Source organism: Pontibacter vulgaris (assembly GCF_022758145.1).
In the GTDB taxonomy this organism is placed as follows: Bacteria; Bacteroidota; Bacteroidia; order Cytophagales; family Hymenobacteraceae; genus Pontibacter; species Pontibacter vulgaris.
This window is the reverse complement of sequence record NZ_JAJVDH010000002.1, coordinates 1-57,671: the sequence shown is the minus strand read 5'-3', so window position 1 is coordinate 57,671 and position 57,671 is coordinate 1. Positions and strand designations below refer to the sequence as shown.

Annotated in this window: 53 protein-coding genes (1 of these 53 running past the window's edge); 15 read left to right on the top strand and 38 right to left on the bottom strand. The window is 43.9% G+C overall.

The window, feature by feature from the left end:
* From ileS to LWP20_RS01185, 4 genes are all read right to left on the bottom strand, one after another.
* A protein-coding gene (ileS, locus tag LWP20_RS01200) for an isoleucine--tRNA ligase (RefSeq protein ID WP_242926287.1) crosses the window boundary here: on the bottom strand, positions 1–720 show its 5' portion. Its footprint begins 2,631 nt before the window's first position; only the first 720 of its 3,351 coding nucleotides appear in the window; its start codon is at positions 718–720; its stop codon lies off the left edge, out of view.
* A gap of 249 nt (positions 721–969) precedes the next feature.
* Positions 970–1,131 carry a hypothetical protein gene (locus tag LWP20_RS01195; RefSeq protein ID WP_242926286.1) on the bottom strand — a complete coding sequence of 54 codons (162 nt, stop codon included), beginning with the start codon at positions 1,129–1,131 and terminating at the stop codon, positions 970–972.
* A 158-nt stretch (positions 1,132–1,289) separates the two neighbouring features.
* Complete coding sequence (locus LWP20_RS01190; RefSeq protein WP_242926285.1) at positions 1,290–2,411, bottom strand: PQQ-dependent sugar dehydrogenase; 1,122 nt, start codon at positions 2,409–2,411, stop codon at positions 1,290–1,292.
* Positions 2,412–2,793: 382 nt separating this feature from the next.
* A complete protein-coding gene (locus LWP20_RS01185) occupies positions 2,794–4,296 on the bottom strand; it encodes a glycine--tRNA ligase (protein ID WP_242926284.1) in 1,503 nt (500 codons plus the stop codon).
* A 238-nt stretch (positions 4,297–4,534) separates the two neighbouring features.
* Here LWP20_RS01185 and LWP20_RS01180 point away from each other — a divergent pair, with 238 nt between their 5' ends.
* Complete coding sequence (locus tag LWP20_RS01180) at positions 4,535–5,671, top strand: hypothetical protein (RefSeq protein ID WP_242926283.1); 1,137 nt, start codon at positions 4,535–4,537, stop codon at positions 5,669–5,671.
* Positions 5,672–5,937: 266 nt separating this feature from the next.
* Here LWP20_RS01180 and LWP20_RS01175 read toward each other — a convergent pair whose 3' ends face one another.
* From LWP20_RS01175 to LWP20_RS01120, 12 genes are all read right to left on the bottom strand, one after another.
* Entirely contained in the window at positions 5,938–6,396 is a 459-nt protein-coding gene (locus tag LWP20_RS01175) for a hypothetical protein (protein ID WP_242926282.1), read from the bottom strand.
* An 82-nt stretch (positions 6,397–6,478) separates the two neighbouring features.
* Positions 6,479–6,994: a DUF4385 domain-containing protein gene (locus LWP20_RS01170; protein WP_242926281.1), complete on the bottom strand. Its 516-nt coding sequence runs from the start codon at positions 6,992–6,994 to the stop codon at positions 6,479–6,481.
* On the bottom strand, positions 6,966–9,047 hold the full coding sequence (locus tag LWP20_RS01165) for a cation:proton antiporter (RefSeq protein ID WP_242926280.1): 2,082 nt from the start codon (positions 9,045–9,047) through the stop codon (positions 6,966–6,968). Before LWP20_RS01165 ends, LWP20_RS01170 begins: the two co-directional genes overlap by 29 nt.
* A gap of 1,057 nt (positions 9,048–10,104) precedes the next feature.
* The gene (locus LWP20_RS01160) at positions 10,105–11,718 is read right to left on the bottom strand and encodes an Ig-like domain-containing domain (protein ID WP_242926279.1); all 1,614 of its coding nucleotides are present in this window, start codon (positions 11,716–11,718) and stop codon (positions 10,105–10,107) included.
* 78 nt (positions 11,719–11,796) lie between these two features.
* Entirely contained in the window at positions 11,797–12,684 is an 888-nt protein-coding gene (locus LWP20_RS01155; RefSeq protein ID WP_242926278.1) for a class I SAM-dependent methyltransferase, read from the bottom strand.
* Positions 12,685–14,547 carry a tRNA uridine-5-carboxymethylaminomethyl(34) synthesis enzyme MnmG gene (gene mnmG, locus LWP20_RS01150; protein WP_242926277.1) on the bottom strand — a complete coding sequence of 621 codons (1,863 nt, stop codon included), beginning with the start codon at positions 14,545–14,547 and terminating at the stop codon, positions 12,685–12,687.
* Positions 14,548–14,613: 66 nt separating this feature from the next.
* The gene (gene ybeY, locus LWP20_RS01145) at positions 14,614–15,042 is read right to left on the bottom strand and encodes an rRNA maturation RNase YbeY (RefSeq protein ID WP_242926276.1); all 429 of its coding nucleotides are present in this window, start codon (positions 15,040–15,042) and stop codon (positions 14,614–14,616) included.
* Positions 15,026–15,451 carry an ATP-binding protein gene (locus LWP20_RS01140; protein ID WP_242926275.1) on the bottom strand — a complete coding sequence of 142 codons (426 nt, stop codon included), beginning with the start codon at positions 15,449–15,451 and terminating at the stop codon, positions 15,026–15,028. Before LWP20_RS01140 ends, ybeY begins: the two co-directional genes overlap by 17 nt.
* A 28-nt stretch (positions 15,452–15,479) precedes the next feature.
* The gene (locus LWP20_RS01135; protein WP_242926274.1) at positions 15,480–18,794 is read right to left on the bottom strand and encodes a DUF4175 family protein; all 3,315 of its coding nucleotides are present in this window, start codon (positions 18,792–18,794) and stop codon (positions 15,480–15,482) included.
* Between the two features lie 129 nt (positions 18,795–18,923).
* The gene (locus tag LWP20_RS01130; protein ID WP_242926273.1) at positions 18,924–19,685 is read right to left on the bottom strand and encodes an exodeoxyribonuclease III; all 762 of its coding nucleotides are present in this window, start codon (positions 19,683–19,685) and stop codon (positions 18,924–18,926) included.
* Positions 19,686–19,785: 100 nt separating this feature from the next.
* Positions 19,786–20,136 carry a hypothetical protein gene (locus tag LWP20_RS18415; protein ID WP_242926272.1) on the bottom strand — a complete coding sequence of 117 codons (351 nt, stop codon included), beginning with the start codon at positions 20,134–20,136 and terminating at the stop codon, positions 19,786–19,788.
* 69 nt (positions 20,137–20,205) lie between these two features.
* Complete coding sequence (locus LWP20_RS01120) at positions 20,206–20,553, bottom strand: carboxymuconolactone decarboxylase family protein (RefSeq protein ID WP_242926271.1); 348 nt, start codon at positions 20,551–20,553, stop codon at positions 20,206–20,208.
* Positions 20,554–20,648: 95 nt separating this feature from the next.
* On the opposite strand from LWP20_RS01120, the gene LWP20_RS01115 reads away from it, so the two are divergent.
* Positions 20,649–21,335, top strand: coding sequence for a ComF family protein (locus tag LWP20_RS01115; RefSeq protein WP_242926270.1), 687 nt, complete (start codon positions 20,649–20,651; stop codon positions 21,333–21,335).
* A 15-nt stretch (positions 21,336–21,350) separates the two neighbouring features.
* Here the strand turns inward: LWP20_RS01115 and LWP20_RS01110 are convergent, their stop codons facing one another.
* The 4 genes from LWP20_RS01110 to LWP20_RS01095 form a co-directional block, all read right to left on the bottom strand.
* On the bottom strand, positions 21,351–22,505 hold the full coding sequence (locus tag LWP20_RS01110; protein ID WP_242926269.1) for a serine hydrolase: 1,155 nt from the start codon (positions 22,503–22,505) through the stop codon (positions 21,351–21,353).
* A gap of 276 nt (positions 22,506–22,781) precedes the next feature.
* Positions 22,782–23,255: a DUF4265 domain-containing protein gene (locus tag LWP20_RS01105; protein WP_242926268.1), complete on the bottom strand. Its 474-nt coding sequence runs from the start codon at positions 23,253–23,255 to the stop codon at positions 22,782–22,784.
* Positions 23,256–23,336: 81 nt separating this feature from the next.
* Positions 23,337–24,575, bottom strand: coding sequence for a gliding motility lipoprotein GldJ (gldJ, locus tag LWP20_RS01100; RefSeq protein ID WP_242926267.1), 1,239 nt, complete (start codon positions 24,573–24,575; stop codon positions 23,337–23,339).
* 63 nt (positions 24,576–24,638) lie between these two features.
* Positions 24,639–25,652: a PorP/SprF family type IX secretion system membrane protein gene (locus tag LWP20_RS01095; RefSeq protein ID WP_242926266.1), complete on the bottom strand. Its 1,014-nt coding sequence runs from the start codon at positions 25,650–25,652 to the stop codon at positions 24,639–24,641.
* Between the two features lie 115 nt (positions 25,653–25,767).
* Between LWP20_RS01095 and LWP20_RS01090 the strand changes: the two genes are divergently transcribed.
* Positions 25,768–28,788, top strand: coding sequence for an AsmA-like C-terminal region-containing protein (locus LWP20_RS01090; RefSeq protein ID WP_242926265.1), 3,021 nt, complete (start codon positions 25,768–25,770; stop codon positions 28,786–28,788).
* Positions 28,789–29,055: 267 nt separating this feature from the next.
* Entirely contained in the window at positions 29,056–29,847 is a 792-nt protein-coding gene (locus tag LWP20_RS01085) for a DUF4382 domain-containing protein (RefSeq protein ID WP_242926264.1), read from the top strand.
* A gap of 155 nt (positions 29,848–30,002) precedes the next feature.
* Here the strand turns inward: LWP20_RS01085 and LWP20_RS01080 are convergent, their stop codons facing one another.
* From LWP20_RS01080 to LWP20_RS01030, 11 genes are all read right to left on the bottom strand, one after another.
* Positions 30,003–30,479, bottom strand: coding sequence for a DinB family protein (locus LWP20_RS01080; RefSeq protein WP_242926263.1), 477 nt, complete (start codon positions 30,477–30,479; stop codon positions 30,003–30,005).
* Positions 30,480–30,483: 4 nt separating this feature from the next.
* A complete protein-coding gene (locus LWP20_RS01075) occupies positions 30,484–30,852 on the bottom strand; it encodes a DUF6970 domain-containing protein (protein ID WP_242926262.1) in 369 nt (122 codons plus the stop codon).
* Positions 30,853–30,971: 119 nt separating this feature from the next.
* Positions 30,972–31,349, bottom strand: coding sequence for a diacylglycerol kinase family protein (locus LWP20_RS01070; protein WP_242926261.1), 378 nt, complete (start codon positions 31,347–31,349; stop codon positions 30,972–30,974).
* A gap of 80 nt (positions 31,350–31,429) precedes the next feature.
* Positions 31,430–31,972 (bottom strand): peptide-methionine (S)-S-oxide reductase MsrA, encoded by a 543-nt coding sequence (gene msrA / locus LWP20_RS01065; RefSeq protein WP_242926260.1) that lies wholly within the window; start codon positions 31,970–31,972, stop codon positions 31,430–31,432.
* Positions 31,973–31,996: 24 nt separating this feature from the next.
* Complete coding sequence (locus LWP20_RS01060) at positions 31,997–32,311, bottom strand: peptide-methionine (R)-S-oxide reductase (protein ID WP_242926259.1); 315 nt, start codon at positions 32,309–32,311, stop codon at positions 31,997–31,999.
* A gap of 68 nt (positions 32,312–32,379) precedes the next feature.
* Positions 32,380–32,781 (bottom strand): methionine-R-sulfoxide reductase, encoded by a 402-nt coding sequence (locus LWP20_RS01055; RefSeq protein WP_242926258.1) that lies wholly within the window; start codon positions 32,779–32,781, stop codon positions 32,380–32,382.
* Positions 32,782–33,033: 252 nt separating this feature from the next.
* Positions 33,034–33,846 carry a TIR domain-containing protein gene (locus LWP20_RS01050; RefSeq protein ID WP_242926257.1) on the bottom strand — a complete coding sequence of 271 codons (813 nt, stop codon included), beginning with the start codon at positions 33,844–33,846 and terminating at the stop codon, positions 33,034–33,036.
* Positions 33,847–33,965: 119 nt separating this feature from the next.
* Positions 33,966–35,360: a class II fumarate hydratase gene (fumC, locus tag LWP20_RS01045; RefSeq protein ID WP_242926256.1), complete on the bottom strand. Its 1,395-nt coding sequence runs from the start codon at positions 35,358–35,360 to the stop codon at positions 33,966–33,968.
* A gap of 92 nt (positions 35,361–35,452) precedes the next feature.
* Complete coding sequence (locus tag LWP20_RS01040) at positions 35,453–36,502, bottom strand: hypothetical protein (RefSeq protein ID WP_242926255.1); 1,050 nt, start codon at positions 36,500–36,502, stop codon at positions 35,453–35,455.
* A gap of 624 nt (positions 36,503–37,126) precedes the next feature.
* Positions 37,127–37,843, bottom strand: a complete 717-nt coding sequence (locus LWP20_RS01035; protein ID WP_242926254.1) for a hypothetical protein — start codon at positions 37,841–37,843, stop codon at positions 37,127–37,129.
* Between the two features lie 25 nt (positions 37,844–37,868).
* A complete protein-coding gene (locus LWP20_RS01030) occupies positions 37,869–38,351 on the bottom strand; it encodes an Mpo1 family 2-hydroxy fatty acid dioxygenase (protein WP_242926253.1) in 483 nt (160 codons plus the stop codon).
* A gap of 253 nt (positions 38,352–38,604) precedes the next feature.
* Here LWP20_RS01030 and LWP20_RS01025 point away from each other — a divergent pair, with 253 nt between their 5' ends.
* A complete protein-coding gene (locus tag LWP20_RS01025; protein WP_242926252.1) occupies positions 38,605–41,526 on the top strand; it encodes a CHASE domain-containing protein in 2,922 nt (973 codons plus the stop codon).
* Positions 41,527–41,535: 9 nt separating this feature from the next.
* On the opposite strand, the gene LWP20_RS01020 is transcribed toward LWP20_RS01025, so the two are convergent.
* Entirely contained in the window at positions 41,536–42,693 is a 1,158-nt protein-coding gene (locus tag LWP20_RS01020) for a porin family protein (protein WP_242926251.1), read from the bottom strand.
* A gap of 200 nt (positions 42,694–42,893) precedes the next feature.
* Here LWP20_RS01020 and radA point away from each other — a divergent pair, with 200 nt between their 5' ends.
* The 5 genes from radA to LWP20_RS00995 all read left to right on the top strand — a co-directional run bounded on the left by radA (position 42,894) and on the right by LWP20_RS00995 (position 49,402).
* Entirely contained in the window at positions 42,894–44,273 is a 1,380-nt protein-coding gene (radA, locus tag LWP20_RS01015; RefSeq protein WP_242926250.1) for a DNA repair protein RadA, read from the top strand.
* A gap of 203 nt (positions 44,274–44,476) precedes the next feature.
* Positions 44,477–45,892 (top strand): TlpA disulfide reductase family protein, encoded by a 1,416-nt coding sequence (locus LWP20_RS01010; protein ID WP_242926249.1) that lies wholly within the window; start codon positions 44,477–44,479, stop codon positions 45,890–45,892.
* Between the two features lie 200 nt (positions 45,893–46,092).
* Positions 46,093–47,265: a baeRF3 domain-containing protein gene (locus LWP20_RS01005; RefSeq protein WP_242926248.1), complete on the top strand. Its 1,173-nt coding sequence runs from the start codon at positions 46,093–46,095 to the stop codon at positions 47,263–47,265.
* Between the two features lie 133 nt (positions 47,266–47,398).
* Positions 47,399–48,418: an SPASM domain-containing protein gene (locus LWP20_RS01000; RefSeq protein ID WP_242926247.1), complete on the top strand. Its 1,020-nt coding sequence runs from the start codon at positions 47,399–47,401 to the stop codon at positions 48,416–48,418.
* A gap of 45 nt (positions 48,419–48,463) precedes the next feature.
* On the top strand, positions 48,464–49,402 hold the full coding sequence (locus LWP20_RS00995) for a mechanosensitive ion channel family protein (protein ID WP_242926246.1): 939 nt from the start codon (positions 48,464–48,466) through the stop codon (positions 49,400–49,402).
* A 57-nt stretch (positions 49,403–49,459) separates the two neighbouring features.
* Here LWP20_RS00995 and LWP20_RS00990 read toward each other — a convergent pair whose 3' ends face one another.
* The 6 genes from LWP20_RS00990 to LWP20_RS00965 all read right to left on the bottom strand — a co-directional run bounded on the left by LWP20_RS00990 (position 49,460) and on the right by LWP20_RS00965 (position 53,267).
* A complete protein-coding gene (locus tag LWP20_RS00990) occupies positions 49,460–49,798 on the bottom strand; it encodes a hypothetical protein (RefSeq protein WP_242926245.1) in 339 nt (112 codons plus the stop codon).
* Between the two features lie 133 nt (positions 49,799–49,931).
* Positions 49,932–50,114 carry a FeoB-associated Cys-rich membrane protein gene (locus LWP20_RS00985; protein WP_242926244.1) on the bottom strand — a complete coding sequence of 61 codons (183 nt, stop codon included), beginning with the start codon at positions 50,112–50,114 and terminating at the stop codon, positions 49,932–49,934.
* 36 nt (positions 50,115–50,150) lie between these two features.
* Positions 50,151–50,954: an inositol monophosphatase family protein gene (locus tag LWP20_RS00980; RefSeq protein WP_242926243.1), complete on the bottom strand. Its 804-nt coding sequence runs from the start codon at positions 50,952–50,954 to the stop codon at positions 50,151–50,153.
* Between the two features lie 9 nt (positions 50,955–50,963).
* Positions 50,964–52,190 carry an Lnb N-terminal periplasmic domain-containing protein gene (locus LWP20_RS00975; RefSeq protein WP_242926242.1) on the bottom strand — a complete coding sequence of 409 codons (1,227 nt, stop codon included), beginning with the start codon at positions 52,188–52,190 and terminating at the stop codon, positions 50,964–50,966.
* A gap of 16 nt (positions 52,191–52,206) precedes the next feature.
* Entirely contained in the window at positions 52,207–52,920 is a 714-nt protein-coding gene (gene rsmI / locus LWP20_RS00970) for a 16S rRNA (cytidine(1402)-2'-O)-methyltransferase (protein ID WP_242926241.1), read from the bottom strand.
* Positions 52,921–53,024: 104 nt separating this feature from the next.
* Positions 53,025–53,267 (bottom strand): 4a-hydroxytetrahydrobiopterin dehydratase, encoded by a 243-nt coding sequence (locus LWP20_RS00965; protein ID WP_242927090.1) that lies wholly within the window; start codon positions 53,265–53,267, stop codon positions 53,025–53,027.
* Between the two features lie 158 nt (positions 53,268–53,425).
* On the opposite strand from LWP20_RS00965, the gene LWP20_RS00960 reads away from it, so the two are divergent.
* The 5 genes from LWP20_RS00960 to LWP20_RS00940 form a co-directional block, all read left to right on the top strand.
* Entirely contained in the window at positions 53,426–54,295 is an 870-nt protein-coding gene (locus LWP20_RS00960) for an SDR family oxidoreductase (RefSeq protein WP_242926240.1), read from the top strand.
* Between the two features lie 85 nt (positions 54,296–54,380).
* Positions 54,381–54,680: a hypothetical protein gene (locus LWP20_RS00955; RefSeq protein ID WP_242926239.1), complete on the top strand. Its 300-nt coding sequence runs from the start codon at positions 54,381–54,383 to the stop codon at positions 54,678–54,680.
* A 106-nt stretch (positions 54,681–54,786) separates the two neighbouring features.
* Positions 54,787–55,017: a hypothetical protein gene (locus LWP20_RS00950; RefSeq protein ID WP_242926238.1), complete on the top strand. Its 231-nt coding sequence runs from the start codon at positions 54,787–54,789 to the stop codon at positions 55,015–55,017.
* A gap of 90 nt (positions 55,018–55,107) precedes the next feature.
* Positions 55,108–55,800: a metallophosphoesterase gene (locus tag LWP20_RS00945; RefSeq protein ID WP_242926237.1), complete on the top strand. Its 693-nt coding sequence runs from the start codon at positions 55,108–55,110 to the stop codon at positions 55,798–55,800.
* 580 nt (positions 55,801–56,380) lie between these two features.
* Positions 56,381–57,671, top strand: a 1,291-nt coding sequence (locus LWP20_RS00940) for an IPT/TIG domain-containing protein (protein WP_242926236.1), incomplete at its 3' end; no start/stop codon positions are given.

The following is a 57,671-nucleotide window of genomic DNA, read 5'->3' as shown; positions in this document are numbered from 1 at the left end:
GGGAGTAGTCGTCCAGGCAAGGAAGTATACCTGCTCGTCTTCGTTGTCGAACAGGAACATATTACGGGTGATCTTGCGTACTTCGAACTGCGCTACGATGGTCGTATCTTTTACCATTTTGTAGCAGCCCGGCTGGTTCAGCTCGTGTGAGCTAAGACCTGTACCAGCACCTGGCGAGTATGGCTGTATAGTATAGCCTTTGTACAGGTAGCCTTTGTCGTACAGGCGCTTCAGCAGTGCCCAGCACGATTCAATGTATTCGTTCTCGAAAGTAATGTACGGGTTGTCCAGGTCTACCCAGTAACCCATTTTCTCGGTCAGGTCGTCCCACTGATCCTTGAAACGCATTACCGTTTCGCGGCAGCGCTGGTTATACTCTTCTACCGTTATCTTCTTACCGATATCTTCTTTAGTAATGCCTAGCTCTTTTTCAACCTGCAGCTCCACCGGAAGGCCGTGCGTGTCCCAGCCACCTTTGCGGTTTACCTGGTAGCCTTTCAGGGTTTTGTAGCGGCAGAAAATATCTTTAACCGCACGGGCCATTACGTGGTGAATACCCGGCGTACCATTTGCAGATGGCGGGCCCTCGTAAAACACGAAGTTGTCGTTGCCCTCACGCGTCGCAACCGACTTCCGGAAGATGTTGTGCTCTTTCCAGAAAGCCAGTACGTCTTCGCCAAGCTTGGCGTAATTCAGATTTTTATACTCGTTATACTTCACCGTTTTCAGGTTTATCTTGATCTCGTTATTTAGCAGATGGCACGCTAAGACTATTTTTATACTTATATCTGAGCAGCCATACTTTATAGTTTTAGCACTAAGCCGGTAAAGTTAGGCAATTTTGCTCATTCTTATAAACTCAAAATGCTTACCGGCATCTCTTAAAGCTAACAACAGCAGTTATATAAAAGTGCTTCATCAAAAAAGCCCCGTTTTAAGCGGGGCTTTGTACTTTATAGTTTGCCTAAACTAGCTTTTCTTTTTTGATGATGAAGTGGATGATTTGTTCTCCGGAACACAATTCGGCACCTGTTTACCATCTTTATCTTTCATACCTACCTGTTCATAGCCTTTCCAGCACGGGTCTTTTTCTGATGATTTGCTGCTCTCCATTTTTGATGTGTTTGCCATAGCTCTATAGTTTAGTTGATTTCGGTTTATAGTTAACAACTGAATCTGATCTATGTTTATGTTCCTTGTGAAACGCGCCCAGAAACAATAGTTGAAAAGTGAGCCTGAAAAGCTTAAAATTGGAGAGTAAAGGCATAAACTAGTTTAATTTTCAACAGTTAGTTAGAACGGCTGATCTCGATAATTTTATCATTTGATCCGTTACTGGTGCAGAGGTATACTTTACCATTTGGTGCTACTAACACATCGCGTAGGCGGCCATACTTGCTTCTGTAGAATTCGTTTGCTTCTGTTATCTCGTCGCCTGCTTCGTTTAGTTTATACTGGTAAAGGGTATTGTCTTTTAAGGTCGCTACTAAAAGCGAGTTCTTCCATTGTGGAATCTGGCCGTTGTTATAGTAGTCCATTCCGCTTACAGCTATAGTTGGGGTATAGCTTTTCAGGGGTTCTACTACATTGTTTTCAGTGCAGAAATTCTGTTCGTTTGAGTCACAAAAGCCGTTTACGTTTGGCCAGCCATGGTTTCTGCCTTTCTCGATGATGTTGATTTCGTCGTCGGTACTAGGGCCATGTTCGCTGCTGTATAGTTTGTTATTAGCCACAACCAAGCCCTGCGCATTGCGGTGGCCGAAACTCCAGACAGGGCTGCCGCTAGTAGGGTTATCAACAGGGATTGAGCCATCCAGATTAATGCGTAATACTTTACCATTCAAAGAGTTTAGGTTCTGTGCTCTGCCACTATTAGCTGCATCGCCAGTAGTAATGTAAAGCTTTAGCTCAGGCGTTATTAGCAGCCTGCTGCCGTTATGAATATTTGCTGCCGAAATACCATCAATCAACACAACAGGATTTATTAAAGTGGTGCCATTATACCTATACTTCACCACTTTCTCGGTGTAGGTGCCTGCTTTGCTATAATTATATACCAGAAATACATCCGGAGTAGAACTGAAATCCGGGTGCAGCGCCATTCCAAGTAAACCTCCCTCGCCTCTCGCTTCTACTTCGTCTATAGTTGCCACTTCAGTTACTGCTCCTGTTTCCGGATTAATGCGGCTGATCTTACCTGCACGTTCTGTTATCCAGATAAAATTATCTGAGCCCCAAACCAACTCCCACGGGTGCGAAAGCCCTTCTGTTAGTACCCTATCCTTCAACTCTGCTTCTGGAAGTACAGGATCAGGAAGAGCGGGAGCAGGCTGTTCATTTGAATCTTCTTCGTTACAGGCAGATTGTAGTACCAAACAGAGCAGGAACAATAATTTTAATCCTCTATACATAGCTTCACCGAGTTAGGACCAAATTACTATTTCTAACTTCTGCTTAATTAAAAGGTTGAGTTGCTTGGGCTATTTATAGTTGATTCAGTAAATAAAGTAGGAGCAGAAATCACTTTTATCAAGAGGATAAACTATAGTATAAACCGCAGTTACGCTTTGTAATTGATGTTTTAGCAGAAATTTTCCACAAGAAACTGTAGTTGATTTTTGGAATATATTAATCGTTCCACATTAACATAATCAAAACACTTTGGGACAAAATCTATAATAATCGGTCTTCATCTAGATAAGCATTTCTAGAAAATCATTCTACTTTGGAGCCTAGAAACAAAAAAGCCGAAGGCTTAGGACCTCCGGCTTTTGCTGATTTTATACTTTATACTTAGGCTAGTTTTTCCAGAATGCTTCTGAAGCTAACAGCTTTGTCGATGTAGTTTCTCAGTTCTGAAATTGGCATACGCACCTGTTCGCGGCTGTCGCGGTCGCGAACGGTAACAGTGTTGTCTTCCAGTGTCTGGTGGTCAACGGCAATACAGAACGGTGTACCAATCAAATCCTGGCGGGTGTAACGTTTACCAATGCTGTCGCGCTCTTCGTAGATCATGTTGAAATCGAACTTCAATGAATTGAAGATCTCGGTTGCTTTCTCTGGCAGGCCATCCTTCTTAGTTAGCGGAAGTATAGCTGCCTTAACCGGTGCCAGTGCTGGGTGTAACTTCAGGAACGTACGCGTTTTGGTAGCTTCGCCTTCGGTAATTTCTTCTTCCTGGTAGGCGTTGCAAAGCGTCATCAGGAACAGGCGGTCAGCGCCGGCTGAAGTCTCGATTACGTAAGGAATATAGTTACCGTATGGTTTGCCGGCTTCGTTCAGGTCGTTGTCGAAGTACTGCATTTTCTTGCGGCTCAGCTCCTGGTGCTGAGTCAGGTCGAAATCAGTACGTGAGTGGATACCTTCTACTTCTTTAAAGCCGAACGGGAATTTATACTCGATATCCACCGCGGCATTAGCGTAATGAGCCAGTTTTTCGTGGTCGTGATAGCGAAGGCTTTCTGCCGGAATACCAATGGCTTCGTGCCATAGTTTACGGGCAGCTTTCCATTTCTCGTACCACTCCATTTCGGTGCCAGGGCGCACGAAGAATTGCATTTCCATCTGTTCAAATTCGCGCATACGGAAGATGAATTGACGTGCCACAATCTCGTTACGGAAGGCTTTACCAATTTGCGCAATACCGAAAGGCACTTTCATGCGGCCGGTTTTCTGCACATTCAGGAAGTTAACGAATATACCTTGTGCCGTCTCTGGTCTTAAGTAAATAGTGCTTGAATCTTCGGCTACAGAACCAACCTGCGTCGAGAACATCAAATTAAACTGACGAACTTCGGTCCAGTTGGTAGTACCGGATATCGGGCATTTTATACCTTCACGAACGATAAGCTCACGTACGCCGTCCAAATCTTCGGATTCCAACAGCTTGCCCATTTCAGCTAACAGTGCGCCAGACTCTTCAATCTTGCCTTCGTTTTCTAAAGCAGCAGCTTTTTCTTCTATCAGCACATCGGCGCGGTAACGTTTCTTCGAGTCTTTGTTATCGATCATCGGGTCGTTAAAGCTATCGATGTGGCCGGAAGCTTTCCAGGTAAGCGGGTGCATAAAGATGGCTGCATCAAGGCCAACTACGTTCTCGTTCAGTTGGGTCATGCATTTCCACCAGAGCTGCTTTATGTTGTTCTTCAGCTCCACACCCATCTGGCCGTAGTCGTAAACGGCCTGTAAACCATCATAAATCTCGCTGCTTGGGAACACGAAACCGTACTCTTTCGCGTGCGAAATGATGTCTTTTAACTGGGTATTTTCTTCAGTAGTTTTCTCTTTTGTCGCCATGGGTGCAAAGATAGCTGATTAAGGATGGATTATGCCATACGTGGTTTATACTTTTTGGCTCGGCTTGCTGATTTATACTTTGCGCTGTGTTCTCCTTTTCTGCTTCACTATCACTCCGATACCATTTATACTTACTGATTTGCGTGTGTTAACAATTCCTTAACATTAGACATACATTGGTAACATTAAATTAATGTAACTTGCGCGGCTTTTAAATTAATCACTTTTAGACACTCAAATGCCTAAGACTAAAAAACATCCGAAACACGTTTTAGAGGCTCACCCACACAAGTTTACCAAAAGGTATAACCTCTTTGATGTTGTTCTTCAGAAGGAGAAAAAATTCTTATACTTTATTGCAGTATCGCTTATAGTAGCTGGGGCGGTTTACCCTTACCCAAATATAGCTATGTGGGTAGGTTTTGCTTTTGCAGGTTATTCTGCCATTGCCAACGACAGTATCCAAACCATCGGTACGTTCATTGGATCTAACGAAGACAAAAAATGGTACTGGCAATGGTTGTTTATGGGGCTTATTTTTGTTGCCACTGTATCGTATAGCTGGTATGCGTTTAATGGCGACGTTACCTATGAGCGCTTGGCCACCAAAGGACTTGAAAAAACGCCAACCAGCTTTGTTTACCTGCAGTTGGCTTCTCCTATCATACTTCTGCTTTTAACCAGGTTCCGTATTCCGGTTTCTACCACCTTTATGCTGCTTAGTGTTTTTACAGCTACTTCTGGCACTATCATCAGCATGGTAAACAAAAGCTTGCTGGGTTACTTTGCTGCATTTATCTCTGCGCTGGTTATCTACCTGTTGCTTACCAAAATCATCAAACGCTTTATTAAAGGCGAAGCGCATGCCTTCTGGACAGTTGCGCAGTGGCTTATCAGTGGTTTCCTGTGGTACATCTGGCTGGCTCAGGATCTGGCTAACATTGCCGTTTACCTGCCGCGCCAAATGAACTTGTACGAATTCTTTGCCTTTACCGGCTTTATTTTCCTTGGTCTTGGTTTCCTTTTCTATAAGAAAGGTGATAAGATACAGAATGTGATCAACGAGAAATCGGAAGTACGTGATGTTAGAAGCGCCACTATCATTGACCTGGTTTACTCGCTTATACTTTACTACTTTAAAGAGGTGAACAACATACCGATGAGTACTACTTGGGTATTTGTTGGTTTGCTGGCCGGCCGTGAGTTAGGCATGCGCCTGCGTGCCCACGATAGCACCGAGAAGTTTGCCAAAACATTTAACTTGATCTTTAAAGATATCATTTCAGTAACTATAGGTCTTATCATTTCGATTATACTTGCTGTTGCCATTAACCCGGTTATCCAGGAAGAGATCATGAATTTCCTGTTCAAATAAGAACCCTGATAATTTAAAAATAAAGGCCCGGCAATTATGCCGGGCCTTTTCATTTTATACTTGTTTGCTTTATACTTGATGTGGATTCAGAATCGCTAAAAGCTGGCTTAAGCAGCTTATTAAGCCTTTTTATATTAGATTTCCACAAGTATAAAATGGCTGGTTATACTTTCTTTTCTACAGGAGGTATAGTTAATTGATATAAAAAATAAACCCCGGCTACTAAGTTGCAACCGGGGTTCTTAAAGTGTGTAAGTATGGCTGGCTTATTTCTCAGGCCAAACAACTTCCAGATTATCGTTGATGAATACACCGAAGTTTATAGCTATCAGTTGTTCGTCATCAAAGTATAAATCGATCATTTCCTTTTCGTAAGAGATGCGGTATTCGCCGGTCTCCATTTCTTCTTCTTCTACATCCGTGATATTGTGGTCTGTGAACAGGCTTTTTACCTGATCGCGGCTCATTTCGAAAATGCGCTCATCCCACAGTTGCACTTCACGGTTTGCAGTTTCTATGCAGCTTAGTTTATAGTCGTCTTCTTTATCGAAGTATAGTGAGTAGCCTTCTTCCCAGTAGTTCCAGGCCTGATGCTCAAACTCATCCTCTTCCTCTGATTCTTCTATCTCTTCAGGCTCGCCTAACAGTTTTTCTACTTCTTCCATTGTCAGGCCAAACTTGATCTTACCAAGCCCCTTGCCCAACCTGATGTCTTTGTTGATCATGCTTTTGTATTGGTTTTCTTATTATGCAAAGATATGTTTATTCCGAAATAAGTTTACAAAACAGCCCTAAGCTTTAAAAGATTTAAAATGTTTCTGTGCCATACTTCTGTTTATGTTCCTGCATCAGTTTTTGGTACGTATCGTTTTGCTTTGCCTGTTGCCATTTTTCCCAGAAAATTCTCGCTGATTCAGCTTTAACCGGATCCTCTTCTCTTGGTAACTGGTCTCTGCCATGCGCGCCGCTCTGCCCTTTCTTATCGTCAGGTACAGGTCCGTTATACTTCTTTCCGGATTTATGGTTGGCATAGCGCCTCGACCTGGTATAGCCCATCTGCAGGTATTTGCGGGCCATGTCAGCGCCTACAAAATCTTCCTGCTCCAGATACTCCAGAAACAACTCATAGATTTTCTGAGACGATGCCTGCGCTATCTCCGGGTTTTTAAATCGCCAATGCGGAAGTATTTCCGATTTATAAGGCTCTACCAGCAACACGCCCTGTTCGCCTTTGCCTACACGGTATAGTTCCGGGTGCTTCCGGAAATCTGTTTCAGCAAAATCGAGGTTATAGTTAAATGCTTTTCCCTGTACTGGCTTCATCTGTATAACTTGGCTCACGCATTTTAGCATTGTCCTGATACAGTACGGGGTTTTGTTCCGGATAGATTACAATAAAACTGTTATCCTTGTAGTTACGCGACAGCACACGCGGTACCTGGTCCAGGTCGCTGTGGTACGATATTGTTTCTCTTCTTGCTGAGATCACGATCACCATATCGTCTTTGCGTAACCTGGTACTCATGTTCTGGAACTCCTTCAGACTGATGTACTGCTCGTACTCTGCTTCAACAGTTGGCTTAGCGCTTTTAATTGTTTGTCTGAGCTTATTTAAGGTACGCCTGCTGCCTTTAAATATCAGTTTGGCCCCAAGCTGCAACGAAAGCAGTTTAACAGAACGTATCCACCTTAAAAAGCCCCGTTCCAATTCAGCATTTTCAGGTACAATCACAAGTATGCGTGCGGTGGTATTCAGGGGCTGGATGATCTTGCACACTAAAATCATTTGCTCCGTATTGTCGAGCAGATCGTCAAGTACAGTTCCGAAAACTCTCCCCCTTGTTGTTATCCTGGCATTCCAACCTAACACTACTTCCGTTATCATCAGCTCTTTTATTGCCCGCAGTACACCGCTTGCCACGTTGGTATCTATTTTGGATACCAGTTGTACATCGCTATCCGTAGCAGATGCATGCTTAATGGCTTCCTGCAGCATTTTGTTTTTCCTATAGATTTCCTCTTCAGCATGTTCGTTATCTATTACCACTGCCAGCGGATAGATTGGCTCATGATAATCCGGATTCTTGAGCATGATTGAAAGGTCTACCAGATTTTCAATTGTTGCCGGGTTGGCAATTGGTACAAGAATGCGGTCTGGTTTATCGCTGAGATCTGGTTTTTTACGACTCTCTACAATGGCCAGTATTCTTCCTGATTTCTCGGTGATGAACGAGCTGACAAGACTGGTAGCAAGTATAAGCACCACGGTCATGTTCAGGGCGAATTCTTCTACAATGCCAAACTCAAAGCCTACAAGTATAACTGCCAGTGTGGCTGCCGCTCTTGCCGTACTTAAGCCGAACATAAGATTACGCTGTGTTATTGTGTAGCCATAAAGTTTTTGGGTAATAAAAGCTGCTATCCATTTAGAAGCTATGGCCAGTAGTATGACAGTAACAACTGTTAACAATGCTTCCCAGCCTTCAAACAACACGCTTACATTTACCAGCATGCCCACACTCAGCAAAAAGAAGGGAACGAAAATATTATTACCCACAAACTCCAGCCTGTTCATGAGCGCTGAAGTGTGAGGTATAAGTTGATTTAATGCCAAACCAGCCAAAAAAGCGCCAAGTATAGCTTCTACGCCTGCAAGCTCTGCCAGAAAAGCTGCTGCAAATACCAGCGACAGAACAAATATGAACTGGGCACCTTTCTCGCTTTCGATCCTTTTAAACAACCACTTTGCTATTAATGGAAACAAGAACAAAACCACAGCTACAAAAGCAGCTAATTTCAGAGCCATCATTACCCAGTACATTGTGCTTGCATTGCCGGTTGTGGTGCCAACAATAATTGCTAATACAATCAGTACAGCTGTATCTGTGATTATTGTACCGCCTATGGTAACTGTTACTGCCTCATTTTTAGCTAAGCCTAATTTGCTGATAATCGGGTAGGCCAGCAAAGTATGGGAGGCAAACATACTTCCCAATAGTATAGCTGATTTTGTTTCGTAGCCGAACAGGTATATAAATACTAAAGACCCTATGCTAATAGGTACTAAAAAGGTTAATGCACCAAATACTATACTTCTTGACTTCGTCTTTTTAAAGCCAACCATATCCATTTCCAAACCTGCCAGAAACATGATATACAATATGCCCACTGTACCGAACAGGATCATACTAGCGTCCCGCTGTAACAAGCCTATTCCGTTGGGGCCAACAATTACCCCCGCCACTATCAGGCCTACTATACTTGGAATTCTTAACCTCTTAAGTATGATCGTTGATACAAGTATGATAAGCAGAACCAGCGTAAAAATTAATACTGGTTCTTCCAGGGGTAATGTCAGCTTTAACAATAATTTCATGCTTTATATTTTTCGATGTCCTTCAATTTACGAATTTCTTTTTTTGGCTTCCGATTACTCCTTTATACTTCTCTCCTTTTTTCCTTTTAATCCACCTTTCCACACTTTTCAACCTTTAATATTTTTTAATTAAATTTTTCTTTAAACTAAATTCTCTTTCATTATTAAGGGTGTGTACAAGTTGATATGTTTTATACTCTTTTGTTACTCTTGGTAACTTGTTTACACTTCCCGGGTTGTGCACTTTTCTCTCCACATACTTTCTTAGGATATATTTTTATGCATCAATCTTTTAGAGGTGTTTTCCACTTTTAAACGTTATTTGTGAATTTCTTTTTAAACACTACACACAAACGTGGATAAACCATTTTACTATACTCACTTTTGCACCTGTTTCCACTTTTTTAGTGTTCCACGGCATCTTTTATGTAGTGTGTAATTTAGGGTTCCAGAGTTTTACATTTTTCTTCCACGCTTTTCCACAGTTATACCCACCCTTATTGTTAATTACTTTGGCTATACTTTGTTTTAAGAAGAAGCGCATATTTTAAACTCTACTGATACCTCTTAAGTGATATTTTTTAATCGTTATGTATTGCTTTGGTAGTGTAACTATGGTCAGAGTTTACATTGCTATGTTATTAACGCTGCAGCTTTATTTTTACAGAATTGTACGCGAGGAAATTATTTTACGCACAAGCTGATCAGGAATGGTTCACAAGTCTGTAGTCTGGTCCTAAAGACTTTCTACAAACAAATGAAACCGATGTTAAGATTATACTTTGGTGATAGTTTAAGGGAGAAGCTTATAAGTTCGGATAGGTAGTTTGGTTTGTAACGATGCATATTATATGCATCGAGCTTGATTTTTTTAGAAGAAGTTTCAGAGCAAACCAGGTGTTGAATTTTAACTGGGATGGTATGTTGAAAGGTGGCAATGTTATTGCGCTTGCACTAAGTTTGGCTGTGTTTTATTTCATACTTTCCACAAGCCACGGCTGAAGTATGGCATAATAAAAGGAGGCCTTTCTGACCTCCCTTCTATACTTTCAAATTTTTAAAACTCAAGTTTGATAGCTTCCACTTCCCAGTTTGCTCTAACTTCAAGTGGTTTGTTGTAGATGTATACTTTCTCTGGTTCGCGTTTTAGTTCTGGATCTCCGGCTGCCCATCTGCCATCTTTATTTTCATCTATAAGCACGCGTAAATTATAAGCGCCTGGTTCGAGGTTCCTAAAGTCGAAGCTTTTCTGATTGCGTGACTGGTGTTTAATTTTCCCATCTTTATCCAGGAGTTGCAAGGTATAAGAAGTATACTTTGTAGTTATCGTTCCTTTCAGACTGCCTGTTCCTTTGGCTTCAGCTATAGTTATTGGTAATTGGTTAAATTTAAGTTTACCTCCTTGTACTGCTACTACTCCCATGCTATCAAGCCCAATTGATATTTGTTTGTTACGGGTTTTTATAGTTGGTACTTTAAAAGTGAGTTCGGTTGCTGTCGGGTCTAATTTACTTTCCTGTGGGTAGTTTATTTTGCTCGTTACTATTGAATCAGCATAGATCAGAACTGGTTCTTTTGAATTTATTTTAACAGGTGTTTCAAATTCCAGTGTAATTGGTTGGCCGCTATAATAGCCTGCTCCATTTTTAACACCGTTATTTTTTATTTGAGCGCCTTGGAAGCGTTGTGGTCTTTTACCCTGGAAAGCTATTTGTAAGGTATCAGTAGTTGCATTGCCCGCTGAATCTGTAGCTGTTATGATAGCTTTACCTCCTGTAAAACCATTTCCGCCGAATATATCTATTGCTTTCCCGTCTGGCGCTATTTTATAAAGTAAAGTATCTTTTTTGCTTTGAACACTCCGGCCTATAAAAGATTTAATGCCCTCGTTGTAGTTAGCTGTAAAGCGGTCTATAAAATTTTCGCGGCGCTGAAGTATAGGTTTTTTTGTATCAATCCTGATAGTTTGTAATTCTATCTGTTGTTGTTTAGGGGTTACTTTTATCGCTTCTGATTTATAAGCTACACGTTCGTTTTCGTTATCGTATATGCTGTTATTGTTCTTATCAGACAGCGCATAAATTTTATAATCGCCTTCTTTTATATTTTCAAAAGAGAACTCCCCTGCTTCATTTGTCAGAGCCTGATAATAAGGGCTACCCTTCTTTATATTCATTGTATCAGCCAGTGGATAAAGTGCCACTAATGTTTCTTTCTCTGGCGTCTGGCTAAGTAAGTCTACTACTTTTCCACTTATTCTACTAGAGTCTAAGTATGCCCCGGTGCTAAAAGTCAGCATTAAACCTTTGGCTGTATTCTTCTCTGTTATGTCCTGAATTCCGTTGCGGAAGTTAAAAGTATACGTCGTGCTATCTTCCAGAGGTTTTTCAAACACAAGCTCCATTCGGTTGCGTTTGGTCGTTACTTTATACTTATTACCAGTGTTTGGTGTAATCAGTAATTCCTTTGTCAGGTTGTTTGGCTGTACTTCTTCATCAAATTCCAGAACCACAGATCTCGTACTTACATTAAGATCTTTTGCCTTAGGGCTACTGCTTGTTAAGTTTGGCGATTTGGTATCTTTAGCTCCGCCTTCCGGGTTGTTTACTGTGGCGCAGGCAGTGAGAAATGCTATAGATGAAATGGCAAGCAGTGTGTTGAAAAACTTCATGTGTAAGTGCTTTTAAAGTAAAAGAGGCAAACTTTCGCTTGCCCTTTATTCATTTTATTAACAGTTTCTTTGGTGCGGTTATTTTCTTTTAGCTACGAAAATCAGGCTCGAATAGTCATTGCCATTTTTCTCTGCATAGCTATTTGATTTGAAACCATTCATAACGCTGCTCAGCATTTTTGTTTTTCCATCCTTGTGCTTTTCACTTAGCATACTTACATAGTATGCATCAAACTTCATGGGCAGCACTTCTTCCAATACCATCTTATGTTTTTTCATCAAGCGCTTCATGGTTGGTTGCGTAAAGTGGTACAAGTGGCGTGGTACATCGTAGGCAGCCCAATTTTCCTTGTACTGTTGCGCATCATGTGAATCGGCATTTGGTACAGCAACTATCAGTACTCCTTCCGGGTTAAGGCGCGAGATCAGTTGATCCATCGTTTCATTAAGCGTATGGATATGTTCCAATACGTGCCAAAGTGTAATTACATCAAACTTTTCGGTTGCAACTTCTGCCAGCGTTTCTTTGATTGTATCACCAATTTGTTCTTTAGCCAGTTCTCTTGCCTTTGCATTTGGCTCTACCCCGCTTACTTTCCAGCCATCTTTTTTGCAGGCATTTAAGAATACGCCGGTTCCGCAACCATAGTCAAGTATATTTCCTTTAGCTGGTACATGCCTGTTGATAAGTTCTACTTTTTGCTTAGTGGTGATAGATCTTACAACATGGTAAGCTCTGTTGATAATTCCTGTTTTAGTATTGCTATGAGAGATATAATCATCAGATTCGTAGTAGCTGCCTATACTTTTTACATCGGGCCTTGGGTTTGTAAACTTGAATGTGCAGTTCTCACATTCCACAATTACAAAGCTCTCTTTGGATACCGTATTGTCTGTTACTACCAGAAAATTTTTAAACTCTTCTTTGCCGCAAATCGGGCAGTGCTCCAGTCTTTCGTAGCTCATTTATTTGCCTAAGTATACCATTAACACTGAAATATCTGCCGGTGAAACACCACTGATGCGCGAAGCCTGTCCTATAGTTTCAGGATTCACTTTCAAGAGTTTTTCTCTCGCTTCAGAAGATAAAGCAGGTATGTTGCGGTAGTCAATTCTTTCTTTGATGATGTAGTTTTCGAGCTCACCCATTTTAGAAGCCATCACATGTTCTTTTTCGATGTAGCTTTCATACTTAACAGCTATTTCGGCCTGCTCTACACTATCTGCTTTGAATTTGCTCAGGTATTCTGCTATGGCTGGTATTGCTGCTGCTAAATGTTGGATCTCGATATTTGGACGTTTTATAAGCTGGCCGGCACGTTGCTTTTCAGGTATAGGAGCAGATCCTAAACTCTCCAGCATGCTGTTGATATCTCCGGGTTCAATCGGCTTGTTATTTAAGTATGCGATGATTTCCGCTGTTTCTGATACCTTCTTTTCCACAGCTTTCAAACGACTTTCATCTGCTAGTCCTAAGTTATGGCCCAGCTTTGTTAGGCGAATATCAGCATTATCCTGGCGCAGGAGTATGCGGTGTTCAGCGCGTGAAGTAAACATACGATAAGGCTCTTCTGTACCTTTGTTTACTAAGTCATCTATTAAAACGCCAATGTATGCTTCAGAACGTTTCAGAACGAATGGTTCTTTGCCGTGTACTTTGTTGTGGGCATTTATACCTGCCATCAGTCCCTGGCAAGCTGCTTCTTCATATCCTGTAGTTCCGTTTATCTGGCCAGCAAAGTATAAATTCTGAACCAGTTTTGTTTCCAGGGTAAGATTTAACTGTGTTGGCGGGAAGAAATCATACTCGATCGCATAACCCGGGCGGAACATTTTAGCATTCTCAAAGCCTACTATTTTACGAAGCGCTTTTAATTGCACGTCTTCCGGTAGCGAGCTTGAGAAACCATTTACGTATACTTCAACTGTGCTCCATCCTTCAGGCTCTACAAATATCTGGTGGCGGTCGCGGTCAGCAAAGCGGTTGATCTTATCTTCTATACTTGGGCAATAGCGTGGCCCCAATCCCTGAATACGGCCCTGGAACATCGGAGATTTTTCGAAGCCGGTTTTTAGAATCTCGTGTACTTCTGAGTTTGTATAAGTTATATAGCAGCTTCGCTGTGATTGTAACGGTTCTGTTTCGGTGTATGAAAACTTCGAAGGATTCTCATCGCCGAACTGTTCTTCCATTCGGCTGTAATCCAGGCTCCGGCCATCTACTCTTGGAGGTGTTCCGGTTTTCATTCGGCCTGCTTCAAAACCAAGTTCTACCAATTGTTCGGTTATACCTTTTGCAGATTTTTCAGCTGCCCGGCCTCCGCCTAATTGTTTCTCTCCAATGTGGATAATGCCATTCAAAAACGTGCCGTTAGTTAGTACAACGGCCTTTCCGCGTATAGTTATCCCCAGGCTGGTACGTACTCCTACTGCTTTTCCGTTCTCTACTTCTATGCCTGAAACCATCTCCTGCCAGAAGTCAATGTTCTCTGTTTGCTCTAACGTAAGTCTCCATTCCTCAGCAAATCGCATGCGGTCGCTTTGGGCTCGTGGGCTCCACATAGCAGGACCTTTAGATTTGTTCAGCATCCGGAACTGGATCATAGTCTTATCGGTAATGATACCACTCATGCCTCCGAGTGCATCTACTTCACGAACAATCTGCCCTTTAGCTACACCACCCATGGCCGGGTTACAAGACATTTGAGCAATAGTATTCATGTTCATGGTTACCAACAGCACCTTTGAACCCATTTTGGCAGCAGCAGCAGCGGCCTCACAGCCTGCATGCCCTGCACCAACAACTATTATATCGTATTCAGCAAACATGTACTTTTGATTTTAGAGATGTTTCACGTGAAACATCAAGAAGAGAAACGTAATTCCTTTTTCTGATTAAAAATTACGCAAAGATAAGCAAGAATCTTCTTGTTTACGCATAAGTGCTTCCTGCTCGGTAGTTTTGTCTTTAAAACCTAACAGGTGAAGCACGCCATGTATGAGTACACGGTGCATTTCATCTTCAAAAGAGGTGCCGTGGGTGTTGGCATTATCGCGAACGCGGTCTACGCTTATAAAAATATCACCTTCAATCGTGCCTTCTTCATCGGCATTATTGAAGGTGATGATATCTGTTAGGGTGTCGTGGTCCAGATATTCCACGTTGATCTCGTGCAGGTAATCGTCGGAGCAGAAAATATAGGTGAGCCCTATTAATTCGCTGTCGTGTTGTTCAATTACAGATGCAATCCAATCTGATACTTTGTCTGGGTTCGGTAGCGTGAAATCAATATCCTCGCTAAAAAACTCAATTGGATGATCCATTAGTTGCTGTTACGATATTAAAGATTAGTTGTACCTTTTTTCCATTATCCAGGAAGTTAACCTCATCGCAGAGATTACGCATCAGGAAGATACCGCGGCCACCAGGGTTTTCCAGGTTTTCAGGTGCAGTAGGATCTGGTAAACTATCATAATCAAAGCCAGGGCCTTCATCTTCAACTTCGAAAAGCAGTTGGTTTTGCTCTACCTGCAGTGTAAGATAAACGTTTTTGTCTTTATCAAATTTGTTGCCATGGCGGATGGCGTTATTTACAGATTCCGTTACAGCAACCATAATGTTGCCATAAATATCATCTTCGAAATCAAATTCATCCTTGGAGTTATCGATAAAGCTCTCTATTACTCTGATGTTCTCAATTAGTGATGGAATCTGAATTTTAACCTGATTCATATTACTCGTTAAGTGTAACTATAGGTGCTTAATTATTACTTATATTCTGAAAGTACTCATTAACCTTCTGCTTGTAATACGGTGAAAGGGCAGGTGGTATTGTTTTAAGTAATTCCGTTTGTTTGTCTTTCGCTTTTAAATATTTTTCAAAGGAGGCAGGAACTTTGCGCGAAATGTCCTGCGCTGTTTTAGCCTCGCGTTTATTGTCCAATTCACGTTCCTTCATAGACCTCTCGGCTTGGAGCAGGCGTGTAAGGATTTCGCGCTGGCGCATGATGGTTTGCTCGGTCAAACGTTTATTAACGAGATCAGTTTCGCTTTGTTCCATCATCTTGCTAATATTTCCTAGTTCGCCGTTTTTGCCATTCTCGCCAGGTTTCTGGCTTTGCTTTTCCATTTCCTTCAGCGCATTTCGGAGAGCCTCCTGCTCAGCAGCCAATTTAGCTAATTCTTCAGAAAGTGTCTTACCTGTTTTGCCACCTTTTTTCAATTCTTCGATTTTTTTGTTCAATTCTTGCTGTATTTTTCCAAAATCACCGGGTTTTGGCTTAGCCCCCTTCTGTTTTCCGGCCATGTTTCCCTGCATTTGCTGCATTGCCTGTTGCATTTGCTTCAGGGCATCGTTCAGCATCAGGGCCAAGTTATTCATACTTGTCATAGCCAATTGTTGTTGTACTGTAGCTTTGCCAACGTTGCGATCACGAAGTTCCTGCATGCTGTTATCCATACTTTGATTCATGGCTGCTACTTCGCGTGTAACAAATGACTGGATCTGAAACACTTTCTTAGCGAGTGCCTGTAAACTATCTTCTACGACTTTAGCATTATCGCGGAGGTTTAGCTGTTGCTGCGATAGGGTAATAAAGCGTGGGTCGCTCTGGCTAACGCCGCGGAACGATTTCATTAGCGCTTCCTGGTCGTAAGAAAGCTTAATAAGGTTTTCAAGTATGTCGCGAAGGTTATCAAGGTTTTGTTGCATGCCGGCCATGCCCATGCTGCTCTGCATCTGCTCCATTTGCTGTGCCATCTGCTTCATCTTCTCCCCTGCTTTCTGCTGCGCTTCGCTGGCTTTTTTGTTTTGTTGCTTTTGTAGTTGCTGCTGGCTTTGCTGCATTTGTTCTTCTACCTGCTGCTGGTCCTGCTGTTGCTGCTGCTCATCCATCTGGGCAGGGCTCTCCAACTTTTCGTTCAGGTCCTTCAGTTCTTCCATTTGTTTCTTCAACTCATCGAATTCCTGTTTTATATCCTGCTGCTCCTGTTCCAGTTGTTTGTTATCAGCCAGTTTCTCAGATGTTTTTTCAGAAAGTTCTTTTTCTTCCTGCGCCAGCTCATCCAGTTTCTTGGTTACGTTGTCCAGCTTCTGATCGAATTGCAACTGCTTGAATAGCTCGAGGGCACGCTCCAGTTCTTTTTCGAGGTTGCGTTCGCGGTTATCCAGTTTGCTAAGTAGTTTTTGCAGTTCAGGATCGTTCTGGTTTTGCTCCTGTAGTAGTTTTTCGAGCTCTTCGTATAGTTTCTTTGTTTCCGGGTCAAGCAGGTCGTTCATTAGTTTTTGCAGCTCCTGCGCTTTTTCAGCCAGCTGTTTGTCTTGCTCGCTCAGCATGTTCTGCTTTTTGTTCAGCTCTTCAAACAACTCTTTCATCGAAGAGATATCCTGTTCCAGTTGCTTTTTCTTTTGTACCAGGTCTTCCAGCTGTTTTTTGTCCTGCCAGTTCAGGTCGCGCTTGGTTTTCATCTTCTCTTCAGATTTCTCTAGGTCCTGCTTCAGCTTATTCGATTTCTCTAACGATTTGCTTAATTGGCTGGAGATAGACTGGGAATTGCTGTCCAGTTCTTTTTGTAGTTCCTGCTTAGATGGGACCTTCAGTTCTAAAGTGCGCGTGCGTGTGCTTTTATGGCCGTGTATACCATCGTTATCCCAAACCTGTACAAAGTACTCCAGCCTGTCGCCGGGCTGCATATTAAGGCCTGCAGTGTTCCATTGGTAATAGTAAGTCTGGCTTTGCTGCTGCGGATTAATAGGTAATGGCCTGCTTTTATACTTGGTGTTAGGATTTTTATCGTTGCTGATGCGGTAAAACAGTGCGAGGCGTGTAAGGCCATAATCATCAGAAACATCACCTCCTAAAACAAGGAAACTATATAGTGCTGTATCCTGAAACTGCTCGATGCTGATCTGTGGGTGGCGATCTGGTATGGTGGTGATCTGGTAGCTGATCTGCTCTTTGTTGGTACTGTACTGGTTGCGCAGCTTTATAGTATAGTTCTGGCTTTCGCTGAATTTTTTACTCAGGCTAAAAGAGTCTCCCTCTTTTGTGGCAGCTATACTTTGAGAAGGTTCATCAAAAGCAAGGTTTATACTTTCTGTTTCGGAGGCTGTAAAACTCCACTTCAGTGTGCTGCCCTCAGGTATGGTAGCATTTCCAGTGTTCTGTACTACTTCCGGTTTCCGCTTCAAATAAGCCGGAAAGTTTACCTCCATCCGGAAGTCCTTCAGGTTGGGGCGCGAAAGCAGTTGCAAAGTATAAGTATCCGATGTAAAGCCCGAACCCTCTAGTTCAAAATCTACGGACTTTTGTGGTTGCTTAAAAGTATAAGTATAGCTGTTGCGGCCGTTGTTGTTTAGCTTTTGCCGGCGGCCGTTGTAAAGTATAAATACTTCGCTGGGTATGGCTTTGCCGGCTATGGCTACTTTTAATTCAAAGTCCTCCCCTCTGAAAGTCTGTAAAGGATTGGTTTCAACTATAAATTTAAATGGAGCAGCTGGTGCGTAAAACTTTTTATAGTGGATTATCCGCTCAGTGCCTTGCACAAATATGGCCGGATAAACGAGGGCAATAAGTAGGGCAATAATGGCCGGAAGGGCTACATACTTTAGCAGTGGCCGGTTTTCTTTAAACTTAACAGCATCTGTAAAATTAAAAGTAAGCAACTGGCCCGAGCGCTGCTCTATACTGGCGGCAATAAGCTCATTGGTGCGGTCTAAATCTTTTAACTGAATCGCATTCAGTAATTTATCTTTTATTTCGGGGTAGAAGCTGCCAACGCGCAAGGCGGCCTGCTCATCGGAAAGTACGCGTTTAAGATTGGCAAGAGCCGAGATGGGTAAGGCGATCCAGCGGATGAAAACATACAGCACAATGCCAACAAAGGAAAATAACAGGAAAGCACGAACATACTGTGGAAAATAAAACAGATACTCTAGTATGCTATACATGATATAGGTAGACAGCAGCAGGCCAAGGGCAAAAATGCTACCCCTGAGCAACATATTCAGGTAGAACTTTTTCTTGAACTCCTGGAGTTGCTGCAGCAATCTGTCAAGCGCATCATGTTGTTTCATAGCGTTGCTCCTTTGTTAGTACATGCCAGCCTTATCTTCAGATCCTGTAATTACTTGTATTTCAAAAGAAAAGCAGCGGAAAGGTGTACTAAAGTATAAACTATAGAAGCTTATACTTTAGTATAGTACCTAATCCAGTTCTAACAATACCGGGCAATGGTCTGAGTGTTTTGCCTCGGCAAGTATAGCTGCTCTCTTTAAACGGTCGCGCAGGTTATCGGTGGCCATGTTATAATCAATACGCCAGCCAAGATTTTTGTTGCGTGCCCCCGCCCGGTAACTCCACCAGGTATAGTTGTGTGGCTCTGGGTTAAAGTGCCTGAACGAATCTATAAAACCGCTCTCGATAAACTTACCCATCCAATTACGCTCTTCCGGCAAAAAACCTGAGCTGTTGGCATTGGATTTCGGGTTATGGATATCGATGGCCTGGTGGCAGATATTATAATCACCGCTGATAACAAGGCCTGGCAGCGTCTGTTTCAGGTCGCCTATGTAACCATAGAAATCATCCATCCACTGGAACTTGAAGTTCTGGCGCTCCTCCCCGCTCGAGCCTGATGGCATGTATACGCTCATTACCGAATGGGTGTCGAAATCAGCTCGGATTACACGGCCTTCGTTATCGTAGCAATCCATGCCGCAGCCAATCTGCACGTGGTTTGGTTTCTCTTTAGAAAGTATAGCCACACCACTATAGCCTTTTTTCAGGGCCGGGTGCAGGTATACGTTATAGCCCATATCTTCGAAAACGGCCTTGTCGAATTTATCTTCGCAGGCTTTAATTTCCTGCAGGCACAGTACATCAGGGTTTGCAGCCTTCAGCCAATCCTGAAATCCTTTGGAAAGCGCTGCCCGGATGCCATTCACGTTATAAGTAATAATTCTCATAATACTTTATGAAGACGTAGGAAATAAGACACTGGATCATTTACTTCTGGTAACTTATAGTCAATGATATTGAATCTTATGTCTCAAATCTGTTTTTAATTTATACTTGTTCTAGCCTATCAAAGTACTCCAGCACATGCCATTTAAGCATATTTTCCTGTTCGCGCAGGTTAGCAAACGGAATAGGTTTAACAGCTTTGTAATGTGGCCAACCTTCTTCGTCTAAGCGCTCTAGTTCATAATAACCGGATATGCTGAAAACCTTACAAGTGGCAATGTGCATGAGGTCCTGCTTCTGCTCTTTTGTGAAGTTAAAAATCCCTTGCCCCAGTTCCTGAATTCCGATCAGGAAAAGTATAGCATTCATATCGGGCTTTTTGCCAAACTGCTTCATAAGCGCAGCCCGGAGGTTGGTCCACCTATGTTCTAAGTTATCGGATGGTTCTACCATGTAATTGTTGCTCGTTACTGATTGCTGATTGTTATTATTATAGAGTCTACAACAATTAACAATCAGCGATTAAATATTCTGCGCTTTAAGTTCTTCCCAATATTCTACAGCACGGCGGAAGTGCGGTATTACAATAGAGCCACCTACCAGGTTTGCGATGGAGAAAATTTCAAAGATCTGCTCATCGTTTACACCTTCATCAAAGCATTTGCCCAGGTGGTATTTAATGCAATCGTCGCAACGCAGTACCATAGAGGCTACCAGGCCAAGCATTTCTTTTGTTTTTACATCAAGTGCGCCATCTGCGTATGTATTCGTATCGAGGTTAAAAAAGCGCTTAATTACTTTATTGTCGTAAGACATGATGCGCTCGTTCATGCGCGAGCGATATTCGTTGAATTCTTCTATCTGACTCATTGTTGTATGTTCTGTTGCTGTAAAAAGCTTAATAAAGTATAAAAGATAAAGTTACGCGAAAATACGGAGTTTATACTTATCCCCTGCCCTGAGACATGCTTGAAGACCTGTTGGCCTTATTTTTTCCGGAGAGTTGCTTTGCCTGTGATGGCGCTTTAGCCAGAGGCGAATCCTTTATATGTACCGATTGTAATGTAAAGTTGCCTTACACCGATGTGCACCTGCATGGCGGCACCGAACTGAACCCGCTACAGCGCCGCTTCTGGGGCAAAGTACCTGTTCGGTTTGCGTTTTCTTATTTATACTTCAGGCCGAAGGGGCGGGTACAAAAACTGTTGCACAAACTAAAGTATAAAGGTGGCCATGATTTAGGCGAGCATTTGGGCAAGCGGTATGGTACTATCTTAGCCGACCATAAGTATAACCAGCAGTTTGATGTTATAGTGCCAGTGCCCTTACACAAGTATAAATTGAGCCGCCGGGGTTACAACCAATCCGATAGTTTTGCAAAAGGGCTGGCTACTGCACTGCAACTGCCCTGGCAGGCAACCGGCCTAGCCCGCATAGAGAATACCACCACCCAGACCAGCAAAAACAGGTTAGACCGCTGGCAAAACGTGGAACATGTTTTTAAAGTATTGTCGCCTGAGTTGGTTGCTGGTAAACGGGTGTTGCTAGTAGATGATGTAATGACAACCGGTGCTACCCTGGAGGCCTGCACCGTTGCCTTGTTAGCCGCCGGCTCTACCGAAGTTAGCGTGATAACAATAGCGGCTGCTTAAATTATATTTTAAAAACTATAGCTTAGCGTTATACTTGCTGAGTTGGGGTTTATACTTCTTGTTTCGCTTCAGCTCATAGTTGTAGATAATCTCCCCTATTTCTTTAAAGAAAGGCAGGCCTGTTTCGTCGTACTCATACTTATTGTCGTTCAGAATGCCGTCGCTGTTCACATAGATCACTGCCGAAAGCATAAACTCGACATTGTTTTTGGTATCAACTATATAAGATGCATCCGTCAGGAAGCCGTAAGCCCAACCCGTTTTGTTATAGATGCGCATGTAATCCGGGATTTTGCTTTTACCTGACTTATATAAAAAGAACTTGGTATAGCTGTCGAAGAACTCGGTGGTATCATACTTTGGGTAATCGCTTTGGTAAGGCAGTTTACTCATGTACTCGTGCAGGAAAGTATAATCCTGTTGTGTCAGGTTAAAGCGCTTTTGGGCCGGCACCGATTCCGGAAACATCACCGCCTGTACCATTTGCTGCAGATCCTCGAGCGGCAGGTTGTTGTGGGTAGTAAAATCTATCGGCTCATTGATCAGTTTTTCATCCCAGTTATAGTGGCCTTTCCCTATCAGTATTTTTTTGCTAAAGTCGAATGTGGCCTTGCTGTAAGCTGCCGGCTGGGCATATACCAACTTTCCCTCCTGTAAAAATCGGATAGGGTTCGTATGCCTGTTTTCTTCTGGTGTCATGGGCGTAAACCGACGGGTTATGCGCACATCTTTATACCCTTTTTGCCACAGTTTCTCATTTAATGTTTGCTGCCCTACAAACTCATACAAGCGGTTGTAGGCATCGTTGTCGCTTACTAAAAATACCTTTTTAATATAATGTGCTATAGAAGGCAAGCCATTTTTGGAGGTGCTATCAGCAGCAACCTTGGTCTGTTTGCTGAAAGCGCTATCGGTAAGCATGGGCGTATACTTATCCAGGTTATTTACTTTAAGCTCATTGAGCTTTTCGAGAGCAAGTATAGCTGTGGGTAGTTTAACTGTAGAGGCAGGGTTGTAGTAGCGGTTTCTGTCTACGTTATAATAGGAATGCTTAAAATGCGGTTGGTTGTTTTTGTCCCTGTTGATGCGGGTATAAATGATCTGGTACTGATACGTATCAGGTTTATTTAAAACATCTTTAAGTAATGGAGAAGCTTGTCTCCGCAACATTCTTTTTAACCACGGATCATTTTTTTGCTGTGCAGAAACAGAAGTAGTTGTTCCTAGGAGCAGGCACAAAACTAACAAGCGCGAAATTCTCATGACTTATATCTGAATTAGGATCTTCTAATATAAGAAATTATGCTTGATCAGTAATATGATGTGCTCTAGTTGATAGGAAAGTATACCTGAAAAGGCATCAAGTTTGAAATGTTTTGAATTGTGAAGTATGAGGCTACAAAAAAGAAAAGCGCTCCTGTTTTAAGAACGCTTTTCTTTCTTTCCTTAAGATGTCTGCTTTTTATGAATATCCGATAAACTGGGCTCGGCATACTCTATTGTTTCAGCATCTTCCAGTGCATCCAGTTCCTTTTTTATTATAGCATAATCTGCATTAAAAGGGATTTCCAGCGAAAAGTAATGTTCGTTCAGGGCTTCTGAAACACAGCCAAGGTGTGTGAAGATATCGCGTATATCATCTATCTTCTTTGTCTCATCGTCAATTACCACATGCACGATAGAGTTACCTGAATATTCTACTGTTTCCTTGTATACCAGTTTGTTTTCGTCTGTATCAAATGTGGCGTGGACTATATCATTGGTTGCTACCAGCGGCGCATAAAAAGGGAGACTATCTATTTTATAGTGTCCTTTTTCTTTATCCACTACAACGGCCCAGAGTGCCTCTTCCATTTCCTGATCAAAGAGTTCGCTAAAAAACCTGAAAATGATTTCTTCGTGCTGAACAGCGTTATCCATAGTATGTATATTTTAGAGTAAGTATAAAAGCAAAAGCCCGGAACTGATTCCGGGCTTTTGTTATAAATAAAAATCTGATGCTTATTTGTTTGATCCGGCGTTGATCATAGCGCAACGGAAACCGATAGTTGCAGTTGCAGAATCCTGGGCCATGAAACGGCGTGTACCCGGAGATAACCAGTAAGCTACGTCTTTCCAGGAACCACCTTTAAATACACGAACTTCGTCGTTAATCAGTGAGTGGTAACCTTCGCTTGAATCATAGTTAGAAGAGTCATCCAGGAAACCATCACGACGGAACGGGTTCAGATCTTCAACATCCTGGTAAGAAAGCGGGCGGTAAAGATCCTGTACCCACTCGTTTACGTTACCAGCCATGTTATACAAACCGTAGTCGTTTGGCGGGTAGCTATAGATGTAATCTGTGATCATGGCGCCATCGTTTAGTGAGCCTGCAATACCTGCATAGTCACCACGGCCACGCTTAAAGTTAGCCATAAACTTACCCATCTGCTTGCCATATGGGTTACGAACCTGGTGGCCATCCCAAGGATAAAGTCTTCTGTTGTTCTGGTTTTCGTCGTCAGAGTACTGCGTTCCAATCAGAGCCTGTGCAGCGTATTCCCACTCAGCTTCTGTTGGCAGGCGGTAGTTCGGCAATACATAGCCAGATTCGATTGATGGTTTAGAACCTTCAGCAGGAGCTTCTTCAGCACCTTTCTTTTTTCTGCCGAAAAGGCCTCTTCTTCCGCCACCGCCATCTGCCTGCTGTGCCAGGTTTTCGTTAACCTTGGCAGTACGCCAGATGCAGTAATCGTTAGCTTGTAACCAGCTTACACCCACAACAGGGAAAAAGCGGAAACCAGGGTAACGCAGGTAATACGATACATAAGGGTCGTTAAAAGATAGTTGCTGCGACCATACAGTAGTATCAGGCAAAGCAGCCTGGTATACTTCCGGAAGCGAGTCGGCCTTTAGGTAATGAAGGTACTCCAACCAGTGTATGTTGGCAACTTCAGTCTCATCCATATAAAAAGATGCTACCGTAACAGTGCGCTCAATATTGTCGCGTGTCATGGCTACATCTTCTTCCATTGAGCCCAGGGTTGTGCGGCCACCCTCTATAAACACCAGGCCCGGACCTTGCGGAAATTCTGCATAGTCTGCTACCTGAAACGATTTCTCGTCTTCGTTATAGGCTATACCAGTGGCGGTACTAGTGTCACCAGGATCTGTGCTGGTGGGTTGTCCTCCTTTGGAGCAGGATGTAAGGATAAATCCTCCCACAACCACTACCGATAGATACTTAATAAGATTCATAAAATAGCACCCAATTTAGATAAGGTTCTTGTAACGTAGTTTAATGTGCAATTATAACTAAAATCAGAATGATGGGCAAACAATGCCGGTGTTAAATTTATTTGCAGAACGGTTCCGGAACAATTTATTTAAATCATTTCGTTCAAATACTAGCGATATTTCGTTGGCTCCGCCGGCCTGCTTGCCAAAACCTGCCAGGCCTACATCGTGGCTGAAACCTATTTTAAACTGCTCTAACTGCAGCCCTGCTATTACGGACAAGGCCTGATCTTGGTTAGCATCACCGGTTACAGGCACTCCTTTGTATATTAAACCTAACGTGAAGGGTGTATAAATAGTATGCAGGCCAATATCTGTTTTGCTAAAAAAATCCTGTTTGGTGTATGTTACCGATGGGGTAAAGCTTAATTCGAATAAACGGCCCTGATCGGTATAGTTGCGGGCGTAAAATTTATACCCCGTAGTGGCAGTAAAACGTATAGGCAGCCGGGTGGTTTCACCAAACCCATAGGCGGGTTTATTCAGGTGGGCAGCTGCAAAGCTAAACCATAGATTATCAGAGTATAAAAGCCCTCCGGCAGTAAAGCTGGCATAGTTGGTGGGCTCAAACGTATTGGCCTCTGCCGAGCTTACGGCTACCTTACCATTATCAGATAATTGATCGCCGAAAACCAGGTTATCATAGTTCAGGCGCAGGGAGGCTACAGTTACCTGCAAGCCAGCTGAAAAAGCCCATTTGCTGCTCAGATTGGTATGATAGGCATAAATAGCTCCGGCCTGTAATTTTTGTAATCCTCCTATACCGGCTTTATCCTGTTGCAGCAATAGCCCGATTGCACTTTTAGTACCAGCAAAGCTATAGTCGGCAGTGAGTTGGTTTGTTCTGAAGGAACCGTTTAGGGCGGGCCATTGGTTACGATGGGCTAAGCCTACGCTCCATTGGCGGCCTAATCCGGTAAAAGCCGGGTTCAGGTATATCCGGTTGGCATATTGCTGCGTTAGTTGCACATCCTGTGCCTGGGTTGTAAAAACCCAGATATAAGCTAAACAGGCGCAAATCGCTTTTTTTACGGACATCTTTATACTAAACAAACAGCAACAGAGAGTTAAATAAAAGGAGGCTAACTATAATTTGCATGGTTTTAGCTATAAATTATATAGTTTAGCTTTACTGTATCTATCAACCACCGTTATGAAAAAATTAGTAATTGGCTTTTTCGTATTTCTGGCGCTACTGTTTGCAGCGGCAGCGCTAGTTCCATTTCTTTTCAAAGATAAAATTAAACAGGCCCTGGACAAACAGATCGCCAAGAATATAAATGCGAATGTTATCTATAATACAGATGACGTAAGCCTTTCTCTTTTCCATGATTTCCCGGATATGTCTTTAGGCGTTGAGAACCTCACCGTAGTAGGTAAAGATTCTTTTGCCACCGACACTTTAGCCCGCATTCCTGCCTTTAGAATGGGCTTAAACCTGATGAGCGTAATAACCGGAAACGAGCTTAAAGTAAACAAAATTACGCTTGATGAGCCTGTAATACGCTTGCTGGTGTTAAAAAGCGGTAAAGCTAACTGGGATATTTACATTTCTGATACGGCTGCAGTTACTCCTGCCGATACTGCTGCAAGCAATTTTAAAATGGCCATAAAAGGTTGGGAAGTGAACAATGGAACACTTTTTTATGACGACCTGAGCATTCCTTTTGGTTTAGCTGGCTATAATGTGAACCATACCGGTAGTGGCGATTTCGAGAAAGATGTGTTTGATATGGTTTCTAAAACCACCGCTGATCGTTTTACCATGACTTATGATGGTGTGAATTACATCGAGAATGGTAAGCTGAACGCCGATGTTACCATGGCCATGGACCTGAACAAATCGCTTTATACTTTTAAAGACAACAAAATTCAGTTAAACGAGCTGCCGTTTACTTTTGCCGGTACCATACTTATGCCGGACGAGAACATGGATTTCGACCTGACCTTTAAAGCTACCGAAACAGACTTTAAACATGTGCTTTCGGTAGTGCCCGGTATGTATACTGAGCAGTTTAAGGATATTAAAACCGAAGGTAAACTGAGTTTTGACGGCTACTTTAAAGGCCGCATGAACGATACCCTGATGCCTGGTTATGGTACCGATCTGAAGATCATAAATGGTATGTTCAAATACCCTGACCTGCCTCAGGCCGCCCGCAACATTAACGTAGATATGCGCATCGATAACAAAGACGGTAATACTACAAATAATCTGCTGGTTGATGTGCGCAAACTACACCTGGATCTGGGTAAAAATCCTGTAGATGCAAAAGTATTGGTAAAAGGCCTGGAGCCGATGGACGTAGATGGCAACGTGAAAGCAAGTATAGATCTAGCCGAGATCACAAAAGTTTTTCCGGTGGAAGGTATGACACTGCGTGGCTTGCTCAAAGTAGATGCCGATGCGAAAGGTACTTACTCTGAAACCAAAATGCCGGTAATAGATGCCGATATGCGCCTGACAAATGGTTATGTGAAGTCTAAAGATTTCCCTGCTCCTATTCAAGGCCTGAATATGGTAGCCAACATACTTAACACCACCGGCAACACCGACGATACCCGCATCAATATCCAGAACTTTAATATGAGTCTGGATGGCGAGCCACTTGCTGGCCGTGCGCTTATTCAAGGTATAGATAAGCCTGCTTTCGACTTCAACATTAAAGGTATACTTGACCTTACAAAGCTGACGAAGATCTTCCCGCTGGATGATATGAAAGTATCGGGGCGCATAAACGCTAACGTGGCTGCTAAAGGCAAAATGAGCGACATAGAAGCCGAGAAGTATAACAACATTACTGCCAGCGGAACTATGGCTATCAGTAACCTGAACTTTGTAAGTACCGACCTGCCGCAAGGTATGAAAATAGCCTCTGCCAATGCTGTGTTCAATAATGAGCGTATTCAGCTGCAGAACATGAGCGGCCATTTAGGTAAGAGCGATATTCAGGCCAATGGTACTATCTCTAACTACATGGGTTATGCCCTGGCTGATAACCAGTCGTTGCGTGGTACTATAAACCTGCGCTCTAATACCTTTAATGTAAACGAGTGGATGGTGGATGAAAATACCGGCGAAACCGTTGCTGCCACCAAAGAGGCAGAAGGTGTGGTAGAGGTGCCCGCCAACTTAGACCTGGTACTGAAGGTAGATGCCAAACAAGTGCTTTACGATAACCTGAAACTGAACAATGTGAATGGCCAGGTGCAGGTTAAAGACAAAATTGCAAAACTGCAGGGCGTTACCTTTAATACCTTGGGCGCTACTTTTGCTACCAGCGGAAGTTACAATACCCAAAGCCTGCAGCATCCTCTGTTCGATATGAAGCTGGATATTAAGAACCTCCAGTTTAAAGAAGCTTTCAACACCTTTAATACTATAAAGGCTATAGCACCAATTGCAGGCTTGCTTGATGGTACGTTCTCTACCAAGTTTAATTTTGCAGGCGAGCTGGGCCAGGACATGACCCCGATATTCAAAACAATGGATGGCGAGGGTATTGTGCAGGTAATACGGGCAGCGGTGAGCAACGTAGCCGTCGTAGATAAGATCAGCAGCCTTACCCACTTTGATGAGCTTCGTAATTTTGTGGTAGAAAACCGCTATATAGATGCCGAGATCGTAGATGGCAGCCTGGTTATTAAGCCATTTGATATGAAAGTAGGCAACGTTGAAATGACAGTAGGCGGCTCTAACAACATTAATGGTAACATCGATTACATTACAGCCCTAAATGTACCGGCTGGTAAAGTAGGTAAAGAGCTTAACTCGCGCCTTGCCGGGCTTATTGGCAACGAAAAACTGGCTGGCTCTGAGCGCATAACACTTAATCTGAATATTGGCGGTACGCTGTCGAGCCCACGTGTGGCGCTGGCAGGCGGTAGTGCTAAAGCGCAGGCAAAAGACCTGGTTAAAAATGTAGTGCAGAATAAGCTGGATGATGCAAAGCTGAAACTGGAGCAACGCAAGCTGCAGGCTCAGGACAGTATAAAAGCAGAACTGGACAAGAAGCGAGTGCAGGCAGAGCAGAAAGCCCGCCAGGAATTGGATAAAAAGCGCCTGGAGGCCGAACAGCAGTTAAAGCAAAAAGCGGGCAACAAGCTTAACGACCTGCTAAGATCCAGAACAAGACCTGCCGCCAAACCCGATACAGCAGCTACAGGTAACTAGTTAAAGTATAAAATGCTTGAAGTATAAAGTATAAGCTACTTGTAGTTTATAATACAACAAAAAGGCAGCAGAAGCTTATATCTGCTGCCTTTTATTTTTCCTGCTTATATAATTTAGTACAACATTGCGCCGTTCTTAAAACTCAGAAGTGCTAAAGGTATAGATGTAAAGCCTCTGAATAAAAAAATATAGCAAATAACTGATTCTTCATTTTGTCTTCATCTTCGGGTCAGATATTTGCTGCGTAACTTAAATAAAACAACACGTATGAAAAGAAACTTCATTTTCCCTCTGATGCTGTGCGGCCTGTTAGGTTTTAGCGCATGCAACGACGATAGCGAAAACACGGGTACTGCTAAAATGCAGGTTCGTATGACAGATGCTCCCGGCGACTACGAGGAGGTTAATATTGATATCAAATCGGTACAGATTATTAAAGAGGGAGATACTGACGAGGCTGATTGGATCACGATGGAAGAAATTCATCCGGGCATTTATAACCTGCTGGATTTTGCGAATGGCCGCGATACCTTACTTGCCAGTGCTAACCTGCCTGCAGGTACAATCTCTCAGATCCGTTTGATATTAGGTGATAACAACACGCTTAAATTAAAAGATGGCACAACGGTAGCGCTTAAAACACCAAGTGGCCAGACATCCGGTATTAAACTGAAAATTGATGCCGAGCTGGAAGAAGATGTTACGTACATGCTGCTGCTCGATTTTGATGCTGCTAAATCTATAGTACCAAGAGGAAATGGCCAGTATAACCTGAAGCCCGTTGTTCGTACTATTACACAGGCAATTGCCGGTGGTATTAAAGGTAAGGTAACTCCTGCCGAGTATAAGCCCGGTATTTATGTTATCTCAGCTGCAAACGATACCATAGGTGGTTTTGCCAACGATAACGGCGACTTTTTGATCAAAGGCGTGCCAGCAGGTACTTACAAAGTTAAGTTCTACACCGAAGGCAATGCGCATGACAAAACTATAGAGAACGTAAGCGTAACGCAAAATCAGGTAAAAGACCTTGGCACAGTAGAATTGCCAAAAGAATAATGTAAGACGCTAGATATAAGATACAGGACTACAAGTATAAAATCTGAAATTTTGACTTTGTACATTAGTTCAAAATCTAGCTGATATCAAATAAAAAGGAGCTCTTCATCATAAAGAGCTCCTTTTTATTTGTCTAGTATCTTATCTCTAATGTCTTAATACACCTGGCCCATCAGCTCACGCACGTATGTAACATAATCGGTGTTTGGCGGTGTGTGGCCGTTTTTGCGCAGGTCGGTGGCAACTTGTGCCCGGTGGTACGTGGCGTGGTTAAAAGCATGCGTTAAAATATCGAGCACACGCGTGCTATACTTATTGCCCTGGCTGTTGGTATAGTCTATCAGGCGGTTAAATTCAGTTTCGTCGGCGTTGGCTACAATTTCGGCCAGTTTGTAAGATGCCGATTTGTGCAGCTCCTTTAGTTGCTCCAGGTTATGCTCCTGCCATACTTTTACCGGGCTCGTTGTGCCTGTAATGCGCGCTATCCAGATGGCCTGTGCGTTCAGGGCGTGGCTCATTAAGCGGGCCGCATTGTTAGGTACATGCGGTAAGCTGCTGAACACATCCAGCATGGTCTGGTTGGCCCAGATGTTATATTCTGATAAGTTCTTCAGTACGTCGTTTCCTGTCATTTTCTTAGCGTTCTCTTTTATCTTCCCAAATTAAAGTTTCGTTTGTGCGCTTCTCGGCAAAGTCTGTGCAGCGGCCATCCCCTTTTCCGGTTATACCGCCATCCGGCTCGCAAAGCTGGTTGCCATCTTTATCAAACAGCTTACCCGGAATGTCGCAGCAGCGACCCGTCAGGTAGTATACTTCCTGGTTGTTATAAGTATAACGGTATACTTTAGCCGGAGGGTTGGCAGGTGCCTCCTGCTCCAGTTGCTGTATAAGCTGGCTAAGCCACGGAGCTTGTGAGTTTGTATTGGCTCCAGTTGTTTTACAGCCTGAAGCAAAAGCTAGCAGCAATGCAAGTGATGCCCAAACAGGCATTTTTTTCATAGTCATAGAGGCGTGTTTTTTTTTAAGAGGCGCAAAGGTACGCAATAATTCAATTACGAATTATGGGTTTAGAACTACGAATTTTATACTTGTATTTAATAGAGTGGAATAAGAAAAGCCTGCTTCTAAGCTAGACTCAGATAATCTAAGAGATAAGGAAGGAAAACGATTGTACCAACAATAGCTGCCGTAATAGCGGCAACCAGCACCGCCGCTGCTGCCAGGTCTTTGGTTTTGCCGGCCAGCGGGTTATGCTGCGGCGACACCAGGTTGGTAAGCGTTTCGATGGCAGTGTTGAAAATCTCGGCAGTTATGACCAGACCTATACTTCCGGCCAGTAGGCACCATTCCAGTTTAGTAACCCTGAAAATGATACCGGCAAGTATAACCCCGATAGCAGCCAGTATGTGCAGGCGCATGTGTGGCTCCGAACGCACAGCCGAGTTTATACCTTTAAAGGCAAACTTAAAGCTGTTATAGCGCTTTTTGAAGTAACTCTCCAATGGGGATTATAATTTAAGAATAGGTTATACTTAGTAAGTCCGTTTCAAGTTAACAGATTTATACTTAGCCGAACTATAATTTAGCTGCCAAACTCCGGTTTAAGCTTGTCTATAAATACTTTCCTGAACTTCTCTACTTTTGGCCGCACCACAAATGCGCAGTAAGGCTGGCTTCCGTTGTTTAAAAAGTAATTCTGGTGGTAATTTTCGGCCGGGTAATAATTGGTTAAAGGCTCGATGGCCGTAACAATAGGGTCATCGAAAGCGCCAGACTCATCTAAAGCCAGTTTATACTTTTCGGCTAGCTGCTTTTGCTCCTCGTTGTGGTAGAAAATAACAGAGCGGTACTGCGGGCCAACATCGTTGCCTTGTCGGTTTAAAGTGGTTGGGTCGTGGGTTTCCCAGAACACGCGCAGCAGCTCTTCGTAGCTGATTACGTTAGGATCAAAAGTTATTTGTAGCACCTCTGCGTGGCCGGTGGTGGCGCTGCAAACCTGCTTATAGGTTGGGTTTTCCACATGGCCACCTGCATAGCCCGACTCTACTTTTTCCACACCTTTTAACTGTTGAAAAACTGCCTCAGTACACCAAAAGCATCCATTTCCGAACGTTGCTATTTCCATTTACTTATCCTCTACTTTGATAATTTAGTCTTTATATTTCAGTGCATCCGCATTTATACAGTAGCGCACTTGGGTTGGTGTACGGGCATCTTCAAACAAATGACCTAAATGCTGCCTGCATTGGCTGCACAAGAGCTGTATCCGCTCCCGGCCATACGTATCCAGCGGGTTCTGCTCTACATTGTCGCCTACCTGTGCCCAAAAACTTGGGAAGCCCGAACCAACACTAAATTTATACTTTGCACTGAACAACACCTGCCCGCAGTTAGAGCAAGTATAAACGCCGCTTTCCTGCTCATTCCCGCTTGGGTCTACTTTCTGGTTGCGTACGAATAGCATGTAAAGCTACATGAGATATTTTGTCTATAGCGCGAGCGAGGATGCTCGCGGCATGTATAAATTGAAACCTATACTTCCTTTTCCAAATCCTCTATGGGCACAAATTTAAGGGAGAGTGAATTTACACAATGGCGGATATTTTTCGGTGTAAGGTATTCGCCTTCGAATACGTGGCCCAGGTGCGCGCCGCAGTTAGCGCAAACAATTTCGGTACGGCGGCCATCGGCATCTGGTATGCGTTTTACGGCGCCGGTTATTTCATCATCAAAGCTTGGCCAGCCGCAGTGCGACTCAAACTTGTACTCCGAAGTATAAAGTGGCGCGTTGCAACGGCGACACAAGTATACGCCTTCTGCTTTATTATGCTCATACTCACCGGTGCCCGGGTATTCGGTGCCTTTGTAAACTATAATGCGCTCTTCTTCCGGGGTAAGCTTGTTATATTCTGATGGGTCTTTTGCAATTTTCATAGGTTATGCTTTGCTGTTGCTCTGTTTATACGTGTGGTTTTAAGAACAGCGAAAAGTTAAGAAGGTTTTGGTAAATCTATAGTTGTGATAGCTATTTATCCCGCAGGTTTGAGCGCAGCGGTAACTTGTGGGAAGTATGGCAGCCAGTTTGTAACTGGAGAAAGTGTGATTGCGGAAAACGCCAGTTACAAACTGGCCTCAAAGTATAACCACAAGTTGCGCTGCCACTAAACTTGCGGGACTTTGAGGAAATTAGAATGGTAAATCATCTTCCTCAACTTCATACAATTTATAAAGCCTTTGCTCCTCTTTGAGAAGTACGCTTAAACCATCTTGTGTAATCCTATATGCATAATAATCTTCACGTCCATCAACTTCATTTTCTTTTTGAAGGAGACCTAGCTTTTCCAGCTTAATTGATGAAATATCAACTCTAGGATCTCTTATTTTAAGTGTTTCTTTTATATGCCATAAACTTAGCCCAGTAGGAGAGTTGGTGGCTGTTGCTAGAAGTACAGCTAAGAAATTAAAATCAATTTCAGATAGATTTATATCAGTGATTTGAAAGTTAGAGTTTGAAGCTTTGTAAGTATTTATACTTTTTATCAAACCTATCCTTTCAATCTCCTTTTTAATTAAAGAACACGCAAAATTTAGAGCAGAAGTAGAGTCGCCATCTGATCTTTTGGGCTCATAATCCGCAGTCGTTACCCCAAGTAAATCTGTCGGAAAATGTAGATCAATACCTCTAGGTTTAACTATAAAGCATCTCTGTTTACCGATAGTACCAATAAATAAGCCAAGTTCAAAAATCACGTTGTCTCTAACTATCTTCTCTTCAGCATTTCTTATTGTAGCTATATCATCAGGAGAGAAGATAAAGACTGCAAAGTCAACAGAAAATGCTTTCTCAATTAGAGAGTCTATTGTGTTGTTTGATAATTTAAATGTTCCGTTTCTCCAAATAGTAACTTCACATGAATGATCAAGATTCTCATTGATAGCATCAGCTATTTTTAAACTTTCTGCTGAACATCCAATAAACAATCTCGGCTTTCTTTCCATCAGTATTAGACTTTGAATTATATATAAGTATAAATATAGCAAAAGCTACAAGAATTTGCATAAAACAAAAAAGCAGCCCCTTCCGGAGCTGCTTTTCATTTATCAGTAAACTATAGTTCTTACTTCAAGCTGCCGATCATATCTTCTGGGCGTACCCACTCGTCGTACTGCTCGTTGGTAAGCAGTTCCAGCGCGATAGCTGCCTGGCGAAGGGTTGTGCCTTCTTTGTGGGCTTTCTTCGCTATTTTGGCTGCGTTGTCATAACCGATGTGCGGGTTAAGGGCTGTTACCAGCATCAGCGAGTTCTCCAGGTTTTCTTTGATACGGGCTGTGTTCGGCTCTATGCCTACAGCGCAATGCTTGTCGAACGAGTCGCATGCGTCACCGATCAGCTGGGCGCTCATCAACAGATTGTAGATCATCACTGGCTTGAACACGTTCAGCTCGAAATGACCATTCATGCCACCAACCGAGATAGCCACGTCGTTACCAATCACCTGCGCGCAAACCATGGTCATAGCTTCTGCCTGTGTAGGGTTAACCTTACCTGGCATGATAGAAGAACCCGGCTCGTTCTCAGGGATCAGGATCTCAGCAATACCAGAACGTGGGCCAGAAGCCAGTAAACGGATATCGTTGGCAATCTTCATCAGCGATACAGCCAGTTGCTTCAGGGCGCCAGAAGTCTCAACTATAGCATCGTGTGCAGCAAGTGCCTCAAATTTGTTAGGAGCCGTGATGAACGTATGACCGGCAAACTGAGAGATCTTCTCGGCAACCAGCACATCGTAACCAGCCGGTGTGTTAAGGCCTGTACCTACCGCAGAACCGCCAAGGGCCAGCGTGCTCAGGTGCTCCAGTGTGTTGCGAAGCGCCTTCATGCCGTAATCCAGCTGGGCTACATAACCAGAAAGCTCCTGACCAAGTGTAAGCGGCGTAGCATCCATCAGGTGCGTACGTCCGATCTTCACCACATCCATGTAAGCTTCTGCTTTGCTGTTAAGGGTGTCGAGTAGTTTTTTAACCAACGGCAAGGTATGCTCCACCACTTTTTTGTAAGCGGCAATGTGCATCGCTGTCGGGAAAGTATCGTTAGAAGACTGCGACTTGTTTACGTCGTCGTTCGGGTGGATCTTCTTTTTCTCGTCCATCAGGTTGCCACCCAACAGTACGTGCGCACGGTTAGCTACCACTTCGTTCACGTTCATATTCGACTGCGTGCCCGAACCTGTCTGCCAAACTACCAGCGGGAACTGGTCTGCCAGCTTGCCTTCCAGTATCTCGTCGCAAACTTTACCGATTATCTCAGCTTTGTCCTGTGCCAGTACGCCCAGCTCTGCGTTGGCAAATGCAGCCGATTTTTTAAGTATAGCAAAAGCCTCGATCACTTCCTTCGGCATCAGCTGGCCACCGATGGTGAAGTTCTCTTTAGAGCGCTGCGTCTGGGCGCCCCAGTATTTGTCTGCAGGCACCTCTACAGGGCCCATCGTGTCTTTCTCTACGCGAATTTGCATATAGTTTATACTTAGGTTTAAAGGATCAAAATTGTCGGCGGCAAAACTACGAAAAAGAGTTCTGAGTTCTGAGTCTCGGGTTACGAGTTATTTCAGGATTCCCCAAAGACCGGTACTTGTTTTTGCTCCACTTTTAAGGGTTTGCGCACCTGCCTGGTTACGTACTTCTTTTCCTGCTCAAAGGCTACAATTTTAAGCGTTATGTCCAGACCTGTTACTGTGTTGCTGTTCCTGAAAGTGGCGTAAAGTGTGCTGTCGGTGGTTTTAGGAGTCTCAGCGAGCGATACCTTTTTGTAGTCGGAAATAATGCCGGTACCCTGCGCGAAAGTATAAGGTTTCCAGCCATCTACATCCGCCACAAACTTCTCTGCCGATGCTTTATTCATAAAGTAATAGTCGATGTTTCCGCTGGCATTTACCTGTGGCAAACTCGGTAATAAACCTAATCCAAAACCCACTACCGGGCTCACAGTAGAGGAAGCAATTACAGAAGCGCCTTTTGTTACCAGTTTGGTCATGTTCTTTAGGTCTTCCACCGATTGCTGTCCCACGCCAATCCAGTAAACCCAATGCACCGTATTAGCCGGTAACTTAAACGGCACCGACACGCGGCTTGGGTTCAGGTTTGCCATAGATGCCACTCTGAAGGTTTTATCAATCAAAGTAACAGGTGTCAATTCGCCCTTTACCAATACTTTTTCGGTTGTGGTGGCCCAGGTAGTATCATTTTTGGTTTTCCAGGTGATGTTAGAATTGAAGTGGCGGGTTTCATCTTTCTCAGGCAGGCGTTTTATACTTAGCCGTGCAGGTATAGCTTTATCGGAGGCAGTTGAAAGTATAAACTTATAAACCTGCTTTTGCGGCACGGTCAGTTTCAGGTCTTTTATTTTTTTCAAGCCTTTGCTGTTATACACCACAGCTCCAGAAGTATATTCCTGCACTTCCAGGTTTATAGCCTCACCAGCTTTATCGGGGTCAATAGCTATAACTGCCACATCGCCCTTCTGGAAACCATAAAAATATACTCCCTGCTGGCCATTTGCCGGTATGCTTATACTTTGCTCAGTTACGGTAATTGCTCTCTTCTGTGCTATAGTCGCCACGCTCCATAGCAGCATCATTACCAATAAATTATACTTCATTTTATACTTTCCGGAAATCCGGGTGCAAAGATAAGGACTAAGATTTTTAAGATGGAAAGATTTTAGGATTTGGTTGATGGTTTAGGTGTTGCTATAGTTTTATAGTTGCTGTGGTCCAACTACCCCCAACCCCTCAGAGCTACGCTCGCTACCTTCGAATTCTCGTTCTCACTTGTCCTCAAGGGGACAGTTCTGCAACTGCTATACTTCCGGTTATAGTTTTGTCGGTATAGTCCACGGGCGGACAGGTGCGACCTGTCCCTACGGAATATACCGACAATTCTCGGAGCTTATCGTTTCAAAGTATAGAATATAGGAAACTGTCGAACTGATATCAGTCTTGGGGTTGAGCGCCTTTGATTTGTTGCGGTGCCGTCAGGCAACCCGAGGTACGAGGGTAGCTTCAAATCAGCAGCGCGATGCCCTTATCGAGGGCCCCTACCCCCGCCGTGAGGGCCCCAAAGCTAACTATGCAACTATAGATAAGTTAAGCTCCCAGGATTAGAAGCAACTATGAAAGTTTAGCTTGGTTCAGGAAAGTATAAACTGCAACTATAGGACAATTAAGATTTCACGACTGACGCTCGAAATGACAAAAGAAAAACTATAAAACTAGAAGCTCAACTACCTTATCACCCTCTTCTCTGATTCCTCAGCAAGCAAGGCAATCATTTCCAACTGAATAGGTTTAAGGTAGGTAGTATTCAGGTTGGTGTTGTCTTTAAAATCGACGAGGTACTGGCCTTCAGCGCCCAAGTATTGGATGCGTGTTATATCTTTCATGCTGTAGGCACGGTTCTTATAAAAGAAGTTCGTAACACGTATTTCTTCCCGATCTATGGTTACGTGCCAGCGCATGGCGTACCAGCCAACTGCTCCCGAAATAAGCAGCATAAGTATGAGTAGTATGTTGTAGTATCTGTTAGAGCGCGGCCCCTCCTGCTGCAGCATGTACTTTTTGTAATGATCATACTCGTGGCCTAATAGCGCACGTTGTGCCAGCCGCAAAGGTATAACTGCCAGCGTAAGGCCAATCAGCAGGCCTGGGGCAAAAAGAGCATCAAAGTTTGGAGTAAGTACATATAAATGTGCGCTGGAAGTATGCAATATACTTGATATCATGGCCAGCATACCTGCACTGAAAACCGACAATACGCAGGCAAAAAAGAAGTACGCTATCGTTAGCCGCAGTTCCTGTTTTTGTGCATATTTTACCTCATCTGGTGTAAGGGTTTGTGCATTCGGTGCCGTCGACATGCTGCGTAGGGCATAACGCACCACCGGCAACAAAACGGCTACTGCAAAAAAGCTGATAAGGAGATTTCTAATTATTTCAATCATAAGAACTATAGGCTATACCGCAAAATTAATACGGTATTCCCAGTTTCCTATAAATAAAACCTAACAACCAGGCCGGGCCTATCAGCAGAAACTGCAGGTCTTTCAGAAAAGAGGGTTTCTTGCCTTCTACTTTGTGCCCGTAAAACTGCCCGATCCAGGCTAATACAAATATTAGAAGGCAAATAAGCCAGAGCGGGGTATCCGTAGCAGTATCCAATGTATGCACTGCCCATAGTGCAAGCCCGCAGATTATTGCCATACCCAGAAACATGGTAAAAGACAGCCGCAGGTAAAACAGCAGCCCCAGCAAAACTATAACAGTACCAAAATGCACATAAGGCTGTACCGAAGGCGGAAAAGGTGCTTGCAGCGCGTGTGCCTTAATGCTGGCCAGCAGCCCAATGATGCTGAAAAAAATAAGCGGAACGCAAACCCAGTGTATAAGCTTGTTTGTATGGTTCTGGTGGCTTTCGCCGTAGGCATCAAACCACTGCTGTATAGTTTTCATTTTTTTGCACTTTGTTGAATGTTTACCAATACTTAAACGTTCTCGCAATTAACCTGATTAAGGTACAAACTTGCCACATCAGAACCAATAATATTTCTCCTGTTGCCAAAACATTTATTGCACTTGTTGTTATAAACCAGAATCCGAAATAATGTAAAGAGCAAGGTGTTTTTTATTATTTTTGTACTATTTTTAAAAGATTATACTTCCTGAACGAAGTATTGGCTTAAAAGCCGCTATAAAACCAAAACAGATGATGCTTGCCAATTTAGCACGTTTTGTAAAAGAACATTACATCGCGATAGCTTCCTTTTTGCTGATTTTACTGTTAACGTTGTTTGTGTTCTCTGAAACCAAGAAGCGGGCAGAAGAGCGGCGTCTGAAGCTGTTTGATGTAAGGGCTACACAAGCTACGGAATCGCTTGAGCTGCGCATGCGCGACTATACCCAGATTCTGATAGGTGCAAAAGCGCTGTTTATAGCATCCGATACGGTTGAGCGAAGAGCCTGGCGCGAGTACTACGAAACCCTGAATCTGGAAAAGAACTATCCCGGAATTCAAGGTATTGGTTATAGCCATGTGCTTAAGCCATATGAAGTAAAATCTTTTGAAAGAAAAGTAAGAGCAGAAGGTTATAAAGATTTTAGCATAAGACCCGCCAGCCCGCGCGACATTTATACCTCCATTATTTACATAGAGCCTTTTATTGACCGCAACCTGCGCGCATTTGGGTATGATATGTTCAGTAACCCGGTTAGAAGGTCGGCCATGCAGATTGCCCGCGACACAAAACAGCCTACAATGTCGGGTAAGGTGCGGCTGGTGCAGGAAACCGGCCAAGACTTGCAGGCAGGCTTTCTGATATACCTGCCAGTTTACAAAAAAAACGCCGATCCGGAAACTATACAAGACAGGCAAAATCTGATCAAAGGTTATATATATAGCCCGTTCCGTGCTAAAGATCTGATGAATTCTGTGTTAGGCGACGACTTCCAGGACCTGGATGTAGAAGTTTACGATGGCACCAGCCCTTCTGAAAAGTCATTGTTGTTTAGCTCCGACAGCACGCTGCATTATGGTAAAACAGATAAAAGCCGGTTTGGAAAGTTAAGCACTATAAGTATGGCCAACCATACCTGGCGCGTCTACTGCTCAGCTAGGCCGTCTTTTGGCAACTCCTCTGATACGGAGCTGCCTTACTTTATACTTTTAGGAGGCCTCGTAATCAGTATGCTGATGAGCTTTATCATCTGGTCGCTTTCAAATACACGCCGCTCCAACAGGTTAAAGCAAACCATTACAGATAATGCCACGGCAGCCCTGTTTATACTTGATACAGATGGCTACTGTACTTTTATGAACCCGGCAGCAGAAGAAATGACCGGTTATACACTGGAAGAAATGCAAAGCAGCACTTTGCATGAAATGATCCATCATACACATCCGGATGGCCGGCCATACCCGTTCTCAGAATGCCCTATTCATACTACCTTCGCTGTTAAAGGGAGTTTGCGTGCGCATGAGGATATATTTATTCGCAAAGACGGCTCGTTTTTTAATGTTTCGTGCGCGGTGCAACCAATTGAAGAAGAGGGCGGCTCGGGTTATACTATTATCGAGGTGCGCGACATAACGGAAGAAAAACGTACCCGGCAAGCCATTACCGAGAGCGAAGCCCGTTTCAGAACGATGGCCGATAATGCTCCGGTTATGATTTGGGTGGCTGATGCCTTTGGCCAGTGCATTTATGTAAACAAGCAATGGAAAGACTTTACCGGACAGAGCCAGGAAGATAGTATGGATTTTGGCTGGCAAACAGCCATAGATGCATATGACCTGCCATACTTCGAGAGCATTTATAAAAAAGCATCTGCCGAAAGCGATGGTTTCAGAGCTGAGTATCGCATGCGCCGCCACGATGGGCAACTGCGCTGGGTTGTAAGTACAGGCACCGCTCGCTTTGGTGCAAACGGCGAGTTTTTGGGCCACATAGGCTCTGTGCTGGATATAACCGAAATAAAAGAGGCCGACAGGAAAGTAAAACAGAATGCCGAGCTATTGCAGAAACTGTTTTTAGAAGTGCCGGCGCTGGTTGCCCTGGTGCGCGCTCCTGATAAGCAATATGTACTGGCAAACCCACTCTACCGCAAACTATACGGCAACCGCACGCTCATTGGCAAAACCATACGTGAAGCACACCCCGAACTCGAAGGACAGGGCGTATTAGAACCGCTGGAAAAAGTTTTTGAAACGGGTATGCCTTATGTTGGCAAAGAGATCCCGATGGCGATAGACAGAAAGAACGATGGCAATATTGTACACGGCTTCTTTAACCTGGTAAATCAGCCCCTGCTCGATGCTAAAAACAAAGTAGAAGCGGTGCTGGTATTTGCCGTGGAGGTCACCGAATTGGTGACTGCCCGCAAAAAGATGGTGGCTATTAACGAAGAGCTCAGCGATAAAAATAACGAACTCATCCGCATCAACAACGACCTCGATAGCTTTGTATATACTGCCTCCCACGACCTGAAATCACCGATTGCGAACATGGAAGGCCTGATAACGCTGCTGCGCGATATACTACAAGGCAAGCTGAACGAAGATGACAGCGAAGTGCTTGACATGGTAGGCGTATCTATAAACAAGCTTAAACAAACTATAGCCGATCTGGCAGAAATAACCAAAGTGCAGAAGGAGTTGCAGGCAACTGTAGAGCCGCTGTTCTTCGGCGATATTCTGCAGGATGTAAAAACGGATATCAGCAACCTGATCAGTGCAGCTGATGCCAGTATAGTTGAGGATTTCCAGGTTAAAGAAATGCTTTATGCCCGTAAAAACCTGCGCAGCATACTTTATAACCTGGTATCCAACGCCATCAAATACAGGTCGCTTGAGAGGCCGGTAAAGGTGCTTGTTAATACTTACAGAGAAGGCGATTACGTAGTGCTGCGGGTACAGGATAACGGGCTGGGTATTAAAAAAGAACACCAGCACAAGCTATTCTCCATGTTTAAGCGCCTGCACAAGCACGTAGAGGGCACAGGTATTGGGTTATACATTGTAAAGCGCATTATAGAGAACAACGGGGGCAAAATAGAAGTAGAGAGCCAACTGGGAGAAGGAACCACCTTTAAAATATACTTTAAGCAGGAGCCGGTTACAGAAGTTGCATAAGCCCAGGTGCTAAAGTATAATTCCTGCCGAAAGCTGCAAGCTGTTAATGACAGATCTCCTGTTTTCAGTGTTATTGTTTGATAGGTCTCTGGAGTAACGTGCTTCCATAAACAGCTGGCGCTTATTAATTATTTCAAAGTTTATACCTGCGCCTCCAAGGTAGCCAACCACCCGGTTGTCTTTAGTATAAGTAGTATGCGTAGCTTGGCCGGTTTCATAAGTTATTGTCTGGCTTGCATCATTCGAAAGTATAAAGCTTATACTTGGCCCAGCATTTAAAAACGGTTTTACCCTTGCATTACCAAAAGTATACTTGAGCAAAAGCGGCGCCTGAAGATAAGTGGCAGTGTAGGTATACTTCAGTTCATAATCCATGGCGTGCGGGTGTTCGTAATTATAGTAACTTACAAAGCTGTGCTTCACAAAAGAAACCTCCGGTTGTATAGAAAGCCTTTTTCCTTCCATGCTAATATTCATAAACAAACCTGCCATTAGTTTATTATCAGGTTCGAAGGTGTATACATCTTCGGGTAAGGAAGATTCTAATGTAAGCCTTGAGCTTATGAATCCTGCTCTGGCGCCGTATCCTACATTTATCCTGTTATGAGCCAGGTTAATATTAGTTGTTTGGCCAGGATAAGTACAGGAGTTATACTTGGCAACGAACTCAGAAAGAGCGGTAGCAGTATAAGCTGGCAGGTTTCTGCCATCAGCAGCAATTTTTAAAGAAGCGCAATTGTTTAGCGTAGCGGCTAAAGTGCCTTTGTAATAATCCCGGAACAAGGGCATAACAGGGCTTTCCGGCTTCTGAATAAAATATGTAGCGTTCGCAATTGGGTTTAGTGCCCCATATAACGTTGTTGGCCCGTCTGCAATAACTCTCAGGAAAACAATCTGCTCTTTATTATCAATCAGTACTCCTCTGCTTTTAAAAACAACATTCTCTATACCATAGCCTTTAATTTGCCGGGCAGTGTATTCTGTAAAGACCTGGCCACCTTCTGGCTTAAACTTTATACTTGATTGCTGTGCCTTACTGGTTTGCAGTATACCTCTTACCGTATCGGCCTCCATTGTAATGATGTATCCCTGGTCCTGTGCTGTACATAATATAGGTGAAGCAATGGCAAAGCATATTAAAGCGAAGGCAAACCTGAAGATCCTCATACGGGTTAAAGATTGATTTAAATAATATTGTGAGTTGCAAAACGTGAGCAATCAAAAATAGTTATAATTAAATATATAGCATGATATTTTTAAGCTAGCGCAGTGCTCATATATGTCCTAAGTATAAGGTGGCAATGCCATAAGTTATCGTTAAATTTGTTATAAATAGAAAAGTAAACATTAAGTAGAATCTCGATTTAATGGCTAAAATAAAAACATCCTACTTCTGCCAGAACTGTGGCGCACAATCGGCTAAATGGATTGGTAAGTGCCCTGCCTGCGGCGAATGGAATACCTATGTAGAAGAAGTAGTACAACGCGAAGAGCTGACGCCAACCACCGCCTGGAAGGTGGGCAGCAGCTCGGCACAGGTATCGAGCAAGCCCAAACCAATTGCTGATATCACTTACCAGGAGCAGCAACGCATCCTGACGCAGGACCAGGAGCTTAACCGCGTGTTAGGTGGTGGTATTGTGCCGGGGTCTATGGTTTTGATTGGCGGCGAGCCGGGTATTGGTAAATCTACCCTGATGTTGCAGATTGCCCTTAGCCTGAGCGGCTTGCGCGTGCTTTACGTTAGCGGCGAGGAAAGTGAGCAGCAGATAAAAATGCGCGCTGAGCGCCTTGTAGCCCAAACATCCGATTGCTTTATACTTACCGAAACCGGTACCCAGAATATATTCAAGCAAATAGAAATGCTGCGCCCGCAAGTGCTGGTAGTAGACTCTATTCAAACGCTTCACTCCTCTTTTATAGAGGCCGGAGCAGGCAGTGTTAGCCAGGTACGCGAATGTACTGCCGAGCTCTTGAAATTTGCGAAAGAAAGCGGTACGCCGGTATTTTTGATCGGCCACATAACCAAAGAAGGCAACCTGGCCGGGCCAAAGATTCTGGAGCACATGGTAGATACCGTACTTACTTTTGAAGGCGACCGCCACATGACCTACCGTATACTTCGCACGTCTAAAAATCGATTCGGATCTACTTCTGAGTTAGGTATTTACGAAATGCTGGGATCTGGCCTGCGCGAGGTGAGCAACCCATCGGAAATCCTGATAACGCAACGCGAGGATGCTTTCAGTGGCATTGCCATTGGTGCTACCTTGGAAGGAAACCGCTCTCTGCTGATAGAAGTGCAAAGCCTTGTAAGCCCCGCCACCTACGGTACACCGCAGCGTACCAGCACCGGTTTCGATGGCAAGCGCCTGAACATGCTGCTGGCCGTTCTGGAAAAACGGGGAGGCTATCGCCTGGGTGTGCAGGATGTGTTCCTGAACATTGCCGGCGGCCTAAAAGTAGAAGACCCTGCCCTTGACCTGGCTGTTTGTGCCTCCATACTTTCGTCTTTCGAGGATATTGCCATACCAAGCACCACCTGTTTTGCCGCGGAAGTTGGTTTGGGTGGCGAGGTACGTGCCGTTAATCGTGTAGAGAACCGGATAACAGAAGCTGAAAAACTTGGCTTCCGCGATATCTACATTTCAAAGTATAACAAGAAGGGCGTAGACCTGAGCAAGTTCTCAATAAACATACATGCTTTTGGCCGACTGGAGGAGGTTTTTACAGGCTTGTTCGGGTAAGCTGTCAGCCGTAATTTTAGTGGAACAGGTTGCTTCTTTCTGCGAAATTCTGAAAATTTATTTGCTTTGGAATTTTATACTATAGCCTTGCTGTTCAGGGGAATACCTGCCTGGTGGCTAAGTATAAATGCTTGCCAGATAAGTATATTTTATAGTGTAAACAGTGCGAAAAGCGCTTCAGATGTTCAACTTTTAGCTTACCCATGAAAAAAGTACATTTACTCCTGCTGCTGGCTTTCCTGTCAGTGGCCTCAAACGTATCTGCTCAATCCAAAGCCATCCTGAAAGGTAAAGTAACTAACTCGCTGGCCGATGAGGTTATACTTGTAACACGCCCTTCGCAACTGGTGCCGCAGGAGGCAGAAACAAAAGCAACGCTTACAAAAGACCAGTTCGTGCTGGAAGCGCCGGTTACAGCGCCAACTATGTCAGAACTGGTGCATGGCAACGAATCTATTCCTGTTTACCTGGAGCCGGGTTTTGCTCTTACGGTAGCTTTCGACGGCGATAATTTCATTAAAAGTATAAAATTTGAAGGCAAAGGCGCCAACGAGAATAACTACCTGGCAGCTTATACTTTGCGCTTTGATGAAGAAGAAGATTACCAGGTGCTGCCCGACAACATCAGGTTCCGCGAGAAGGAGTTTCTTGCTTTTCTGGACAGCCGTAAAAAAGATCAGCTTAAAAACTTAGAGAAATACCTGAGCAAGTACCCGGTTTCTGAAAAGTTTAAAGCCTACGCCCAGGCCGAGATCGATTTTAACTACGCCAACGACAGGCTGACTTACATAGACCTGCGCGAGCGTATTGTAATGAGCGAGAAGCGACTGATCCCTTCTGCCGGTTATTATTCTTTCCTGAATGAGCTTGATCTGCAGCGCCCTGCTAACCTGCTCAGCAGTTCTTATACAACCTTCCTGTGCAATTATACTTCGTATCTGGCAAAGCAGGCCGGCCTGAAGGAAACCGATGCTACTTACTACAAAGCAAGCTATAACCTGGCTAAACAGAAGTTTACAGGCAATGCACAAACTATAGCACTGCTGCAGGTACTTAAACAATCGTTGCAGAAAGGCCATGTAAAGTATAGCCAGGAAATTGTACAGGATTTTAATAACAACTATAAACTGCCCGAAGCAACAGCTTTTTTAGCCACACTTTCCAATAACCGAGAGCTGGCTGCCGGTAGCGCTGCCCCTGCATTTAAGCTGGCAGATGTAAACGGCAAAGAAACAAACCTTAGCGATTTTAAGGGCAAGCTGATATACCTTTCTTTTTGGCGCACCGACTGCGGCCTTTGCCTTGTAGAGCAGCCACACCTGCAGGAACTGATTGGTAAATTTGCCGGCAAGAACGTTGCATTCATAAACATCAGCCTGGATGACGATGTAGCTGCCTGGCAGAATATGGTTAAGAAGAAACAGCTGCAAGGTATAAACCTGCATCAGGGTACTGCCGAACTGGCAAAACAATTCGGGCTGAAAGATGCCCCGGCTTACTTCCTGATAGATGGCAACGGCGATATCATTAGTATTAAGGCACGCCGCCCAACCGACCGGGAAACGCCTAACGAGATCACACGCTACTTAAACAGCAGCGATCAGGCGTCGGCGCGGTAAGCGTACATTTATATACTTTAAAAAGCCCGGTACCAGAAAAGGTGTCGGGCTTTTTATGTTTTACCGGGTTATTTAATTTCTATATCGGAGGTATAAATAACCGTTGTATGAGTAGCTGCGTAATTAAATTTCACACCTCTGCAGTAATTTCAGGGGTATGGCCGGTTTTTGTTTTCTGATATTTTATAAACCATTAAACTATGGCATTAATCAAAAAAAAGGACATTGAGGATCTGCTTAATGTACAGAATGGCTTGTGCATCTCCATCTACATACCAACGCACAGATCGGGTAACGAAGTATTAAATGGTCAGGACCAGACGCTCTTTAAGAACAAGATACGTGAGGCAAAAGCACTGCTTGCCAGGCATGATGTTCCGGATGAAGAAATAGAAACCTATATAAAACCTGCCGAAACGCTGTTAGCGGATACTAATTTCTGGCGCCATCAAAGCGAAGGACTGGTGGTTTTTATAACCAAAGGATTCTCGAAACATTATAGTTTGCCTATAGCTGTTTCTGAAATGGTATATGTATTGGATCAGTTTTACTTCACTCCTATCCTGCCGGTGCTCAGCCAGAACGGACGCTTTTTTATACTTTGCCTCAACCGCGAGAAGGTAGGTTTTTACGAAGCAACTATAGAGCGCATCAGGCCAATAGATATTACTGCGTTTGTGCCATCCAGTATGAACGAGGCGTTGCGCTTTGATGTAAAAGGCCATGACCAGGATTTCCATAACTCTACCTCTACTGTTAATGGCACCAATATTTTGCACGGAGCAGGCTCACAGAAAGGTGATGAAGAGCATGAACGCGTACGAGAGTTTATGCTGGAAATAGACAATAACCTGCAACAAATACTGCATGATGAGCACGAACCGCTGGTACTAGCCGGCGTAGACCATTACTGCGCCATTTACCGCAACATCAGCAAGTATAAAAACATAGTACAGGGCAATATTAATGTAAATGAAAGTGCTGCGGGCATGAGTGCCAATGTCATTCATGAAAAAGCGCTTGAGCTGGTAAGGCCGCTTATGCAGCAAAACCATTCCGATTCGCTTTCGCGCTACGAGAATGTTGCCGGTACCGGCGTTACCTCCGAGGATATTGCCACTGTGGCTGCAGAAGCTATACATGGCCGCGTAGATACTTTGTTTATTGCACCTGGCCAGCCGGTCTGGGGTGCTTATGATGCTAAAAATGCTACCGCTGTTGTGCACGATGAATACCAGCGCGGCGACGACGATCTTATAAATCTGGCAGCTATTAAAACCCTTTCGCAGGGTGGCAGAGTGTTTGTAAGCAGCTACAACGGCATGTCTGAAGTAGGTGACAGTGGTAACGTAAGAGCACTTTTTAGATACTAAAATGCTATAGTTTGGGCGTTACTGCCATATAGTATAACTTAGTGGGGCAGCCAGAGCGGCTGCCCTTTTATTTTAATGCTATTTTATACTTACCAACCAGACTTGCCACCAACTACAATATACCTGAACCAGAATGTTACACCTGACCGATAGCCTGAATTTTGCCCGCAAACTAACGCCTCTGCGGGTATTTAATGCGATGCAGGTGGTTGGCAGTTACGTGCTTTCCAGGTTTACAGGTAAGGCAAGGCATTGGGGTTATCCGCTTAGCATTTCGCTGGAGCCTACCACGTCCTGCAACCTTCGCTGTCCCGAATGCCCCAGCGGCCTGCGCTCTTTTACGCGCCCTACCGGCATGCTGCAGGATGAGCTCTTTAAGCAGACCATAGATCAACTGCACCGTAGGTTGCTATACCTTATTTTCTATTTTCAGGGCGAGCCATACTTACACAAAAACTTTCTGGAGCTGGTAAAGTATGCATCCAGTAAAGGTATATACACCGCCACTTCTACTAACGCCCATTTTTTAGATGATGAAACGGCCCGCAAAACCGTGGAATCCGGGCTGGACAGGTTAATTGTATCAATAGACGGAACTACACAGGAAACTTACGCAGCTTACCGCATAGGCGGGAAACTGGACAAAGTGCTGGAAGGAACTCGGAATGTTGTAAAATGGAAAAGGGAGCTTAAGTCAAACACGCCACACATTATGTTCCAGTTTTTAGTTGTTCGGCCAAACGAGCATCAATTGGAAGATGTGAAGCAGTTGGCCCAAGAACTGGGCGTTGATGAAGTGGTTTTTAAAACCGCCCAGATCTATAATTATGAACAAGGGTCCCCACTTATCCCAACTATAGATTACTACGCTAGGTACAAAAATAACGGCGATGGTACGTATGGCATCAAAAACAAACTGCTGAACCATTGCTGGAAAATGTGGCACTCCTGTGTAATTACCTGGGATGGTTTGGTAGTGCCTTGTTGCTTTGATAAAGACGCGGAGTACCGCATGGGCGATGTGCAGCAGGCAGGCTTTAAGCAAGTATGGAGAGGCCCGGCCTACAACAATTTCCGGCAGAAATTACTACGCTCCAGAACCGAGGTAGAAATGTGCCGTAATTGCACTGAAGGTACCAGAGTATGGGCCTGACCGCTTTTTAAAAGTATAGTATAAACCCTTATACAAAACCATCAAATGCAAGACCTGGATAAGGCGCTGGACCTGCTGCTTAAAAAGCTCCAGCTTTGGGGTAACCACTTGGTGCTTATGTTGCCAAACATATTTGTGGCGCTTATCCTGCTCATAGTTACGTTTTTTATTGCCCGTATTGCTCGCAATGCGCTTGATAAGGTTATAAACCGGTTTTCTCACAGCCAGGCGCTGAATAACCTCGTCTCAACGTTGCTTTACATCTCGCTGGTGCTGGTGGGTTTCTTTTTTGTACTTAGCATACTGCAGCTTGATAAAGTAGTAGTGTCGTTGCTGGCTGGTGTGGGTATTATTGGTTTGGCCCTGGGCTTTGCCTTTCAGGATATTGCCGCCAACTTTATTTCGGGGGTTATTATTGCCGTGCAAAAGCCTTTTGGCGTGGGCGATATGATCGAAACGAACAAATATTTTGGCGTGATAGAGCGCATTACCTTGCGTACGGTAGACATCCGGCAGACAACAGGCGAGCGGGTAAAGTTGCCTAACAAAATGGTTTTCGAGAACCCGCTCACTAACTTTTCATCAAACGGCATGCGGCGCATTGATCTGGAAGTAGGCGTTTCGTATGCCGAAGACCTGGAGCAGGTGCAGCACATCGTAATAGAAGCCCTGGAAGATGTGAAGAACCGCGTAAAAACCCGCAAAATAGAAGTAATGTTTGATGCTTTCGGAGATAGCGCCATTACTTTTAAAGCGCGTTTCTGGGTATCGTATAGCCGGCAGGTTGATTATGTTGGTGCTAAAAGCGATGCCATCATCCGCATAAAAAAGGCCTTCGATCAGAATAAGATCATGTTCCCGTTCCCGATTCGTACATTGGACTTTGGTATAAAAGGCGGAGAAAAACTGGCCGAGCAGCTGAAGAACTATACAGCTTATCTGCAAAATGGCCGGGAAGAGCAGGAGAATGAGGAGGAAGTATAAAAATAAAGCAAGTGTGCTTTAAAACAGAAAGGGCCGATATCTACCGGCCCTTTCTGTTTATTTATCTTTTTTATCGAGGTTTTTGCCAAGGTCTTCTACCTGCTTCAGGAAGCTGTCTACTTTCTGGTCGGCGTAAGGTCCATAAGAATTTGAGATAGTGCCTTTCATACCCGATTTAGTTTCTATGGCATATAAAATCGACATGTCGCTGGGGTCGCTTTCGCCTTCGAAGCGGTAAAAATCCACAATGCGAACTTCTTCCGGGCTAAATTCTTTCTTATCCTCCATGTTGCAAAGGCGGCCTTCACCTGAAACTTTAAAATCAGTTTTATAGCCGTCTTTTTTCAGTCGGTTCAGCACGTTTACCAAAGATCTTTCTTCTACTTTATCTTGCATGGTGTATAGTTTTAAGTTGAATATCTGTTCAAGTATAGAACTATACGCAAAATCAGGTGAAGTATACGAGATAGGCGGCAAAAATTAACTTCCAAAGTATAGCATCATACTTTAAGGTAATTGTGGCCGGGATTTATACTTCGGGGTTTAGCGCCTTGCGGTCGAGGTCTTGTTGTATCTTTTTAAAATCGATGGTAGAGCAGGCGCCACAGCTTTTGGCGCAGCCACTTTTTGCTGTAAAGGTTTTGTAAAGCATGCGGCCAATGTAGAAGGCAGCAGCAATAAAAATGACGAATATTAAAATTTCCTGTACCATAGATTACCAGTACAACTATACAAAAGTATAAATAGTTTAGTGAGCAGGCTGCTTCCAGTGTTCAGCAATAGTTTCCAGCATTTCCGGGTGAATGTTGCCGTTGCTGGCAACAATTTCGCGTCCAAAAATATAGTCGCCTCCCGCTGTAAATTTAGATACTGTACCTCCTGCTTCCTGCACAATTAAAGCGCCGGCCGCCACATCCCAGGCATTTAAATTAAATTCAAAGAAACCCTCAAAACGCCCGCAGGCAACATACGCCAGATCCAGCGCAGCAGAGCCCAAACGACGTACGCCATGCGACTTGGCCATAAATGAACCCAACACCTGCAGGTAATGGCTTGTCTGGCCAAATTCATAATATGGGAAACCGGTTGCAACCAAAGCATCTTTCAAGGCAGGCGCTTCGGATACTTTAATAGGCATATCGTTGCAGAAAGCGCCACCACCTTTGTAGGCATAAAAGCACTCGTCGCGGTTAGGTTCGTACACCACACCCAGCACAATCTCATCATTTTCCATCAGGGCTATACTTACCGAAAAAATGGGTAGGCCATGCGTAAAGTTTGTGGTGCCATCCAGCGGGTCAATGATCCAGTTAAAGCGTTCCTGCTGCGTGTTATCCGTTTCTTCTTCGGTTATAAAACCTGCTTCGGGCAATAATTCGCGCAAACCATTTACCAGCTGCTGCTCTGCCTCTTTATCCACGTAAGAAACCAAGTTGTTAAAGCCTTTCATTTCTACCTTAGATCGGTCAAAATTATCCGCCTCGTGTTTTATAAAAGCCCCTACTCTACGGGTTATTACATTCACATTCTGGCAAAGCTGTCGCAGGTTCATAGTTTCGGGTTAAGTTCTTTGTTTCTGGATTTGCTGTACGGGTTGCTGTTTAGAAAGCCATACGGTATACGCAGCCCGCATGCCTAGGGTAAGAACCAAAGGTATAAAGGCCACATGAAACTGCTGCGGCCACCACGGCCAAGCTGCTAAAAGTATAGCACATACAGTAGCCGAAACAAGCAGGTATTTAGTAACCCATGCTGGCAAAGTTTGCTTACGCAGGTAAAAAGCAACTATAACATGCGTAGGCAGCGCCCATAACAGGTTAAAGTTATTTGCTGTAGCCTGATGATCGGTACCAACCCAAAGCAGGAATAAAAGCACGCCTAAAAGGCCGGTTACAAGAAACAAACCGAGATCGAAACCGCGGCTGCGCTGCTTGCGAGTATAATCAAGTATGGTTAGGGCAAGTGCTATTGCAAAAAACAACCAGAGCGCCACGGCAGGCGTGAAGAAACCAGCAGGTGGTGTTTGGTTCGGGTCGCGTTCAAAAATTACTTTCTGGCCTTTAGTTAGCGGAGTAGCTTTACTATTTTGCGTAAGCGTGGCATTTGCGAAGCCTTTGCTCAGGTAATCCGGCAGAAACATATATTCGTATGGTGTTGCTTCCCGGTCGATACGCGCGCCTAATGCCAGGTCAATCCCGAAATCTCCCCAAGGCTGCGGTGGCAAGTATAAATCGATCAGGTTGCGGAAGCTCAGGTCTTTATCGAGTTGGCTGATGTTGAATTTTACCTCGTTTGGGAAAGTTTTTTCAAGGCCGTCGCGAATGCGGGTGGCACAGTTATCGAAAAAGAAATCGTAGAGATAAAAGCGGTTGGCAGGCAAATAGTTGTTAGTAAGAAACAGCCAGTATTGTTGGTTCTGCTCGGGTGTCAGGTTCAGTTCCTGCTCGTAAATAGAGCGGTTATCCATTTCATAGTTATATACAAAGTCCTGGAAATGTGCCGCCGATAGTTTATAGTTTAACTTACCCTGTATGAATTTGAGGTAAAAGTTTGGCTCGTTAAAATCGAAGGTACCGTAGTTGAAGATCACATCCAGGCCTAAAGCTGGGTCTTGCACGCGCACGGCGCTATGCCCGAAAACAGAGTATAATTCTGCTCCCGGCGAACAGGTGATAAGGCTTATTTTAGCATCCGGCGATATACGGATACCCTCGAACTGGGCCTGGCTCTGGAACGACAAAAGGCAAAGTGCGCCTATTAGCCAAAGCGATTTTAAAAGATTTTTCATCTGGAGTTATACTTCCTTATTCTTCGTCTTTAGAAGCTTTTGTGTTTGGCGCGCCTGCCACAACCAGCACAAATTCGCCTTTAATCGGTTTGGTCGTGAAAATTTCTACCAGCTCATCTAAAGTGCCGTTGATGGTTTCTTCAAACATTTTAGAGATTTCACGTGAAACAGATGCCATGCGGTTGCCACCAAAATACTCTTTAAACTGGGTAAGTGTCTTAAGCAGGCGGTGCGGCGATTCATAAAAAATCATGGTGCGCTCCTCGTTTGCCAGGCTCAGTAAGCGCGTCTGGCGACCTTTCTTAAGCGGCAGAAACCCTTCGAATGTAAACCTATCAGTGCTGAAACCAGATTTAACGAGGGCAGGCACAAAAGCAGTAGGCCCTGGCAAGCACTCAACTTTAATACCGTTCTTAACACACTCACGCACTAACAAAAAACCGGGGTCAGAAATTCCGGGCGTACCCGCATCCGAAACAAGCGCCATTACTTCGCCAGCTTTCAGTCTTTCAACCAGATGAGCGGTTGCTTTATGTTCGTTGTGCAGGTGGTGGCTATGCATGCGCTTATCTATACCCAGGTGTTGCAGCAATTTACCGCTGGTGCGGGTATCCTCGGCAAGTATAACATCCACTTCTTTCAGTACCCGGATGGCACGCAAGGTTATGTCCTCGAGGTTGCCGATGGGCGTTGGTACTAAGTATAAACTGGTTTTCTCTGGTTCCTGCATGGTGTAAAGATAGCAAGATTACGGTTGGGCGTGGTTACGTATGGCACACGAATTTATAGTATAGCTGCCTGGGTTATACTTTGCGGGCTTTTTTAACTATGGGTTTAGGCGTATTGCTCGTAAATAGTATCAATGTGCTGTGCCAGCTTACGATCACGGTCGGTTACAGTATTGCCTGCATCGTGGGTGTAAAGCTCTATGTTAACAGTATCGTATACATTGCTCCACCACGGGTGGTGGTCCAGCTCGTCGGCAATATCGGCTACTTCGTTCATAAAGGCTATTGCCTCTTTAAAATCATTAAACTTAAAGCTGCGCTTCAGCTTATTGTCTTCTTCTTTCCAGATGTATTTGTTATCCTCCTCCTGCTGCATATTGGTATGGCATGTTTAGTTTAAATATACTTCCTGGCATGGCTTGCCGCTTTTCTACTTACGGAAACAAGCCCAGAAAGGCAGGCGTATAGCAAAAAGCCTTTAGCCAGGGGTATTTATACTATAAAACTATGAAAACTATGAAGAAGAAGCCAGAATCTTTACCGGCTCAGGAACAGGAAGTACAGCCAGGCAAAGAGTATAAAATGACGCCTCAGCCCGAAATTATCCGTGATAACTATAAAGGCAGTGATAAACTAAAAGGGAAAGTTGCCCTGATTACGGGTGGCGACAGTGGTATTGGCCGTGCGGTTGCCGTGCATTTTGCCCGCGAAGGTGCCGATGTAGCCATTGTATACCTGAACGAAGACAAAGACGCAAAAGACACCCAAAAGATGGTGGAGGAGGAAGGCCGGAAGTGCCTGATAATGGCCGGCGATATCGGCGATGAAAAGTTCTGCCAGAAAACAGTAGAGAAAACAGTAAAAGAGCTGGGGAAGCTGGATATACTTGTAAACAACGCTGCCGAACAACACGAGCAAAAAGATCTGCGCGATATAACAAAAGAGCAACTGCAACGCACCTTCCAGACCAATATTTTTGCAATGTTTTATATGACGAAAGCAGCGCTGGAACACATGAAAGAAGGCAGCGCGATCATAAACTCCACATCAGTTACTTCTTACCGCGGCAGCGACCATCTCATAGATTATGCTTCTACAAAAGGAGCCATTACAGCCTTTACGCGTTCTCTTTCAGCAAATCTGGCAGAAAAAAATATCAGGGTAAACGGGGTAGCGCCAGGCCCGATCTGGACACCGCTTATTCCGGCCTCATTCGATAAAAAGAAGGTAAAAGAATTTGGGCAAAATGTGCCTTTGAAACGCCCTGGGCAGCCTTCTGAGGTAGCACCGGCGTATGTATTCCTGGCCTCAGAAGATGGTTCGTACGTTACAGGGCAAGTATTACACATAAATGGTGGTGAGCAGGTAGGTTCTTGATTTTATACTAAACCATAGTTCCTTAATAGGAGTAAAAACCCTTAAGAGCTTATGCTGTGTGTATGAGCAACTAACTATTAAAGTTATGGAGCAGAACAAAGAAAAGAACGACCCGCAAAATAATAATGGCAGAAACAGGCCAGTGCGTGTAATAGAAGATGATACTTCGGAATTGGAGATGCGTGCCGGGCACATTATACCTGGTGCAGATCCGCCAAAGAATGAGCACCAGCGTGGTGGTTTCGGAAACAGAGATGGTAAAGAAGGTTTCGGCAGCGACACTGCCGGGCAAGGTCCATCTGCCACAGGCGTAAACGATTATGCTGATGACGGAACACCACCACCGGATAATATGCGCACCGAAGATGAAGGCCGAGGTAGTTGATATATAGGTCTTTAGCTAAAGTATAAATTTCAGGTACTGTAGTAGCTGCATTTTATTGCTGCAGCTACAGGCCTTTTGTTAAACTAAATTTAAGAAGGAGGAAAAGATGCCATCATACAAACACACTCAGCCAAGCTCTGAGAACGAAGGTAATCCTAGCGGAAGAGGACAATCCAAGGCTGGTGCTAAACCAGTTGACCCTAATCAGACACGAGCTGAGCACGATGAGTTAGAGGATAAGTATACAAAAGGGCCTGATGAACCAGCTGAAGGTATCAAAATAAATAACCCTAACCGTAACCTGAATAAACCAGATATAGACAGGGGGCGGTATTAAGCACTGCTTTTGAATAACAGATCACAAAATAGCACCTGCACTAACAGGTGCTATTTTTATATACATTTACACCAAACATACCTCAGTTGCATGGCCCGATATGCTCTAACCGATATACATGGTTGCTCCCGTACTTTTAAAGCATTAGTCGAAAACCACATGCGCTTAAAAAAAACCGATGAATTATACTTACTGGGAGATTATGTGAACAAAGGGCCTGACAGCAAAGGTGTGATTGACTTTATACTTCACTTGCAAAAACAGCACTACCAGGTGCATTGCCTGCGCGGCAACCACGACCATATGCTTTTAAAAGCTGCTAAGCATGGTGAAGCGTCTTTAACCTTAAGTACTGCCGAAAAACAACAGACCCTACAAAGCTTTGGGATAAAGGATTTCAGGCATCTGGCGCCAAAGTATACAGATTTCCTAGCCAGTCTTCCATACTTTCTTGAGCTTCCGGACTATTTTCTGGTACACGCAGGCTTTGATTTTAAGCAAACCGATATATTTAAAGATACGGAGGCAATGATGAATATCCGGGACTATAAAATAGACTGGAATAAAATCGGCAATAAAAAAATTCTGCACGGCCATACACCTACTTCGCTTTATACTATAAAAAAGAGTGTTATACATAAAGAGCAGCGCCTCAACCTTGATGCTGGCTGTGCCTACTATAAAAATGCCCCTTATGGTAACCTTGTAGCCTATGATCTGGACTCCCAGGAATTATTTGTGCAGCCAAACGAAGACAAGCCGTATAGCGGCGGTCGGAAGTAAATTTAAAGGAAGATAGTATTATAGAAGCATTCTATTTCTTCGCTGATATTGAGTTTTAAGTTAAGCTTTCCTATTAGCAATTGTCTCAAGCTGTGAGTAAAGGAAAAAATACAAATCACTCTAAAAGTATGTTTGTATGGTAGGGTACTTAAATTAGATAATTTAAGGCATAAAAATCATCCAAAAATATATTAAATGGGCTTATCAGCCTATAAAAGCTAATGAATATACAGATTTAGCCTTATTACGGTGGTTTTTAGATTGCATTGATAGTCAGTGTATTTGTTAAAAGTTATATAGAAAGTTTCATATATTATAAAAAAAAATTCTACTAATATTGATAGTGAGCAAAAAACTGTACTACTTTGTAAAATATATCCATTTAATAGGGTAAAATTACAGTAAGTTATTCTCATTATTTAAAGTAGGTATGGCGCACTTTTACAAAAAAACATATAAACAGTTAAAGTATTCTTTCTTACTGCAGCTTGTATTATTTTTATGCGTTGTGATGCCTGGCTATGGGCAAATACCTTCAATTAGCAGCTTTACGCCTTCCTCGGGTCCGGTAGAAACGATAATGACTATTACTGGGTCTAATTTTACCAATACTCATACAGTACTTGTAGGCAGTGGGGCGGCCACAGATTTTACTGTAGTAAGTGATACGGAAATAAAAGTAGTAGTACCAGCCTTTGCTTCGACAGGAAAGATTCAAGTACAATCTAATCAAGGATCGGTTTTCAGCAGCGACACCTATACAGTAACAGGAGCACCGGTAATTACATCGTTTACGCCTTCTTCGGGTGCGGTGGGTACAGTGTTAAAGATTACGGGCAGCAACTTCACTGGTGCCAACGCAGTGCATGTAGGCAGTGGGGCGGCCACAGATTTTACTGTAGTAAGTGATACGGAAATAAAAGTAGTAGTACCAGCCTTTGCTTCGACAGGAAAGATTCAAGTACAATCTAATCAAGGATCGGTTTTCAGCAGCGACACCTATACAGTAACAGGAGCACCGGTAATTACATCGTTTACGCCTTCTTCGGGTGCGGTGGGTACAGTGTTAAAGATTACGGGCAGCAACTTTACTGGTACCACCCAAGTGTATGTGGGTAATGGGATAGTTGAAGCAAAGGACTTTATATTTTTAAGTAATACAGAAATACAATTATTAGTGCCAACTCAAGCTTCAAGTGGTGTACTGCGGGTACAATCTAATAAAGGTTCGGTTTCGAGTAGTGGCACTTATACAGTAACAGGAGCACCAACCATAACATCTTTTACGCCTGCCTCGGGTCCTGTGGGCACGGTGGTAACGGTTACGGGCAGCAATTTTACCGGAGCCACCCAGGTGTATGTGGGCAACGGCATGGCCACCGCCTTTACTGTGGTCAGCGACACCGAGCTTAAAGTCACTGTGCCGGCGCTGGCTTCGACAGGAAGAATAGTAGTCCGTACTTCTAATGGTCAAGTTACAAGCAGTGGCACCTATTCGGTAACAGGAGCACCGGTAATTACATCTTTCACGCCTGCCTCGGGTCCTGTGGGCACGGTGGTAACGGTTACTGGGCGTCACTTTACCGGAGCCACCCAGGTGTATGTGGGTAACGGCATGGCCACCGCCTTTACTGTGGTTAGCGATACCGAGCTTAAAGTCACTGTGCCGGCGCTGGCTTCAACAGGTGCAATAAGAGTGATAACTAATAAAGGGCAAGTTATTGGCTCTGGCAGATATACAGTAACAGGAGCACCAACCATAACATCTTTTACGCCTGCTTCGGGTCCTGTGGGCACGGTGGTAACGGTTACGGGCAGCAATTTTACCGGAGCCACCCAGGTGTATGTGGGCAACGGCATGGCCACCGCCT

Excerpts from the sequence above, each read along its gene's own strand:
- LWP20_RS18415 (WP_242926272.1), bottom strand. The coding sequence starts at position 20,136 with ATGGTAGAACCATCCGATAACTTAGAACATAGGTGGACCAACCTCCGG.
- LWP20_RS01095 (WP_242926266.1), bottom strand. The coding sequence starts at position 25,652 with ATGTCCGTAAAAAAAGCGATTTGCGCCTGTTTAGCTTATATCTGGGTT.
- LWP20_RS01165 (WP_242926280.1), bottom strand. The coding sequence starts at position 9,047 with ATGAAATTATTGTTAAAGCTGACATTACCCCTGGAAGAACCAGTATTA.
- LWP20_RS01055 (WP_242926258.1), bottom strand. The coding sequence starts at position 32,781 with ATGAAAATTGCAAAAGACCCATCAGAATATAACAAGCTTACCCCGGAA.
- LWP20_RS01090 (WP_242926265.1), top strand. The coding sequence starts at position 25,768 with ATGAAAAAATTAGTAATTGGCTTTTTCGTATTTCTGGCGCTACTGTTT.
- LWP20_RS01030 (WP_242926253.1), bottom strand. The coding sequence starts at position 38,351 with ATGAAAACTATACAGCAGTGGTTTGATGCCTACGGCGAAAGCCACCAG.
- radA (WP_242926250.1), top strand. The coding sequence starts at position 42,894 with ATGGCTAAAATAAAAACATCCTACTTCTGCCAGAACTGTGGCGCACAA.
- LWP20_RS01170 (WP_242926281.1), bottom strand. The coding sequence starts at position 6,994 with ATGAAGCCAGTACAGGGAAAAGCATTTAACTATAACCTCGATTTTGCT.
- LWP20_RS01035 (WP_242926254.1), bottom strand. The coding sequence starts at position 37,843 with ATGATTGAAATAATTAGAAATCTCCTTATCAGCTTTTTTGCAGTAGCC.
- fumC (WP_242926256.1), bottom strand. The coding sequence starts at position 35,360 with ATGCAAATTCGCGTAGAGAAAGACACGATGGGCCCTGTAGAGGTGCCT.
- LWP20_RS01155 (WP_242926278.1), bottom strand. The coding sequence starts at position 12,684 with ATGAGCTACGAAAGACTGGAGCACTGCCCGATTTGCGGCAAAGAAGAG.
- LWP20_RS00945 (WP_242926237.1), top strand. The coding sequence starts at position 55,108 with ATGGCCCGATATGCTCTAACCGATATACATGGTTGCTCCCGTACTTTT.
- LWP20_RS00985 (WP_242926244.1), bottom strand. The coding sequence starts at position 50,114 with ATGGTACAGGAAATTTTAATATTCGTCATTTTTATTGCTGCTGCCTTC.
- LWP20_RS01110 (WP_242926269.1), bottom strand. The coding sequence starts at position 22,505 with ATGTTGCGGAGACAAGCTTCTCCATTACTTAAAGATGTTTTAAATAAA.
- LWP20_RS01185 (WP_242926284.1), bottom strand. The coding sequence starts at position 4,296 with ATGGCGACAAAAGAGAAAACTACTGAAGAAAATACCCAGTTAAAAGAC.
- LWP20_RS01025 (WP_242926252.1), top strand. The coding sequence starts at position 38,605 with ATGATGCTTGCCAATTTAGCACGTTTTGTAAAAGAACATTACATCGCG.
- LWP20_RS01075 (WP_242926262.1), bottom strand. The coding sequence starts at position 30,852 with ATGACTATGAAAAAAATGCCTGTTTGGGCATCACTTGCATTGCTGCTA.
- LWP20_RS01010 (WP_242926249.1), top strand. The coding sequence starts at position 44,477 with ATGAAAAAAGTACATTTACTCCTGCTGCTGGCTTTCCTGTCAGTGGCC.
- LWP20_RS01190 (WP_242926285.1), bottom strand. The coding sequence starts at position 2,411 with ATGTATAGAGGATTAAAATTATTGTTCCTGCTCTGTTTGGTACTACAA.
- LWP20_RS00950 (WP_242926238.1), top strand. The coding sequence starts at position 54,787 with ATGCCATCATACAAACACACTCAGCCAAGCTCTGAGAACGAAGGTAAT.
- rsmI (WP_242926241.1), bottom strand. The coding sequence starts at position 52,920 with ATGCAGGAACCAGAGAAAACCAGTTTATACTTAGTACCAACGCCCATC.
- LWP20_RS01195 (WP_242926286.1), bottom strand. The coding sequence starts at position 1,131 with ATGGCAAACACATCAAAAATGGAGAGCAGCAAATCATCAGAAAAAGAC.
- LWP20_RS01160 (WP_242926279.1), bottom strand. The coding sequence starts at position 11,718 with ATGAAGTTTTTCAACACACTGCTTGCCATTTCATCTATAGCATTTCTC.
- LWP20_RS01085 (WP_242926264.1), top strand. The coding sequence starts at position 29,056 with ATGAAAAGAAACTTCATTTTCCCTCTGATGCTGTGCGGCCTGTTAGGT.
- LWP20_RS01020 (WP_242926251.1), bottom strand. The coding sequence starts at position 42,693 with ATGAGGATCTTCAGGTTTGCCTTCGCTTTAATATGCTTTGCCATTGCT.
- LWP20_RS01060 (WP_242926259.1), bottom strand. The coding sequence starts at position 32,311 with ATGCTATTCGTACGCAACCAGAAAGTAGACCCAAGCGGGAATGAGCAG.
- LWP20_RS01130 (WP_242926273.1), bottom strand. The coding sequence starts at position 19,685 with ATGAGAATTATTACTTATAACGTGAATGGCATCCGGGCAGCGCTTTCC.
- LWP20_RS00995 (WP_242926246.1), top strand. The coding sequence starts at position 48,464 with ATGCAAGACCTGGATAAGGCGCTGGACCTGCTGCTTAAAAAGCTCCAG.
- LWP20_RS00975 (WP_242926242.1), bottom strand. The coding sequence starts at position 52,190 with ATGAAAAATCTTTTAAAATCGCTTTGGCTAATAGGCGCACTTTGCCTT.
- LWP20_RS01120 (WP_242926271.1), bottom strand. The coding sequence starts at position 20,553 with ATGAGTCAGATAGAAGAATTCAACGAATATCGCTCGCGCATGAACGAG.
- ybeY (WP_242926276.1), bottom strand. The coding sequence starts at position 15,042 with ATGGATCATCCAATTGAGTTTTTTAGCGAGGATATTGATTTCACGCTA.
- LWP20_RS01080 (WP_242926263.1), bottom strand. The coding sequence starts at position 30,479 with ATGACAGGAAACGACGTACTGAAGAACTTATCAGAATATAACATCTGG.
- LWP20_RS01180 (WP_242926283.1), top strand. The coding sequence starts at position 4,535 with ATGCCTAAGACTAAAAAACATCCGAAACACGTTTTAGAGGCTCACCCA.
- LWP20_RS01050 (WP_242926257.1), bottom strand. The coding sequence starts at position 33,846 with ATGGAAAGAAAGCCGAGATTGTTTATTGGATGTTCAGCAGAAAGTTTA.
- LWP20_RS01040 (WP_242926255.1), bottom strand. The coding sequence starts at position 36,502 with ATGAAGTATAATTTATTGGTAATGATGCTGCTATGGAGCGTGGCGACT.
- msrA (WP_242926260.1), bottom strand. The coding sequence starts at position 31,972 with ATGGAAATAGCAACGTTCGGAAATGGATGCTTTTGGTGTACTGAGGCA.
- LWP20_RS00980 (WP_242926243.1), bottom strand. The coding sequence starts at position 50,954 with ATGAACCTGCGACAGCTTTGCCAGAATGTGAATGTAATAACCCGTAGA.
- LWP20_RS01105 (WP_242926268.1), bottom strand. The coding sequence starts at position 23,255 with ATGGATAACGCTGTTCAGCACGAAGAAATCATTTTCAGGTTTTTTAGC.
- LWP20_RS01000 (WP_242926247.1), top strand. The coding sequence starts at position 47,399 with ATGTTACACCTGACCGATAGCCTGAATTTTGCCCGCAAACTAACGCCT.
- mnmG (WP_242926277.1), bottom strand. The coding sequence starts at position 14,547 with ATGTTTGCTGAATACGATATAATAGTTGTTGGTGCAGGGCATGCAGGC.
- gldJ (WP_242926267.1), bottom strand. The coding sequence starts at position 24,575 with ATGAATCTTATTAAGTATCTATCGGTAGTGGTTGTGGGAGGATTTATC.
- LWP20_RS01175 (WP_242926282.1), bottom strand. The coding sequence starts at position 6,396 with ATGATCAACAAAGACATCAGGTTGGGCAAGGGGCTTGGTAAGATCAAG.
- LWP20_RS00990 (WP_242926245.1), bottom strand. The coding sequence starts at position 49,798 with ATGCAAGATAAAGTAGAAGAAAGATCTTTGGTAAACGTGCTGAACCGA.
- LWP20_RS01135 (WP_242926274.1), bottom strand. The coding sequence starts at position 18,794 with ATGAAACAACATGATGCGCTTGACAGATTGCTGCAGCAACTCCAGGAG.
- LWP20_RS00960 (WP_242926240.1), top strand. The coding sequence starts at position 53,426 with ATGAAAACTATGAAGAAGAAGCCAGAATCTTTACCGGCTCAGGAACAG.
- LWP20_RS01115 (WP_242926270.1), top strand. The coding sequence starts at position 20,649 with ATGCTTGAAGACCTGTTGGCCTTATTTTTTCCGGAGAGTTGCTTTGCC.
- LWP20_RS00955 (WP_242926239.1), top strand. The coding sequence starts at position 54,381 with ATGGAGCAGAACAAAGAAAAGAACGACCCGCAAAATAATAATGGCAGA.
- LWP20_RS01140 (WP_242926275.1), bottom strand. The coding sequence starts at position 15,451 with ATGAATCAGGTTAAAATTCAGATTCCATCACTAATTGAGAACATCAGA.
- LWP20_RS01005 (WP_242926248.1), top strand. The coding sequence starts at position 46,093 with ATGGCATTAATCAAAAAAAAGGACATTGAGGATCTGCTTAATGTACAG.